Consider the following 57,671-nt stretch of genomic DNA (forward strand, 5'->3'; position numbering starts at 1 on the left):
AGGCCTTCGGAGAAGCTGTCTGCCCCTACCGGCAGCACCATGAATTCTTGGATGTCCACGTTGTTGTCGGCATGGGCTCCGCCGTTGAGGATGTTCATCATCGGTACCGGCAGTTCTTTGGCGTTGACTCCGCCGATGTATTGGTAGAGGGGCAGTCCAAGGTAGTTGGCAGCCGCTTTGGCTACAGCCAGGGAGACTCCCAGGATGGCATTAGCGCCCAGTTTTCCTTTGTTCGGAGTGCCGTCTAGTTCTATCATGAGTTGGTCAATGCCAATTTGGTCGGTAGCGTCCATACCAATGAGTTCCGGGCTGATGATTTCGTTAACGTTTTCAACGGCTTGGATAACGCCTTTACCCAGGTAGCGGCCTTTGTCGCCATCCCGCAGTTCTACTGCTTCGTAGGCGCCGGTGGAGGCTCCGGAGGGTACAGCGGCTCTGCCGACGGTACCGTCTTCCAGCCAAACTTCAGCTTCCAGGGTTGGATTGCCACGGGAGTCCAGTATTTCCCGGGCAAAAACATCGCTAATGATGGTCATAGGTTTATACCTCCTGTGTGGTTGGTTTCTTATTATCCCTTAAGCAAAAGACTCTCCCCTGTCATCTCTGGGGGCTTCGGCAGGCCCAAAATATCCAGCATGGTGGGAGCGATGTCTTGTAGGCTGCCATCTTCTTTGAGCTTTGCTTGTTTATAGGCTTCTCCCACTACCACGAAAGGAACTGGGTCTGTGGTGTGAGCGGTAAAGGGGCCGCCCTTTTCATCCCGCATTTTTTCAGCATTACCATGATCGGCGGTAATAAGCATAGTACCGGATTTCTCCAACATAGCGGAAACAATTTTTCCCAGGCATTTATCCACCGTTTCAATGGCAATTTTAGTGGCGTCCATGTCTCCGGTGTGTCCTACCATATCCGGGTTGGCAAAATTGGTGATAAGTACATCAAAATGCCCTTTATTCAGATTCTCAATAAAGGCATCTGCCACCTCATAGGCGGACATTTCCGGTTTTAAATCATAGGTAGCCACCTTGGGGGAGGGAATAAGCACCCGTTCCTCATTAGGATTAGGGGCTTCCACACCGCCATTGAAGAAAAAGGTAACATGGGCATACTTTTCGGTCTCCGCCAGTCTCAGTTGTTTCAAACCCTGTTTACTAAGCCATTCTCCCAGGGTATTCGCCAGTTTATGAGGGGGGAAGGCCACCGGGGCTTCAATGGTTTTATCATAGACTGTCATACAGACAAAATGCACCTTCGGCTTCCCTTGTCCCCGCTCAAAGCTTGTAAAATCGTCATCCACAAAGGAACGGGTAATCTGTCTGGCACGATCTGGCCGGAAATTAATAAAAATCAGAGCATCCCCTTCACTAACTTTAGCCACCGGTTGTTTATGATCATCGGTGACAACGGTGGGTTTGATAAATTCGTCCGTTTCGCCCCGCTCATAACCAATATCAATGGCCTCTAAGGGGGAGTTAGCCTGTATCCCCTCGGCATATACCAACGCCCGGTAGGCCAGTTCGGTACGTTCCCAGCGACGATCCCGATCCATGGCGTAATAGCGACCACTGACTGTGGCAACTTGGCCCACGCCAATCTGTTTCATCTTGGCCAGCAAGGCCCGCATATAGACCTTGGCGCTGGCCGGAGGGACATCTCGGCCATCTAAAAAGGCATGAAAATAGACTCTTTGCAAACCCTGATCAGCGGCTAATTTAAGAATAGCAAAAATATGGCGAATGTGGCTATGGACACCACCATCGGACAACAGGCCCATGATATGTAAGGAGGTATTCTTTTCCTTAACATTCTGCACAGCATTTAGCAATTCCGGGTTTTCAAAAAAGTCGCCATCTTTAATGGCTTTGGTAATCCGAGTTAGTTCCTGGTAGACCACCCGCCCGGCACCAATATTTAAATGCCCTACCTCAGAGTTACCCATTTGCCCTTCTGGTAATCCTACTTCCTCCCCAGAACATTTCAGGGTGGTGTAGGGATAGTTCGCTAAATACTCCTTTATCTGGGGCGTCTCCGCCTGGGCAATGGCATTGCCATCTGTCTCCTGACGTAACCCCCAGCCATCAAGCACAATTAAGGCCAAAGGATTTCTTTGCTGGCTCACAGGTATGAACCTCCTTATTCGAGGTTACTATGAATTCTCGATGATACCCACAAAATCGTCTACTGTAAGGCTGGCACCACCCACTAAACCACCGTCGATATCGGGTTGGGACATCAACCCTTGGGCATTACCAGCTTTCACACTGCCGCCATACTGAATGCGAACAGCTTCGGCAGTGGTATGACCAAATTCACTGGCGACCACTTGCCGGATATACTGATTGACCTGTTGTGCATCTTCATCCGAGGCGGTTTTACCGGTACCAATGGCCCAAACTGGTTCATAGGCAATCACCAAGCTTGCCACCTGCTCCGCGGTTAATCCCTGAAGTCCACCTTTAGTCTGAGTGGCAACGATTTGTTCGGTAGTACCCGCTTCCCGTTGTTCCAGCGTCTCACCCACGCACACAATGGGGATGATCGCTGCCGCCAAGGCAGCCTTTACCTTCTTATTAACGGTCTCGTCAGTCTCACCAAAATACTGGCGTCTTTCGGAGTGGCCCAAAACAACATATTTACAACCTAACTCCTTAAGCATTACCGGGGAAATCTCACCGGTGTAGGCCCCCTGGTTCTCCCAGTGCATGTTTTGGGCTGCCAGGGCAATGGAACTGCCCTTTAAAGCTTCCGCTACCGGAGCGAGCGCAGTAAAGGGTGGGCATACCACTACTTCCACCGCAGGGTTTAGATCCTTTTGTTTTAGTTCCTGGACAAAGCTTACCGCTTCGGACACTGTTTTATGCATTTTCCAGTTACCCGCAATGATGATCTGTCTCATACATCCTGAACCTCCTTTTACATACGGAAAGTGAGAAGGGCAGCCTTCTCACCTTTTAAGGGCTATATGATTCTCAATTATTTGTCCTGCAGGGCGGCAACGCCGGGCAACACTTTGCCTTCGAGGAATTCCAGAGAAGCACCGCCACCGGTGGAGATATGACTGATCTTATCAGCAACTCCCACTTTATTGACCGCCGCCACGGAATCCCCACCCCCTACGATGGTGGTCGCGTTGGACTCGGCCAAAGCCCGGGCTACTGCTTCAGTGCCCTTAGCAAAGGCATCCATCTCAAAAACACCCATCGGACCATTCCACACCACGGTGGCAGCCTGCTTCACTGCTGCTGCAAAGGTAGCAGCGGATGCGGGACCGATATCCAGCACCATCCAATCCTCGGGGATCTCGGTCACTGGCACCACCTTTTGCTGCGCGGTGGGTTCCATAGCCAGGGCCACCACAGCATCGGTGGGCAGTAGTAACGCCACTTGGCTTGACTTGGCCTTTTCAATGAGCTCTTTAGCCAATTCTACTTTGTCCGGTTCCACCAGAGATTTACCAGTGGTATAGCCCTGGGCTTTCATAAAGGTGTTGGCCATACCGCCGCCAATGATTAAAGTATTCACCTTGCCCAACAGGTTCTCAATAACACCAATTTTGTCAGAGACTTTGGCTCCCCCGATGATGGCCACAAAGGGTCGTTCCGGGTTGGTCACGGCTTTACCCAGATTCTCCAGTTCCTTTTCCATTAGGAAGCCCGCTACCGCCGGCAGGTATTCTGCAATCCCGGCAGTGGAAGCGTGGGCCCGGTGAGCAGCACCAAAGGCATCGTTGACAAAGATATCTGCCAGTTCCGCCAACTGCCGGGCATACTTTTCATCGTTTTTGGTCTCTGCCCCGTGGAAGCGAACATTTTCCAGCAGCAACACATCACCATTTCTCATATTGGCAATGGCAAGCTCCGGTTCAGCTCCCACAGAATCATTCACCTTACCAACCTCTTTACCTAGCAGCTCGGAGAGTCTTTTAGCCACCGGAGTAAGGCGGTATTTTTCTACCACTTCACCCTTGGGACGTCCCAGGTGGGAAGCTAAAATAACCTTAGCCCCCTGCTCCATCAAGTATTGTATGGTGGGTAACGCTTTTTGGATTCTGGTATCATCAGTAATAACGTCTCCATTCAAGGGAACGTTGAAATCAACCCGAACAAAGACCCGTTTTCCCGTAACATCAATGTCCTTAACGGACTTTTTTTGCATCCTTTTACAGCCCCTTTTCTGCTACCAAAATGGCTAGGTCTAGCACACGGTTGGAATAACCCCACTCGTTATCATACCAAGCTACCACTTTGGCCATATTGCCATCCATGACCATGGTGGAGAGTCCATCCACGATGGAGGAATGGGGGTTGCCGTTAAAGTCTTTGGATACCAGTGGCAGCGGATTATATTCTATAATTCCCTTGAGGTCGCCCTCGGCAGCATTCTTTAAGGTTTGGTTAATTTCTTCAGCCGTGGTCGACTTGGTTAGTTCCACCACTAAATCTACAACAGACACGTTGGGGGTGGGAACCCGCATAGAAAAACCGTTCAGTTTGCCCTTCAATTCCGGGAGAACCAACGCAACCGCTTTGGCGGCACCGGTGGTAGTAGGAATAATGGACATCCCGGCAGCTCTGGCCCGACGTAAATCTTTATGCGGTAAATCCAGAATTTGCTGGTCGTTGGTATAGGAGTGCACCGTGGTCATAAGTCCCTTAACGATGCCAAAGTTATCGTGCAGCACTTTGGCCACCGGAGCTAAACAGTTGGTGGTGCAAGAAGCATTGGAGATAATGTGGTGTTTGGCATGATCATACTGGTTATCGTTTACCCCCATCACAAAGGTGCCGTCTACTTCTTTACCGGGGGCACTTATAATGACCTTTTTTGCGCCTGCCTGGATGTGTTTAGCGGCATCCGGTCCCTTGGTAAATCTACCGGTGGATTCAATAACCACATCTACACCCATCTCGCCCCAGGGAAGTTTAGCAGGATCTGCCTCGGCATAAACCTTAATTTCTTTGCCATTGATGATAATGGTATCCTCTGTAGCAGAAATATCTGCATTCAGGATACCATGAACCGAATCATATTTTAACAGGTGAGCCAGAGTCTGAGCGTAGGTTAAATCATTAATGGCCCTAAAATCCAGACGGCGGGATTTGTGGTTTACCAGAGCTACCTCAAATTCTCCCCGTTCAATGGCGCAACGTAATACGTTTCGTCCAATACGTCCAAAACCGTTGATACCCACTTTAATCGGTGCCATTTTTATAAATCCACTCCTTCAGAAAGTATAGTATGTCACAATGGCCTTAGTCCTTATTAAATTGTATGTCTTATTACCCTAAAGGTTTCAACATTTAACCAAATATCCCTGCTGGAACAGCAATTTTTTTGGCTAATATCTTTTCCTTCTCGTGGTAGAAGGAATCCCCAACTCATCCCGGTACTTGGTAACTGTACGACGGGAAATTTTAACTCCCCTTTGATCAAATAATTCCGTAATCTTTTGATCGCTGAGGGGGGTGGCGGGATCCTCTCCTTGAACGATTTCCTGAAGTATCTTTTTAAGGCTTTCTGCGGATACTTGGTTACCGCTGGTGCCACTGAGGCCGGTGGAAAAGAAATATTTCATTTCAAAAACCCCCTGGGGTGTTTGAATATATTTGTTAGAGGTAGCTCGGCTGACGGTGGACTCGTGCACACCAACGATATCGGCCACCTTTCTCAAATTAAGGGGTTTCAACTGTTTAACACCGTGTTCCAGAAAGTCTCGCTGCAATTCCACCAGGCAATTGGCCACTTTATACAGGGTGAGACGACGTTGTTCAATACTACGGATTAACCAGGCCGCTGCATTTAATTTTTCCTCAACAAACTGCCTAGTATTCTGATCTGCACTACTATTTTTGGCTAGCACATTGCGATAGGTGTTGTTAATGGTCAACCGAGGTACGGCTACATCATTAACTAAGATGACATACTCCCCTTCTACCTTTTCCACCACTACATCGGGAATGATATATCGGGTATCATTCTGTTGACTAAAATTTCGGCCCGGTTTGGGTTCTAAGGTTTTCACAATATCTGCCGCTTTTTGTATCTCCTGGGGAGAGACGTTTAGTTTAGCAGCAATTTTGGACAAGCGACCACTGGCCAAATCCGGTAGAAAATCGTCAATCAGCCTCCTGACGATGGGATGCTCTTCTGGCAAGAGATTCACCTGAATGGTTAGACACTCTTGTAAATTTCGGGCACCCACTCCCGGCGGGTCAAAGCTCTGTAATATTTTTAAGGACTCTTCTAGTTTTTCCTGCCCTACAGCCAGTTGTTCAGATGCTTCCTCCAGGCTAATCCCCACATACCCTCTGGCATCCAAATTACCAATGAGGTACTGCACAAATTTCTTAATATCCGGCGAAACACTAATTAAACTAAGTTGAAAGTTCAAGTACTCTGCCAGGGTTGGTGCCTGGGTAACAAACTGTTCGTAGTTTGGCTGTTCAATGATTTCCCTTTGTCCCCGATTGGGGGAAAGACCTAAGTCACTGCGGTCCTGAAAATACTCTATCCACTCTAAATCTTGTTCTTTTTTATCTGGGGGGGGGGAATCCTCCTGTCGCTCGGGATCGTGCTCCTTCACTTCCAACAGAGGGTTCTCCATCACCTGCTGCTCCACATATTCAGTCAGCTCAACGGAAGACAACTGCAAAACCGTGATGGCCTGGCGAAGCTCCGGCGTCATAATTAATTTTTGAGTTTGCTCTAGATGAAGCCCAAAGTCCATGCGCAAGTTCCATCACTCTCCCGTAGATTAACCTTTTTCAGCTTAGAATATTTATGTAATATTAGCAAGGATATCATAAGAAAATCCATCCTTCGCATAAAGAGTTCGGGTGCCACTGGTGTGTTCTACAAACGTAGCCATAGCCGGACGCAAATCTTCGGGCCAGAGGCAGCAGTGATTAAAATGAGTAATAAAACAAAGTTTTACCTTACTTCCTTGTAACAAGTGTGCTAAGCCCAGGGTGGTAATATGCCTGTTAGCATAAATATTGTGACCCGTAACATTAGCAATTAACACATCCACCTGGCCAAAAAGGTCCTTGATGTCCCGGCGATACTCCACCACTTCTGTGAGATCCATGATGGGCCCCTTCCGGGACAAATCCTGAATCCCTGTCGGTGTTAAATAGCTCTGAATATAATTGGTATCACTGGTATAGCCCACCTTGAGATTTCCTGTATCCAAAATAAAGCCATAATTTTCCCCAGCATGATGTACCGGTATCGGGGTAAGGGTAAGACCTTTTAGCTGAATGGGTTGGTGTGCCTCCAGGGTTATAACACTGGGGCCACCCTTGTAACCAAGATCACTATTCCTACCCTGATGATAGCGGCTTAATAGGTGCTCTCGCTCCAATATCTGCCCTGGGGCCATTAACAAACCCCGTCGGCAATACATCCCCCAGCACATACCTTCAATAAGGGCCTCTGTACCTGCATAGTGGTCCAAATGGCCGTGAGAGACAAAAATCCCATCCAACATCCCCAGATCGATACCTGCCTCCTGAGCTCGTACCACCGCACCGGGGCCAGGGTCCACATACAAGCGCAACCCATCTATCTCCAGATAAAATCCTGCGGTACGGGGAATTTGGCTAAGTACGGCTTCCGGGTTACCCCCGGTTCCCAGAAAGGTAATGGCTGCACCTGGTGGGGAAGGAGCAGCTTCCTCTCGGTGCCGGTACTTGGTAAAGGCTTGACCTACGGCGGCCGCTGTTTTTTGCCTTAATTCAGCATCAAGTTTCTGTATATTCATGGCCTGCCTTCCTTGCCCGCAACTTGTCCGCCAGTAGTTCCAGCTTACGCATACGGTGATTAACTCCGGATTTTCCCACCGGAGGGTCCCACATTTCTCCCAATTCCTTAAGGCTGGCATCGGGGTTGTTTAGTCGTAACTCCGCCGCCTCCCGCAGGGGTTTTGGCAGTTTTGCCAATCCCAGGGTGTCAGCCAAGTATTTAATATTCTCCAACTGCCTCACCGCTGCACTGACAGTCTTCTGTAAGTTAGCAGTTTCACAATTGACCAGGCGATTTACCTGGTTGCGCATATCCTTATAGATACGAGCATTTTCAAAATCCAGCAAGGCGGAGTGAGCACCCATATGGTTAAGACACTCAACAATCTGTTCACTGCCCTTTAGGTAAACCACATACCAATTTTTTCGTGGGCTTACTTTAGCAGGTAGGTTAAAGGATTGCATTAACTCTGCCAGATCCTGTGCGTGCTTTACGTTGTCGGTAATAATTTCCAAATGATAGGTGCCCTCGGGGTTGTTCACAGAACCACCCCCTAAGAAGGCTCCCCGCAGATATGCCTTACGACAGCAATCCTTTTTCACTAAATCCGGTACAATGCCCTCTTCACTAAAGGCAAAGCCGCCCTCGGTAATACCCAGGGCTTGTAAGATCTCTTCCATGCCTGGCTGAGAAGGAATTCGCACCAGATAAACATTGTTTTTGCGGAGTCTGGCTTTGCGCCGCACCAAGATCTCAGTGCTAAGACCAAACAGATTTTTCAGCAGTTTAAATATTTTACGGGCCACCGCAGCATTTTCGGTCACAATATTTAAGGAGAGTTTCTTTAGACCGCTGATTTGCACACTGCCATCCATTTTAATTAGCGCCGCCAGTTCCGCCAACCGACAGCAATTCTTGCTGTCCACAATCCTAGCCAGTTCGTTTTTGGTTACTGCCGAGAAGGACATAAAAACCCCTCCACTCCGTAGCTATTATACCACAGATCAATTGGTGTAATATGGACTTGCAGTGAATTTTCAGTAAGAATGCACTTTTAGCTTGGTGTACTGGTGAAGTAATTATGCACTATTCTTATCCAAATTCAAGAAACAGGAAGTATTTCATATAACAAGTAATATACTTTTTAAAAAGCTCACCAACTCACCTATAGAATATAAAAGAAGGGGTACTGAAATTACCCCTTCTTTTATTGCTAAGAAATCTATTTAAATAGGTTTTTACATTTTCTAGCTAGCTCAAGTTGATTCTTTAATTTTTCAATAACTCCATTTAGCTCCTTGGCATCCAGATCACTCAGCTTAGCCGAACCTAGAGCTTCCTTAATAAAATGCTCCACCTCAGAGGGCTGGTAACCCTCTTGTTCTAACTGGCTTTTTAACCGTTCAATTTTTTCATGTCCTTGGGTCTTCTCCTTTTTTTTCACAGAGAAAAAGCTAGACAGAACACTAAAATGCAATTCCAAAACTTCTCCCCCTTCAGAACAGGTAATATAAAATTATAACTTACTTAAGAGATGCATCCGTCTATCCTTCTTGGTTTGTTGGTATACTGTCTTGGCTTGAGCCGGTACACTGCTTTGATAACCGTATTTACTCAGCTCATTCTCCGCAAAATTAATAGCTGCATAAACTCGTGCATCACATTGAGACTCCAACGATTCAGACAAACCAATATATTTTTGTACTAGTTCTTTCTTTGAACCACCCTTTTGCTTGGAGTCTAATTCTTTTTTAGCCGAATTTACTAGGCCAGCTATTTTACTATTATAATCATTTTGCAGACTAGTTAGCTTTTGATTTAAATCCGCTTCTATTTTAGCTTGAGATGGTCGGTCTACACCCTCAGCTTCTGAATTTTTATTTTGATCATTGGTTCCCGCAATAATTTCTTTATCGGTCTCTTCTACCTGTTTCTTTAATTCAATTACTTCCGGAAAATCTTTAAATTCTTCATTATTTAATATAGCCTGCTTTTGCTCTTCTTTGCTTTTTCCGTCTAGATCAGATTGCCTGTTTAAAAAGTATTTGTCAAAGGCCATATAACCAGCAAAAACAATCAGCCCTACTACAGCTAGAATAATAGTGAGTTTTTTAATAACTATGCCCCCTTTTATCCTCCACGTTTCTAACCTTTAAAGAGTGCACTTAAACCTAACCAAAAACTCTTCTTTTTCTTTGTTTTACCTTTTATCCCACGGAATTGATACGGCAGTATCTCTTTTTTTCGTATAACTTCTCCGTTAATAACCCTTTCCGGGTTACCGCTTACTAATCCCCAGGCCCCTTCCTCACCGATCAACCCAGCAGCGGCTAGCCTAGCTTTCTCCAGCATAATGGGTCTTTTCCTAAGATCGTGAGCATCCGAAGCGATAAAATCTACCCACCCTAAGCGGATAAATTCCTCTGTTAACTGTTGAATGCTACTACCAAAAAACCCCGTTAAGCTGCCAGAAGTAACCTGCACCAAGCAACCTTTTTCAATTAATAATTGCAACTTCTTCGGACTTTCTATTATTTCCTTATTTCGCTCAGGGTGCGCAATAACGGGTTTAATACCTTGCAACATAATTTCAAATAGTACCTGTCCAGCGTAGTTAGGTACTGAGTTCATAGGCAGTTCCAATAACACATAGACACCCTTATCACCAAGGGTCAATGCACTACCACTAATCAATCTTTGCGGGACATCCAGTGAAAGATGCACTTCCATGCCTGGCAAAACCCGCAAAGGAATCCCTACGTCGTCTAGTCTTTCCTGTAGGACTTCTACCTTTTCTATAACCGCTTGCTTTTCATTAAAGTAAATTTCGGGAATGCAGTGAGGGGTGGCAATAACTTTAGTTATTCCATCCTGCACTGCATTTCTAGCCATTTGCAAACTTACTTCCATATCCTGCGGTCCATCATCTAGGGAATCTAAAATATGGCAATGAATATCTATCAACTCAATTTGCCCCCCTGAAAAGTAGACCCCGTCTTGTTAGACAGGGTCTATTTTGAAGATCGTGTTTACCTAAAGCAACTTATGATTGAGTGGGTATAAATATCTCGCTAATCTCCAGGAGCTTATTCATGAACTCTATGGCATCTTGATACTCAGCATTACCTTTGTCTTTTACTACAAAAATCGCTAGATCAATATTATCGCCGTTAAGATCTTCAAATTCAAGATTTTCAATGATGTCCTTAAGCTCTTTCTTAAAGACGCTGTCACCCTGAATAATCTTTGCTTTGATTTTATCGTAGGCTTTCACTGCTCCATCTTTAAGTTTAGGATGGCTATCTAATTCCGCCAAAGCCGCATTATACAAAGCAACCTCATAGTTACCACTAATTTGATATTTCCCAGACAGAATCCCATCAGACAGCTCTAACAAATAATTAGAAATATCCTGCTTGGTTACATCATTCTTTACAAAGTTTACAAGTCTTTCAATTTCAGTTTTATAAGTGTCTTTTAAATCCTTTACCTTGTCAATAACCGCTTTTTTGTTTGCATAGTCAGTGTCTTTGCTTAGTTCAGCAACACTTCTGATTATAGCTATGGTGACCCTAGCCTGTTGTTCGCTACCTATTGAAGAGTTTATCACACTCTCAAAAGCTTTAGCTAAGCCAGTGCTTTTAAATGCTTCTAAAATTTCTTCTTTTGTCTTACCAGAAAGTTTATCGCGTTGGCTTTTTAAAGTATCCCAATCTTCAGAGCTAATGTTATCTAAGGCTGCTTCCACTGCATGCAGAATTTCCAGCAGGTTATTGCCAGGAATAGTTATTGATGTAGTCGTAATTGTCTTTGGGGCGGATTTTGCAGAAGTAAACCTTTTCTCAGTACAAGCGACAACCGTATAGGTGTATTTATAACCCGCTGCCAAATTGCTGTGAGTATAGCTGGTTTCCTTTGTTTCACCAATGAATTTGTTGCCTTCATAAACCAGATACTTGGTTGCATCTACCACTGCATCCCAGGCTAATGTGATGCTATCGGATGTAATCTTAGTAGCCCTTAAACCAGTAGGTACAGCTACTTTTTTAGAAACCGCCACAGGGCTTAAGGTGGTTTTGAATACAACTTTACCGTCTACTATCGAAGCTGTCCTAAAATCCCACAAACCAGTACTTGAATTATAGTGATACGCTGCCACAGTATCACTATTTAAGCCACTGGGTAATGGCAGGGCTATGGTAACCTCTTTACCTTCCGCCCCTACCAGAGCAATGTCTAATCCTAAAAAGGGTACACCACTGTCGGGAACCGGGACTCCATCTGGAATTACTTTTACTTCTAGGTTGCAGGTTGTACCTGTTACCGGAATAACAATGTCAAAAGCAACATCCTTACCTGCCATTTTGACTGTAACTTTTACTTTAGTTTCTTTGTCAATCTTACCAAGGGAAACAGGCACACCCAAGGTAACTTCCTTGTCAATTACAACAGGCCCCGTGCTTCCGCCGCCACCACCGCCACTGCTACCACCGCCGCCACTGCTATTGCTAACGACAAAGTGAGCATCTAAGGTATTAATATTTTGTTTGCCAGCGGAACCTACCTGAAGACTGCTAGTTACTACATCAGGTGCATCACTGCTTTTTTCAGGGTTGTAAGCCCGCACTGTATAAGTGCGATTGGCCAATACAGGTAGGGTGAATTTACCATCACTGTCCGTGGTAGTAATAAAAGTAGGGTTGGTGGTAAAGGCTAGGGTTGCTTTTTTAACCTCCCTACCATCTTTATCCTTTAAGGTACCACTGATTACAGTAGCCTCTTCCATATTCAAAGCCACTGTAGAAAGCTTATCCCCGGCAACTTTTACATCACTTTTGAAAGCTACTTGATTCTCTGTAACTGCTGTAATATCATAACTTCCTGCTGTTAGATCAAGTTTAAAAGTTCCATTGGCAGCAGTTTTCGCCTCTTTTAATACGGCAAAACTATCCGCCTCAAAGACACGTACAACTGCATCTTGCACAGTCTTACCGTTCATGGTAACGGTTCCTTCTATACCACCGGTACCAACTACTTGTTTTGTTGATAATGCTCTATCTAAAGCAACTACAGCTTCCGCCCTGGTAATACTCTTTAAAGGCTGGAACGTATTATCAGGGAAACCTTTCATTAAACCGCTGTTTACCACTGCCCCAATTCCCGGACGAGACCAATCCTGAATCTGCCCCGAATCAGCAAATTGGTTAGTTCCTTCGCTGGTTGGCTGCAATTTTAAAAGCCGTACTAAAACACTGGCTACTTCCTGACGAGAAATGGTTTGGTCTGGTCTAAAAGTACCATCACTATAGCCACCAATATATCCGGCAGTCTTGGCTTTTGCTACTTCACCATAAAACCATTGACCATTTTTAACATCCGCAAAACTATCCACAGCATTGCTGGCAGGTATGGCAAAAGCACGGTTAACCAGTGCCACAAATTCTGCTCTAGTAACTCCATTATTGGGCTTAAAAGTACCATCTTCATAACCACCGGTTAAACCCTTGTTAGCCCACTGATTAATCTGATTCTCGGCCCAATGGCCTTGCAAATCCGAGAAGCCAGCCGCAAAGGCATAGCCTACCATTGACAATAATAATGACAAAGACAAAATTAATGATATCCAACTTCTTTTCACTTTTTTATAACCTCCCTCTAATTATTAATAACTAAGATAAACTACTCCCTCACACCCCCAGACACTTAAAATATAATAAATTGGTTTATTTACTTGTCTAAAAGGTTCCTTAACATAACCACCGCTTCCGCTCTGGTTGCTCGATCCTGCGGTGCAAACATAACTCCCTGGGCGCTCGGTTTACCATTGATAATTTTACTGGCCAAAACATCGGCCACAGCTTGCTTGGCCCAATCATCAATTAATTGATTATCCTGGAACAAGGATAATTGTGAAACATCTCCACTACTTTGCTTTCCTTGATACTTTAAAGCATTACTCAGCATAGCTGCCATCTCCTGGCGAGTTATAGACGCTTGGGGATCGAAGGTGTCTGCCCCTTTTCCTTTAGCAAGCCCAGCTTTGTAAACCTTAGCCACACTATTGTGAAACCAGGAGTCTGCCGGAACATCCTTAAAGCTGATGCCCCCTTGCTCCGTGATTCCTAACACATTCACCAACATAGCAGCAAATTCCGCTCTAGTTACAGACTGCTCGGGTCCAAAATTACCCTCACCAATTCCCTTGACATATCCTTTATTGGCCATATATTCAATATCGCTTGCTGCCCAGTGACCATTTATATCGTTAAACCTATTGGCTACAAGCTTATTGGCCACGTCCTCTTGAGCAACTTTCTCTAACAAGGCATATACGCTAAAATGGTTCGTCTCAAAAGACATTTCATTCTTTGCTGAATTATAGGTTCCACCAACCAATTCCCAAGTAGCAGACTTTTCGTTATATACGTAAGCCTTTAAGTCACCTTGGTCTGCACTTTCCTTGCTGCCCACTGGTACCGGCAGAGAGATAGTCACTTTACCCTTAAATGAAGTAATATCACTAACATTTTCAGAACTATCTATTTGCATAGCTTTAAGACCATAAACATTTCCAACAACTTTATATTTATTTCCTTCGGGAGTTATCATTAGTTTTTGGCTTTCAGAAGGGCTTACTTTTTTAAGCTGCACTTGAAGCATAGTTTTTTCTTGTCCAATTAATTCGCTAATGTTCAGTGCTTCATTAGTAAAGGAGAGATTTGTATCCTCAAAGTGCATGGTTAATACCTTGCTGCGATTTTGTAAATCCTTAAGCTGCGGACCTGAAACATTTATATACTGCTTGCTGCCGGAGCTCACTTCTGCAGTGGTGCCACTAAAGGTAATCTTAAACTCTTCCTTAGATACGTCACCACCACCACCACCGCCCGCTCCACCAGTGGCAAGGGTAGTGGTTTTTAGTTCTTTAATGATTGCATTTGCTAGATCTCTAGCAGCATTTTTTGCCGCATCATAACCTTGATTCTTTATGACATCTGTAATTGCGTTAGTGATAGCTGGATTTTTTAAGGCTTCGGAAGTTACCTTATTTTTAATTTGATTAATATAATCTTGATCATTTAGCTTGCTAGTATCCAAATTCAAATCTTTTACAACACCACGGACAAAGCTATCTGCCTCATTTTTGTCTAGGTTTAATTGATTAGTTACTAAATTTTCGTAGGTACTATTTTTTTCAATAAGATTATTTACAGCTTCATCCACAGTTATAGCCCCGGCCATCGGAGCCAATAATACTTGTCCAGAAATAATGCATGATAGGGTTAAGGCTAATGTCTTTTTTCTTAACAAATTGTTTCCCTCTCTTCTAGCCAATTATAAAGTGGCTACTTTATTTTTCCCTTTGCGGCTCTTTTTGTCGCCACTACCTTCACCATAGTAATAGTAGTAGTAATAATCCTCAGTATCTTCATCAACCATGTTTAGAATGGTGCCAAGTATTCTTGCTCTACCATTAACAAGCATTTGCTTTGACCTCTGCGCCGCCTCAATCTTAGCCTGTCCAGAGGCAACCACCAACACTACACCATCAACCTGCGGTGCCAGTAACGCCGCATCGGTTACGGCAATAACTGGTGGAGTATCGATAATAATAATATCCGCATACTCTTTAAACCTAGCCAAAAGGTTGGACATCCTTTGGGAACCCAATAATTCCGCGGGGTTTGGTGGGATAGGTCCAGTTGTACTAACTTGCAAGTTATCTATAGGAGTTTTTTGCAAAACACTATCAATTTCTGCATCCCCCAGTAAAACATTGGTTATGCCACGGAAATTATCAATCTCCCATACCTTGTGCTGGGTAGGTTTTCTCAGATCCGCGTCAATAATAATTACACTTTTACCCGATTGAGCAAAGGCGGCTCCAATGTTAGCAACAGTGGTGGATTTTCCTTCCGCAGGCCCAGAACTTGTAATTAGTAATGTTTTTAGCTCCTTATCAACAGCCGCAAACTGAATATTGGTTCGAGCGATACGATACGCCTCAGCAATTGGTGATTTAGGATCCTCTATGACTACTAGGTTACTTCTAGTCATTTGTTTAGCCCCTTTTGTCCATTTTCGGAATAACTCCCAGTACTGGTAAACCCAAATGCCGTTGTACGTCATCCCCATTCTTAATTGTCCGATCTAAAAACTCCAATAAAAATACCAGACCTAGTGCTATCATCAGCCCAATCACACCAGCAACTACAATATTTAATTTCTTGTTCGGTTTAACAGGACTCTCTGGGGCTACCGCATTGTCAATGATATTAACATTACCGACCTTCATAATTTCAACAACTTTACCCATAAACACCGCCGCAGTAGTATTCGCCAGCATAGCCGCCCGCTCAGGATTCGTATCTTCCACAGTAATTTGAATTAGTTGGGTATCCTTAACGGGTTTCACATCAATATTTTTACTTAATTGCTCATGTGTTACATTTAACTTTTCAAACTCAATAACCTTTTCTACCACCGAACGACTCTTAGCAAGCTGACTATAGGTTTTAACTAGTTGATTAGCCGTAAGAATATCGTTATACTGCACCATCATTGCATTCTGGCCTTCATAAGTTTTCCCAACCATTAAGGTAGTAGAAGCCTCATAACGAGGGGTAAGGACAAAAAAGCTAATAATTCCACTGACTATCATCGCGATTAATGGCAGAGATATTAATAACCACTTGCCCTTTTTTAGAATACGCCAGATATCCCTTAAATCAATGACCTCAAAGTCGTCCCTTACTTCCATTCTGTCGTCATTCAAGTAAATGTCTCCTTTATACTACATTGCTCTTGGAAAAATACGACATATATAACCTAAATCCTTCATAATATTGGCAATATTATTTATCAAGCTCCAAATTTAAATTAGCAGATGTTTTTTTTGTAAAACACATATAAAGTTCGACTTTATATATCAAAATTCGACAGAACTAACTAGCTTATAATAATAAACAGCAAACACCATTACACCTTTTGTTAAGTAACGATGCTTTGCTGGACACGGTTGTAAGTCTGTTATTTTTAAATTTTAACTTAACAGAGATTTAGCATGTCTTCAATTCGATGATTCTGCAGAATCCCCCTTTGTAATTAACTCAAAAAGTCTATGTGTAAACCTTGATAAACTACACACTATTTCAACTTATTCCATTAGCAGAAAGTATATCAAATACCTTTGTTACCTTGTTCCGTAAAGACTAGCCTTAATTCCATATTTTTGCAATTTTCACCCCTTATCATTGTAGAATATTACAATGTCTCCGGTTTCACATTTCGAGAAATATTCTTAAAAATCTATTCAAAAAAGCTCATACATTCACTCCGAATGTTATGGCTTTCTTTCTTATCTCCTTTAAATAGAACAACATACATAAGGTCAAAATTACTTCTGATGCTAATGTAGCGTATGCAACTCCATATATGCTATATTTGATTCCAAACAATACATTAAAAATCAAAACTGATACTGCACTTATGGTAAAAGCTTGAGTATATTGTTTTTTATATCCACTGGCGACAAGTGTCTGAATACCTATAACATTATTAATTATGCTTAATAATGACCATATAGTAAGCGGATAAATACAGTTTAGTTCAGATAGATACTCTTTTCCAAACATAATACTCACAATAGACTGTGCATTAACCATTATAATCAGACATAGCAAACCAAAGACAACACCAACTATTATAAAGGCCTTTATTACGACCGATATCCCATTCTTATAGTTAACAGAAAACTGCTTGCTAATATATGGATATAAAATTTGTCCAATTGGGCGATAAGCAACAATCATTATTAATGGAATTTTTTGAATAGCAGAATAAATACCAACATCAGTTTCAGTTGCCACAAATCCTAAAATAGTAACACCTATTCCGGTCATAACCTTAGACATTGCTGATGTAAGGAATAAACTCAGCCCATCCTTGAGCTCACTTAAAATACAACAAAACCCCACAAAACGAAATTTTACATTAAAACAAACTCTACTAATAATAGCACTTATAACACCAGATATTATGTGTGTACTAGAATACAGGAGACAATACAAGCTAATATCATTTTCTGTTTTGACAAAACAAAAAATTGCAATTACAGAAAGCGTTCTGGCAATCACCGTCGAGATGGTAATAAACTTCATTTTCTGAAGTCCTTGAAACAACCATGTCTGTTGGATGGCAATTCCACAAACAAGCAAAAAAAGAATCAACATATACTTTTGTTGCTGCAATGTGTAATCAAAAAAGAATAAAAATATTCCCATTCCTATGAAAGAAAGTAGACAAAGTAATCCCTTGGCAAGCATGATACTAGAATAAATACCATCAATGTCTTTTTTATTGGCAAGTGCAACTTTTCTTGAACCGGACAAATTAAAGCCATATTCAACAACCACTTCAAAATAAGCTATAATATTTAGTGCAATACAAAATGCACCATACTTTTCGGCTCCTAGTACACGAGTAATGTATGGAAGTGTAATTAATGGAATAACAACTTGAAAAAATTGTAACGCGTATAGCCACAATCCATTTTTTAGCAAGGTGGACTGAAACATTTGTTTTAATCGGTTTATGTAAATATGGATCATCTCTTCCTGTATATACGTTAACTAATTAATGAATACCATAAGGGTGGTATAATAAAACCCGATTCTAAACAATTTAAAGAAGAAGTCATCAATATGGTACAGGAACAGATCATCTAATAGCAGCGTAGCCAAGGATTTAATATCAATTAAAATACATTACAACTGGAGTTATTATTGGTAAACACACAATAAAATGGTATTATTGCTTTTATTCTGAAATAATATGTTCAACCAAATAATCCATATCTGTGTCTTCGTAAAATCTATGGCACTGATCACTCATGCTTTCATAATTTTTTTCAATAACCTTAATAGCGTTAAGTATGGCTTCTACAGTTAGCTCCTTACAGCAAACACCAATCCCATATTTTTGGAAAGGGTATGCAAGTCCAGGAACATCTGTACCAATCATAGGTAAGCCAAATGCGCTGTATTCATATATTTTATTTGGCGCACAATAGAGAGCATTAAGTTCCGAATTGTGACCTTGATTTTTGGCAGGCACATAGGGCAATATACCAATATATGCATATTGGGTAAGGGCTAAATGGTATGGTGGTGCTATAAACGGTATGTATTCAATTTCACTATACTTTTCACAAAGCTCTCTACGAATTTCATTATCATATCCCATAATATATAGCTTATATTCAGCTTCTATCTTTTGTACTGATTGGGCAAACATATCTAAGTTTCTATCTTTACCAAAAAAACCTTGATAAAGAATGATTTTCTTTTTCTCGTTCTTAATTGTTTCAGTCAACTGCATTATTTCTCTTGAAGGATTATCAATTTCTATACCATATGGCTTATTCGGAAGAACACAAGGAGTTTTTTTCAAATCCCACCAAGTCTTCAAAATATGTGCACGGTTATATTCCGGAACCACCACTCTAAACGCACGCTGTCCGTATATGTTCAGATGAGCTTTAAAAAATTTTTGATAAGGAAATAGAGGCATATCCTCAATCAGTTCCATTAGTTGCATGACATGTTTGTATTTTAAAAGAATTTTCCCAAGTTCACGTACCGTTCTGTCAGTCGTTGTCCAGATGATATCATGAACTCTCATTTTTTCCTCGACCATATTTCTTATTTTCTTTTTTCGTATAAAAAAATCAACTGCTTTATAAGCTTTTTTTTTGGCAGAAGTATCAACCAAAAATATATATTCAAGATTATCTCTTTGAGAATTAACATATGTACCTAGATTATCATAAGTTATAACCGTAACCTTATGCCCATGTGCTAATAATATCTCTATAAGGTTCCTAACCGGCGGAAGACGATTTATATCAAATAGATTTACAATTAGTATTTTCATAAAAAGCTTCCTTTCTACTCTTCATTTGTTGTCTTTTTACATTCATAGCTAGGCCAACAAACAAAAAATATACAAATAACTGTTGCGGTTGATAAAACGGGTTTTCTGACATCGCGTAAGCAATACAAATTAATTGCATCCCAATAGATGCTGTTATAAGCATTTGTTCTTCATGACTTCCTCTTCGTATAGATTTAATAAATGTTGTAAAAGTTTGATACAATGATGACAATATGCTTATAATATATATACCACCACCAGCATATCCCAATTCGGCAATAAGCTGCAAATATGAGTTATGAGCTCCTGCGAAATATACATAATCTTCTTTTGTTTTGTATAAATTATAATAGACATCATATGTATTAATACCATGACCAAACAATGGTTTTGATTCAATCATTTCATAAGCTATTTTCCAAAACCATTCTCTATTGCTTAGAGCAACTGTTGTTCCACCCTTATTTAATAATTGTTCAATAATATCCCCTAAATACAACCCATGCAAAATTGGAATTAAAAACATCATCATTATTAATAAAATTTTTCTTACATTGCTTTTACCTTTGTAAGAAACCATTATAAACACACATACCATGACAAATGGTAATATCATTATTAAACTTCGTTTATTCGTCAGAATTACCGCATAAAACATTAATAATAATTTGCTAATATTTAAAGCTTTTTTCTCATCATTTAAAATGGCTCTAGTTGCAGCAATGCAAAATCCAACAGATATACAAAAAACATTAAAGCTAACTTCACCTGCCAAGCCAGGATAGCCACCATGCGATATATTTGTAATAATTGTTACTTGCTGTGTATACGTAAGCATATACCCAAAAACATTAATAATAAGATTAGGATAGAATGAATTTACAATAGTAGATATGGCAAAAACAAAAGATATAATTTCAAGTAGTTTTAATAATTTTAAATAAAATCGATAATCCTTACATAACATAAGTATCAAAAACCCCAGCACGAATATGATAATATATTGATACCCCGTGCCAATATTAAAAAACACCATGCTCACCGTTATATATATTAACGTAAGCCCCCATAATTTATTATTTTTTCTAATTGGATATTGATGCGCAATGAACATAAATATTATTATTATCAAAGCAGCAATAGCCGGAATATATCTGTATCGTGTAAATAAACCAATATACCCAAAACATATAACACAGATTGTGAAAAATAATATAAATTCACACAATTTCGTTTTACTTGTAGTCATTTGTTAGCTTACTCCGCAGTACTCAATATTTTTATTTTTTAATGATAAAACCTTCAAAAATATCTTCAAGCTTTTGAGCAATCGCACTTGCACTAAAGTTCTTCATTGCATTTTCAGATATACTTTTGTCTTTATATAAATACCTATTTTTATATATTTTTATCATTGCCTCCGACAGCCCATCAATATCATCAGGAATAAATGTTAATCCGTTTGAAATATTCACATATTCTTCTATCGGGCTACCTTTAGTACATATAACGGGCATTCCACACATCATAGCTTCAATGAAAGGAACCCCAAACGATTCAAGAACACTTGCAGATACAAACGCATCACATTGATCGTAATATTGGACAATATCCTCCCGAGAGACATACCCTGTCATCGTTACGGCATCATTAAGTTGCAACATATCAATCTGTTGCTTAAGCTTATCAAATTGATCACCGTTACCTATAACTGTGAGTTTCACAGACGGATTATCTGCAAATGCCTTTGCAAAAGCATCAATAACGATGTTAAAGCGTTTATGTGTGACCAATCTCCCAACTGTTATAAACTTGAAAGCATCTCCATTTTTTTCTTTTTGTTTATATTTAAAAGTACAACTTACCATATTAGGAATTACATATATTTTCTTTTGTGTTCCGGTTAAATCTATAACGCTATTTTTTAACTGTTCGCTGACACAAATCACAGCGGACGAAACACTCACCATTTCTGTTAACAACATTTGTGTACTATTTGAAATTGCTTTTTCTTGAACCTTAGTCCAGTGTTCTGTAATAGCAATTGGTATATTCAATTTTTTAATGAAATCCCATATTTCCTTATTTAAAGAGATCAACGGAAAATGTATATAGATAATATCCGGAAGCCCATCATTATCAATAATTTTTTCTATAATTTTTTTGAAGTAAATATATTTAATATGCCTAAGCAATTTCTTAGGGATACCGCCAAGCGGCAAGTGATACCCACATACCAAAACGCCATCTTTTATAATTTGTTTAAAGTAAAAACGTTTCTGATATTTAATTGATCGCACATCACAATATGAGTAAACCACTTTATGACCAATATCTTTCAGAGCCATCGCTTGTTCAAATTCAAATATACCCATCATACCAGTTTTTACTTCCGGCATTGATCTACCTATTACCCAAACGTACATAATTTTATTTTTTCTCCAATTTATCACAGGATGAAGTATAAGATTGTATTTAATACTTCCTTCATTAATTTTAACTTTAGTAAATTAAGTTATTTCCGGTAATTCTTCAGTTTCCTTTTTTCCTTATTCAACGTGTAAGTCTGATTTACACCCTATTCTCCTGAGCGGTTCTTGTAGAAAACCAACCATTCTTCTTCATATCGTTGTATCTTATTTCTCATTTCAACAACATCTAATTTTCTCTTGTTTAAGAGATTTTCAAAACTGCCGATTTCTTTTGCAGGAACGCCAGCAACAATTCTCCCGTCGGGGATATCACATGAAACTATGCTTCCCCCCCCAATAATGACGTTTGACCCTATTTTTACATTAGGCAATATTATTGATTTTGAACCGATAAAAACATTATTACCTATTTGAATAGGCCCTAATTGCAATCGAAAAAATTCATTTGGAGCAACATGTTTTAATACATAATGTATAACATCATGCGTAATAAAAGAGACATCGGATGCCACAACAACATTGTTTCCCATTTTTATCAATTCCGGCTCTGGTGGAATCTTTACGGGTTGCCAATAACAATTTTCACCTTGTTTAGCAAAATACTTAATCTTTTTTAGATACGAAGCTTTCTTATAACCATCTGATTCCAACCCTAATCTAAGAATTAAATATAGTCTTTTAAATGTCATGATTAAAACCTCTTACTTGATAACAATATGACCATTCAATTGTTACCACTGTTTACTTAGCCGGCAACAGCATATACAGTATTTTCCCTGACCCATTCTTTGGAATATCATCAATAGCAAGAATTAGGAACATCGACTTGTAAAGCCCTGTCTTTTCGCTTATAAACGTCCATACTCGCTCAGAAAGTGCTGCATCGGTAATATAAATAACCATTTCTTTATCCGTACCCGTACAGGCACAGTCGATGTTAAATTCAGTCTTAATCAAACGCTCACACTCATCAAGACTAACACGATAACCGAGCAACTTCAGAAATCTGGATTTTCTACCAATGATGTAATAGCATCCGTCCACATCCCGGCAAGCAATGTCACCCGTTCGATACTCACCACAAAAAACATCATCAAGTAGCAAATCCTCACGGCATTGTGCATATCCCATTGTTACATTTGGTCCTCTGTAACCCATCTCGCCCTCAACATCATCTCCGGCGATCTCATTACCGTTGTCATCCAGTAAAAATAACTCACCCTCGGGAATAGCTCTACCAATACTTCCGCATTTAGAGAGCGCCAGTTCGGGCGGTAGGAACGCCAGCCTTGCCGAAGTCTCCGTCGTTCCGAAAGTTGCAAAAAAACGCTTTCCTGTTCTTTCTGCATATTCGGCAATCTCAATAAACATTTTATCAGTTAGCTTACCGCCACCCTCTGCAAATGTCTTCAGATACGGTAAATCCATTTGTGTGAATCGGAGCTTCGAAAAGACCTCATAGCTGAAAGGTACACCCGTGAAATTAGTTGCTTTCTGTTCTTTGATAAAATGCCAGAAATCTACACTCATTAAGTTGTATGTAATCAGTAATATCGTTGCCCCGACGTATAGATGGCTATTTATGACATTCAGTCCCATCGTATAGTGCATCGGTAAATCACAAATCGGACGTTCATCTTTTGTCCAACCGAAAACCTTGGCGACATTTTTAGCGTTGGCCTCAAGGTTTCCATATTTATATCGCACGAGCTTGGGGCTTCCAGTTGAACCGGACGTTGTCATGAGCATAGCGAGCTTGTCATTAATCGGATAACCATCATAAACAGTTTTAATCAGCGTATAATCGTACTTTTCAAACACGATGGGAGCTTCGCTGTATTCATTTATGAATTTACTCGGAAGCCAAATGTAAGCAGGCATATAAATATCAGTCAACTGTCTTAATAATCCTCTGTCCATAGATGCACTCAAAAGCAACGGGACCACACTATTTTCTTGAGATACAACATAGCTTGCCAATGCTCCAATTGTATTTTCACAGAGAATAAAAATAACAGAGCGTGCTGGAATCACTAGAGCACATTCCACACAATAGTCGCACAACGCTCCGTAAGTGATTGAGCAACCGTTATTATCCATAGCTGCAATGCTATTTCGATTTTGTTTGTCAATTTGTAAGAACATCATATAACTCCTTACATAATTGTACAGCCTTCAACCCCAATAACCTGTCCCGAAACATACGATGATAAATCGGATGCAAGGAAAACACATGCATTGGCAATGTCAAGCGGCTGGGCAATACGTCCCATACTGATATTATTGATTCTGTCTTTCAACTTTTCCTGATCCGCAGCATCCATCATCTCTGTTTTCGTAAGTCCTGGCGCTATGGAATTGACACGAATGTTTTTGCTACCCAGCTCTTTCGCTGCCGATTTTGTTATGGCAATAACTGCACCTTTTGTCGCAGAATAGACAAGCTGCCCCTTATTTCCTTTAACGCCGACCATAGATGAAATATTAATTATACTTCCACCTTCAGGCTGACGCGCCATAACTCGGCTTGCCAGTTGAAGCATTTCAATCGTACCATATACATTAACCTCGAACATTTTTGTCATATGCTTAGGAGATATCATACCAATAAGCTCATTATATTCAATACCAGCATTGTTGACCAACACGTCAAGCCGTCCACGTTTATCTTTTATCTGCTTAAAAGCGCCCTTTGCTTCTGATTCATCAGATATATTGAAATACAGTGGAATAATCGAATTAGAAAACAAATCATCGGTGAGCCATTCATCGACCGCACCTTGCCTGACCTCGTTTGCATAAACAATTGCGCCCTCTTTAGCAAACTGCTGTGCTATCGCACGTCCTATTCCACGTCCCGCCCCTGTAACGAGACAAACCTTACCTTTCAATAAATCAGCCATAGCTTCCTCCCCTTAGTTGTCAAATGATACTCTGTATTTTTTTAGGATCTTCATACCATTTTCAAACGAGCCAAACGAAAGAATATCCTCGGTGTCAAACATAACATCAAATTCATTTTCCAGTTCTGAAATCAATGTAATATGTCCAAGCGAATCCCACTTTTCTGTGTCAGCAAAGGTGAAAGATTCGTTTAAGCTGTCCTCCCTAACATCAAACACACGAATAAAAATGTTCTTGTATTTTTCAATATTAGTCATCATTTAGTACTTCCTTTTACATTATTATCTCTAAAAATTCTGGCAGGATAACCAAACACTTGCACGCCAGCGGGAACATCATTCAGTACAATACTACCTACGCTGATATATGCATCGTCGCCAACAGTCAATCCTTCCAATATTACTGCATGGCTTCCAACATAAACTCGCTTTCCAAGATTAGCAGTAGTAGTATTGGCAAAACCTGCTGTTGTGGTAAAATCCCCTATTTTTGCGTCGAAAGAAACTGTAGATCCTAAAACAGTAACGAAATTCCCGAATGTCGCTCCACAATCTATCACAAACGGCGTCATGACAACACAACCCTCGCCGAACGTTACAAAATCACCAAGTAATACTTCAGGAGATATTATTGTTTCAAACCTTGCACCTTTATCCTTCAATATTCTAGCAACTTTTTCTTTTACTGCAGGACTTGATATTCCCATAACAAACACTTCTTTGTCCTTCGGTTGCCAGTCTACAATCGAACCGATAATTCCGTAATCGCATTTCACATTATCCAATACATGAACATTGTCATCAATAAATCCTTTGATATTCCATTTTGGTTCGGACTTGTTCATCTTTTTAAGAGTAACCAATACTTTTCTTGCCATGCCTCCGCCGCCGACTATTATTAAATCTTTCATATGCAATCTCCTATATTAACACTGTTTCCATTAATGTGAGCGTTTGGCCACCTTTTATCACTATTCCTGTAGCTGTTGCGCCATCGTTACTAGCAGAAAGTGATATTATTTTTAGCCGTTTCGCATTTTTCCACCGCAGCTGTTGCATTTTCCGCCTGTGCAATCACAAAACCGACTCTGTCATCACTACTGTGAATATCGTGGATCGTATCGCCGATTTTCTTAATCAGCGTCACTTCCTGTATGCCTTCAAGTTGCATCGCGGTTTCCACTCCGTCGATGCCCCGAAAAATACCCTTCTCTCCTGTCAGGAATCTAATAGCGCTGCCCTTTACATATTTGGGGGTGAGATCCGGCTTCTCTCCGGACAACACATCCATGCTGACGTCTAGCATATTGATGCCGGTCGATAATCTTACTAGGTGCGAGGTTATGCAATCTCCTCCCAATCGTGCTCCCAACTCCATCATCTTCGGACCATCTTTCGTTAGCATAATTTCCACGTGCGCTGGGCCGCAGTTAATGCCTACCGCTTTTACACCAAGCACTGCAAGGTTTTTTATTTTCTCGACATTGTTTTCTCCCAGAGCGCAGGGCTGGCTGTGTCCCAGTTCCACAAAATGCGGAGCTCCAGTGGTGAGCTTATCAGTCACCGCCAATACATGCGGTACACCGTCATCCACGATGATTTCGACGCTTACCTCGTTGCCCTGAAGATATTCTTCGACAATCACCCTGCCGCTGTGAGAGTGCGCGACGCTGTATGCATACGCCTCAGCAAGCTCCTCCTGCCCATAAACGAGAATAACACCTCTACTTGCTGCATTGTCTACCGGCTTTAGGATGCAGGGGTAGGTGATTTGTCCGATATTTTCTTCCAATTCCACCGCCCTGTTGATGGTAAGGAACCAGGGGATTGCCACCCCATGCGCCTGAAACGCTTTAATCATCTCCGCTTTATCTGTAGCTTTTATGGCAGTTTCCATTGAAATGCCTGGAAGCCCCAGAACGGTTGTTGCCTTTGCCACAGCAATTATTGGCCGGTCGGTCGCCAGTGTCAATACACAATCTGGGCGAAAGTCACGTGCAGCCTGCAGGACACCATTTTCGTCTATGGTACTGCAGTTGTAAAATACGTCGGCGTACGGAATCCCCACCGCCTTCGAATTAAAATCCACCACGCCTACATAATACCCGAGCTCTTTGGCTCGTGTAATTGCGGGGAGCTGCTCCACCGCTGCACCGATAACAAGTACTCTTCTCATTTATGTAACGCCTTCACTTCCATGGTCTTCTCTCATTTCTTTCATCCCTTCCCCTACCATTGCGATAAACACTCTTCAGCCGCAGGATAGAGCTGATTGTTTTGAACAGTATCTCCGCATCAAGTCTGAAGCTGATATTCTCCACATAATAATTGTTTACCTGATTGCGGACTTCAAAAGCCAACGCATTTCTGTGAAAGGCCTGCGTATATCCTGTGATGCCAGGTCTTACAAGTACTCTCTTTTTTTCCTCCTCGGTGTATCTCTTAAACGCAGGCGGAAGATCGGGTCGGGGACCGATGAAGGACATATCTCCCTTTAAAATATTAAATATCTGAGGTGTCTCATCTATACTCGTCTCCCGTAGAAACTTTCCGATTTTAGTCAGGCGAGGGTCATTTTTGCTATTATAAGTTGTGAGATCCTCATTTCGAATGTCTGGTGCATTTTCTTTCATAGTACGAAGTTTGTACATGATGAATATGCGTCCGTTCTTACCGAGCCGTGGAGAATTGTAGAACGGTTTTCCGCCGTCCTCAAGATGAATTAATAGTGCCGCGATAAGAATTACCGGCAGTATCGGAATCATGAGAATTAATGCGAAAATGAAGTCAAACACCGGCTTAACAAAATGTTTATAAATAATTATCGTTTGACCCTCCTTACCGTCTCGAACATTTCTGCAGCTTCCATGTAACACTGATTTCCAACATACCTCGCAAGATTTTCCAATCCACCAAGTGATCTCGGATGGGGATATTTTCTTACCTCGCTCTCGTAGCACGCAAAGGCATTAAGCTTCTTCTGCAGTGTCTTGCTGATATTTACCCATGTGTCCGGCTCAAATTTTGGGGAATACGCCAACTCCGTGCTTCCTACAATATAGAATGAATACATCTCCTCAAGATGCTTAGACAGCGGTCTGAGCGCAACACTAGCTGCTTCAAATACGATTCTGTGATCTTTATTCAGGTCTCCGCTGTGGTGTGTGTACACAATTTGCGGTTTGAACGTGTCGACAACTTTTTCAATGGCTATTATAACGTCCACTAAGCAATAGGTATCAAGCTTCTGATCTAGAAATTTTAAGGTGTGTACCTGACTCACACCCAGAATCTGCGCCGCCCGTTCTGTAGCTGCTACCTGATTTACATTTAATCCGACGTATCGTAGCGATTCTCCCTCACATACGATAACACTGCAGACCTCGTCGCCCTCTTCCGCGTGTCTTGCGATGGTGCCACCGCACCCTAGCAGTTCATCATCCGGATGCGCTGCAATCACCATGACCCGCTTACCCATTTTTGAACTCCAACGGCTTGGCAGGGCATCCCACAACCGTCATATTGTCTTCAATATTGCTAACCACAACACTGCCCATTCCTACGGTGACATGACTTCCCACACTACGATGATCGCGGATCGTGGCGGTAGATATCCAGCAATCCGAACCGATATGTACGCTGCCCATAATGACAGCACCTGCAGCAACAACAGTACGAGGTTCAATATGCACATTATGTGCAATATGACACAGAGCATTAATTTTAACATAGTTCCCAATTATTGTGTCATCAATGGTTCCCCGGCATATGCAACAGTTCGCACCGATGGAAACATGGTTGCCAATAGTAATGCCGCCGTAGTGCTTGACATGCGTTAGCTTATCCGGCTCGATAATGAACGCAAAGCCGTCCTCTCCAAGCGCAGCGCCGCTCTGCACCACACAGTCATGACCGATGGTGATCTTGCCAGTCATGAAAACATTGGCACCGATTCTGCAGTTGTCTCCGATGACCGCCTGAGAGGAAATAAAGGTATTAGCACCGATGGCGACATTTTCACCAATGACAGCCCCCTCTTCTATCACCGCTGCAGGGGAAATAGCGTTTGGCTTAACAGTGCCCCATATTTTATTGACAATCTCAAAAAAAGCCTTTCCGGGATCTGGCGTCCGAATTTGTGCTTCAAAAACAGTATCTGCGGGAGCATCCATGGCGGTTACGATACAGCGGATGCTGTCTCCGTATCGACACTTATCACTATGCAGCATCCGAATGTCTCTAATCCAGGTCAGGCTGTTTTCACGATAATTATATATGCTAGAGAAGCCGTCGACTTCCCATTCTTCGTTTCCGTTAAATTCAAATGGAATATCATTCTTTTTTAATACCTCCAACAAATCTCTGATCATTATATCGCATCTCACTTTCTTTATTTACAAGATTAGTACCTCACTGTACTTCTCAAGCACATACTCTAAATCTTCATCGATCAAGCAGGTATGAAGCGGCAATGTAATTTCGTTCGCATACTGGGCATATGCATTCGGATAGTCTTTGATGTCAAAACCCAGATTTTTGTATGCGGTGTGCATGGGGAGCGGTTTATAATGCACATTGGTTGCGATGTTCTTCTCTGCCATTCTGAAAATGATTTCATTGCGCTTTTCAAGCGTGATGCCCGGAATTCTTGTCAAATACAAATGCCCGCTGGAAGTGTGGTTCTCATCTGCATGATTTAGCGTTTTTACGCCAAGAGGACGAAGAAGAAAGTCATATTTTGCAATGATCTCCTGCCTTCTCTTCAGCATATCATCATAGCGTTCCATCTGCTTCAGCCCGATTGCTGCCATAATATCGGTCATGTTGCACTTATAGGCAGTATAAACAATATCGTACTCCCATGCACCAAGTTTAGTTTTTGCAAGTGCATCTTTTGACTGACCGTGAAGCGATAAAAGCTGATATTCGTGATAAATGTCTTTGTTATTGATACCTTCGATATTTCGCCAAACGACAGCACCACCTTCTGCTGTTGTCAGATTCTTAACTGCATGAAAAGAAAAGCAGGTGAAGTCAGCAACTAAACCACATTTAACCCCTTTCCTCTCAGCCCCAAAAGCATGTGCGGCATCAGCTATCACGATTACTCTATCAAACAATCCCTGTAACTCATTACTTGCCTTGAATAGTTCTCTCCTGCTCTCAACCGCTTCATATATTGCATCGTAATCGCACACTTTTCCGGCTATATCCACAGAAATAATGGCCTTAGTTCTCTCTGTAATCGCATCTGCTAGCTTCGAATAGTCCATTTCGAATGAATCCCATGCAACATCAACTAACACTATTTTTGCTCCGACATGGTCTATCACGGAAGCGGATGCCGTATATGTATAAGCTGTGGTGATTACTTCATCACCAGCACCAATACCTAAAATACGAAGTGTAAGTTCCATAGCAGCAGTAGCTGAATTAAGACAAACTGCTTTTTTTACGCCCACATATTCAGCTATTTTTTGCTCAAAGAGTTTCGTCCTCGGCCCAGTTGTTATCCAACCAGATTTCATTGCTTGTATGACTTCCGCTATCTCCGCATCAGTAATATCTGGCGGAGAGAATGGGATGTTTCTTGGTTCATTTACACTCATTTGATTTACCTCAATTCAATAACCAATTAAAAAGCTAGAATAGCTAAATCCCTATGATTTTACCTTTTGTCGGCAAAAAAGGATAATTTCCATTTGTACTTCTCGCTCCAGATTTGGCATACCGATGAGTTCAGGACATTCACTAAGCTAAAAATCCGATGTATAAAACAAAGATACTCTATGCCTATTCAGCGACTCGTGAAATTAGGGTAGTAGCTAAAACAGCGCTCAGAATATCAGGTTTACGAATTTTGATTCTATTAAGAGACAAAATCGCCTAATCGTTTGGTCCTCTAATCAACTACTGAAAAGCATACCAAATCTCCTTTTGCCTTAACAATCTACTTAAATAGCTAATCTATCTTTTTTCGCTCTATAATCAATCATCTTAGGCATTAATTTCTCTAGCCGAGCAAATATCTCATCAGCATCAGTAACTTCTCGCTTTGAAAGCTTGAGAAGTTCGTACAATAAGACTGCTTCATCAACTTCCACTGGCTTTGCAATAAAAATTCTCTTGTGCTTGGTACTGCTAGATCCCTCTTCCGCGGTAAGGAGTTCTTCGAAGAGTTTCTCCCCTGGACGAATGCCAGTAACTTTGATTTCAATATCTTTACCAGGCTCCAAACCGGATAGTTTGATTAAGTTGGCGGCAAGATCAACAATTTTAACTGGCTCACCCATATCCAGTAAGAATACCTCTCCCCCTTCGGCCATGGCCCCAGCCTGGATAACTAATTGAACTGCTTCGGGTATTGTCATAAAATATCGTGTCATCCCAGGGTGAGTTAGGGTAACAGGGCCACCCTTGGCAACTTGCTCTTTAAATATGGGTACAACACTTCCACTACTTCCTAGAACATTACCAAACCTTACAGCGGCAAATTTGGTTTCGGAGTGTTTAAATAGGTTTTGAATTATGAGTTCTGCGATTCGCTTAGTGGCACCCATAACGCTGGAGGGGTTAACTGCTTTATCCGTTGAGATCAGGACAAACCGTTCTACCCTGAAACGGTCCGCCATTTCTGCTACATATTTAGTGCCAAAGACATTGGTTTTAATGGCTTCATCGGGATGCATTTCCATTAAGGGGACGTGCTTATGCGCAGCCGCATGAAATACTACATGGGGTCTGTGCTTTACAAAGACCAGTTCTAGTTTAAACCTGTCACGTACATCTGCAATTTCAATCTCTAAAGGTAATAAAGGAAATTTGTCTCTTAATTCCAACCATATTTTGTGAATGCTGTTTTCCCCATGACCAAGTAAAATAATTTTTTCTGGATCTACCTGGGCAATTTGACGGCATAGTTCTGAGCCTATGGAGCCACCGGCACCAGTAATTAGCACTACTTTACGCTTAAGGTAGTGGGAAATTTCTTCAAGATTAATTTGAACCGGTTCCCTGCCTAATAGATCTTCTATATCTACAGGTCTTATTTTATTAATGGAAACATTGCCATTCAGAAATTGGTAAACTCCCGGCAGTATTTTTACTTCACCAACAATCTCTTTGCAAAATTCTATTATTTCTCGAACTTCCTTCCCGGAAACGGAAGGCATTGCTATGATGATTTCCTCTACGCAATATTCACTTACCAAGGTAGGTATAATTTTTCTATCTCCGAAGACTGGTAACCCATATATTTTCAGATGATGCTTGGCTGGGTCGTCATCAATGAAGCCTATAACAGGTAGTTTCCCGTTATAGTGGTTCTCGTACTCTCTGGCTACTAAGGCACCTGCAGAACCAGCGCCATAAATAAGAACTTTTTTCCCCGCCTTGGTTAAAGGATATTTTCTCTTGTTATTTCTTTCAACATAAAGCCTCCAGGCAAATCTAGAACCACCTATTAAAACAATGGAATAGACCCAAACAGATAGGATTACTTCTTGGATTATTGTGGCATTACCAAAATAAGAAATCGTAACGATCGCTAAAACACCCATAGATATGGCTTTTATAATGGTTATGAGTTCACCCATACTGGCATAGGTCCAAATTCTGTGATAAAGCCTGGAGGAATAAAAGATTCCTAAGACTACGGGGGTTAGAAACAATGAAAACTCTATATTTTTGTTAAAGATTTCTTGTGGGATTTTTCCATGGCAATGAACTAAACATGGAATAATAATTGATAGGTTAATTAGCAGAGCATCGCAGAACATTAATATTGGTATTCTTAGTTGATTCATTACTTGAACACTCCAAATTTAATAAACTGATGCCAAAAGTCTTATTTTTACTAGGAAAATTGTCCTAGGTTGTTAAAGAAAAAAACTACTTTTTTTAAAAAGCAGTAGTACTAAGGCAAAGAGAGCCTTGTTATATATTTTTAGCCATTCTAAAAAATGCACCTATATAATTGTAGTATTTCGCAATAAAATTATATTGCTTACAATTATTTAACATTCTCCGCTATAATTCCTCCAATTTTCCAGAATAAACTTTCGATTTATTTCGAGTTGTTTCACCAATTTTTTCACAAAACAAATTCTTAAATATCTATTTTATTGTTTTATAAGTTAATTTATCGAATATTGCAGACTATTTATGATTTGAGTAAATACCACATAATGCCAACCCATGACAAATATATTTTATTGATGAAGGTTGGAGAGGGGTTGGCAAAGTGGTACTTTATCTAGCCAAAAGAACAATTAAGGCCATTATTATTAGTATTCTCGTGCTAGGCTTGGTAGCAATAGCTACTTCCTATACCACAACCACGGTAGCGAAAAGGGCTCCGGTGGAAGATTGGTTGCGTAACGGGCAGGTGGTAAAGCAGGTAAGTACCGCAAAAAAATTGGTGGCCCTTACCTTCGATGACGGGCCCAGTAATCTCTTTACGCCGCAGGTGTTGAATATTTTAGCGCAGCACCAGATCAAAGCAACTTTTTTTGTGGTGGGCAAAAGGGCCGAAAATTTTCCTGAGTTGATTAAGCAGATTTCTAAGGAAGGACATGAGATTGGCAATCACACCTACACCCATCCCCTTTCTCCGGTAAAGGCTGCTACCTTGGCAAAGGAACTGGATAAAACTGATGAGATCATCTTTAAGATCGTTAATAAGCATACTCAGTATTTCCGACCTCCGGGAGGCAAATGCACCCGGTCCACAATAGAACCGGCTTTGGATAAGGGATATAAGGTAATCCTTTGGACTACTCTGGAAGATCCCAGGGATTGGTCCGACCCTGGAGTAGACAAGATTGTCTCCCAAGTGGTGGATAATGTAAGGAATGGTTCGATTATTATTCTGCGCGATTGCGGTGGGAATCGCGCTCAGACTATAGAAGCCTTGCCTCAGATAATCGAGGGTTTGAAAAAGAAAGGATATCGTTTTGTAACGATCCATGAGCTTCTTAAAGACAGTACTACTGTTCCAGCCATTGAGGAGTTTCGAATGGAAAATTGGGTGGAGTAGGGGCTCGGGGGGCGGGCCATCGGCCGTCGTCGGCTAAAAGATTTTTATGTCAGGTAGCAGCAATTTGGGATATTGCTGGCTTTGGGGAATCTTTGGAGTCCTGTTTGTACTATGAAGCTGCTATTTAGGGTCTTAGCTCTAGAAATAAATCAGGTCTGGCTGTCAGTCATCAGCCTTCAACCATCTGTTTTAAGCCGATGGCTGAGGGTTGATGGCCAATAGCCAAACCCATAAGAAATATCTCAAAGCTAGTACTTATGCAGTTGCTCTATAAACTTCTCATTGCTATAACGTCCGGTAACACGGACTCGTTTTAGTTTATAGGGGTTGGAGTCTGCTTTGGCAAGACCCAATTCTGTGGTGACAGCAGCGCGGTAGCCGGCCTGTTTCGTGATTTCGGCTACGGTGTCGTTGTAACTGCCGTAAGGGTATGCCAATACTTCCACGGGTTTTTTCAGACCTTGTTCAAGAACGCGCTTGGATTCTTCAATTTGCTGGCGGGCTACCTCGGGGGAGACTTTCGCCAAGCGGGGATGTTCCACGGTATGGGAGCCAATGACGAAGCCGCCTGCTGCAATTTCCCGAATTTCACTCCAATTCATCATTTTGTTTTCTGGCTGGAGTTTCTTTGCTACATCAAAAAAATTGGTATTGCCAATAGCCTGGGTAACCACAAAAACAGTGCCGGTATAGCCGTATTTCTTCATAATGGGGTAGGCAAAGTCATGATTATCTTTGTAACCATCGTCAAAGGTAATGACAATGGGTTTATCCGGCAGGTGTTTACCCTGTTCAAAATGATCCAACACATCAGTAAGGGAGATGGTTTCGTAGCCATTTCTTTTTAAATATTTCATTTGCCATTCAAATTTATCCGGAGGTACCCTAAGTCCCAGTCCACCGGTCCGTGGATCAGGATTAACTTTATGATACATTAGGATCGGAATGCCCTGTAACCTAGCAAAATGGGCATCGGAAGGGATATACATCTTTTGATGCTGATACCACATACCTGTCCCGGTGAGGATCATGGTAATAACTAGTATACTGACTAGAATAAATTTATTTTTGGTATTAATGGTGGTCACCTCCGTGAAGGTAAAAGATTGAGCCATTAGCTTTGGCAAAGATGAAACAGCTAATGGCAAAGTAATACTCATAAGCCTCAGTTTCCCCGCTGAGCCCGCTTCGGTTGGTAAATCTTAACCGGTGCACGTTCCAACACATCTGCCTCAGCAATAATTTCCATAACGGCCTGGGCTAGTTTTTCTGGTTGGTGTCTTACCAAATTGCTATGTTGTACCAAATATTTGGACCAAACCTTAACACCTAATCGTGAAAGATTAGCTGCATCCACCCTCACTGGGATGGCACCTTTTTCCCGATATTTTTTGAGCAAACGGTTAGGAATAGTTTCACTGTTTACTAGAATCTGATCTACAATGGGCCCCACATGATCAAAGATCGCCTTCATGTGCTCACTGGCCGTATAGTTCTGAGTTTCTCCGGGCTGTGTCATGATATTACAAATGTAAAGCTTTTGGGCCGGAGAGTTTTGAATGGCCTCGGCCATTCCCTGTACCAGTAAATTAGGAATAATGCTGGTGTAAAGGCTACCCGGACCGAGGATAATGATATCGGCCTCCTGGATAGCGTCCAGGGCCTCCGGCATAGGGCAGCAAACCTCAGGCCTTAAAAAAATTCTTTTAATTCTACTCTGACTGGCAGATATACTGCACTCACCAAAGACCAGGGTTTTATCAGCTAATTCTGCACCCAAAGTAACGTTTTCCAGAGTGGCAGGCAATACTTGCCCACGAATGGCCAAAACCTTTGAGAGCGTTCGTACCGCTCCGTCAAAGCCACCGGAGACATTATTTAAGCCGGCTAAAAATAAATTACCCAGATTGTGGCCGGCCAGTTCACCACTTTCAAAGCGGTATTGCAGCACTTCTTCCATCAGAGTTTCTTTATCTGCCAGGGCCACTACACAGTTGCGAATATCCCCCGGCGGTAGTATGCCCAGATTATCTCTCAGGCGGCCCGAACTCCCGCCGTCATCCGTAACGGTGACAATGGCGGTAATATTACTGGTGTATTCCTTTAATCCCTTAAGTAAGCTGGAGAGGCCCGTGCCTCCACCGATAGCTACTATTTTAGGTCCTCGTTGTAGTGATCTGTGATTGTAAATGGTTTCCACCAAACGCTCGGATTCATCCGGCCGGATGACCCCAATAACCGATCGAAAGGCCATCTTAAAGCCGTAGCCCAACATGGCTAGACCCAGCACAGCGATCAAACCACCAAGAAGCCATTGCGGCATAAAGGCCAATTGATTAGCCAGTAGCTCTATAATCACACCCATGAATCCCACTAAGTGACGATCCAATAGGGCGGAGCCCAATCCCAGCAGGATACTGCCTAGTAGGGCTAGTAAGAGCCAGCGTTTGATTTTCATGCCCGGAGTAAACCATTTGAATAACGTGGCCAATATTTCCACCACCTACACTCGCATGATGTCTCGGTGCCTCACATTCAAGCGGTAACCTTTAGCATGGAGGATCTCTCCCAGCTTGTTGGCCAGGGTGACCGACCTATGCATACCACCGGTGCAGCCGATGGCAATCATCAAGGTGGCCTTACCCTCATTCTGATAATGGGGAACTAAAAAGGTTACAAAATCAATTAACTTTGCCATAAACTCCTGGGTAACATCCTGGGATAACACATGCCGCTGCACCGGCTCATCGTTACCGGTAAGGCAGCGCAGTTCTGGGATATAATGAGGATTCGGCAAAAACCTGACGTCAATAACCAAGTCGGAATCCAGTGGGATACCATGCTTATAGCCAAAGGAGATCACGGTAATGAGTAACCGATTTTTTTCTTTCTCTCCACCGTATTGAGTAAATATTTGTTCCTTCAGTTGGTTGTTGGAAAGGTTGGTGGTATCAATAACCTTGTTGGCTCTACCTCTAATTTCCCGCAGCAGTTCTCGTTCTTCGCGAATAACCTCCAGCACTTCTCCGTGATTATCCAGCGGATGACGGCGCCGGGATTCCTTGTAGCGACGTACTAGGGATTCATCGGAAGCTTCCAAAAACATAATTTCATATTGGTACCCCTGTTGGCTGAGGTCATTTAGCACCTCATTTACCTGATTAAAAAAGGCTCCCCCACGAATATCCACCACCAGGGCCACTTTATCTACTTTTCCGTTTGACTGGGTTACCAACTCGGCAAATTTCGGTATCAGGGCTGGCGGCAAATTATCTACACAGAAGTAGCCCAGATCCTCTAAATTTTGCACAGCTTGGGTTTTTCCGGCACCAGACATGCCGGTGACAATCAGTAACCTTGGACTGGACACTTCAACACCCCTTATTTTAAGAAAGAATACTATCCGTTCACTGGCATAAATATCTTCTATATTGTAAACGGTTCGTGATTTTAAAGCAAATATAACAAAGTCCTAAAGGGGTAGGAAATTCCAGTATTTGTTTTATTTTTTTCTGATACCCCTATTATAGTCAAAAGGCAGCCGAGAGGTGTATTCGTTTGGAGAACTCTTTACTCCGAGATTACTTCTTTTTCCAACAGAGTTCCTAATACTTCTAATGCCTGGGACTCATCCGCTCCTTCGGCCAGGAGTGTGAGTATGTCGTCCTCATGATTGGCCAATTCCATGATGGCCATCATGCTTTTGCCATCAACCCGGTGGCCTCCCTTTTCCAGGCTAATCTGGGCCTGAAATTGATTAGCTGCTTTCACAAAGCGGGCGGCTGATCGTAATTCCAGTTTCCCGGTGGTGCATACGCTTTTTTTCAACATACATCTTCCCCTTGCTGTCATTTCTCGTCTGTCTTACTATTCCTCAGGCGAGATCTCTTCACTCTTGAAAAATAAATTTTGCAATAACCTGAGCCACCCCATCCTCTTCGTTAGAAGATGCTACATAATTAGCTTTCTCTTTAACTTCCGGGCTGGCATTACCCATCACAGCACCTAAACCGGCGTATTCAATCATCTCTAAATCGTTGGGAGCATCGCCAATGGCAATAACCTGTTCCGCCGTTAAACCAGAGCGCCGGGCCAAAGTATCCAAAGCATGTCCTTTGGTAGCCTCGGGATGGGAAATTTCTAAGAAATGGGGTTTGGATTTGCAGATATGCAGAGAGCTGGCAAAATGCTGCCGCATGGCTAGCTCTAACTGATCGAGTTCCCTTACCTCACCAACAAACAGCACCTTGGTGGGTGCTTCCTGCATAAAGGCTACTAAATCGCCCACTGGGTGGGCAGTGATACCAGAAATTCTCATATAGGTTTCGGCCTCGGGAGTCATTTTCTCCACATAAAGTTTATCATCCATATAGAGGTTAATGTGGTACCCTAACTTTTTGACCCAGGCCATAGCTTCTCGGGCCAGCTCCAGGGGTACTGGTCGATGCAATAACACTTCCCCGGAGCCAGCTTCTTTTACTAAGGCTCCCTGGTAGGTAATCAGCGGTAGATTAATGTTAAGTTCCTGGGCATACGGTAAGGCCGAACAATACATGCGACCAGTGGCTAGGGTTACGTGAACACCGGCCTCTTTCGCCCGCCGGATATATTCCTTGTTGCGCTGAGATATTTGTAGCTTGCCGTTAAGTAGAGTGTCATCGAGGTCGATGGCAAGCATGCGGTAAGTGGTAGTCAAGATTCAAGCTCCTTTCTATATTTGAAATTTTTTCACTCGCTCCGAAAATACTCATACACTGCTTCAGCGGCACGAGTATTCATGCTGGGGATTTTGGCTAGTTCTTCTACGGAAGCGTTTTTAATGGCATCCAGGTTTTTGTAGGCTTTGTAGAGCTCCCGGCGGCGGACGGCACCGATGCCTTCTATTTCGTCTAATACCGATTTTAAGTTACGCTGACTGCGAAGTTTACGGTGATAGGTAACCGCAAAGCGGTGGGCCTCATCCCGTAGTCGCTGCAGCATTTGCAGCCCCCGGGACTCCCGGGGCAGACGAATGGGGTCCGGGCGGCCTGGGGCAAAGAGTAATTCTTCCTCCTTGGCCAGTCCAAAGGTAGCGATGTGGGCAAAGCCCTGTTCCAACATAGCTTCCCGGGCAGCGGAAAGTTGGCCCTTACCGCCGTCTATAATTACGACATCCGGTAGCCGGGTAAATTTTGCTTGTTTTGCCGTCAACTCACCGCGCTCTAGTAAAGCTTGCTCCTCTTTGGCCCGGGAAAAACGCCGGCCAATGGTTTCTTTCATCGAGGCAAAATCGTTAGGCCCCTCCACCGTGCGGATTTTAAAGCGTCGATACTGGTCTTTGGCGGGTTTACCCCCTTCAAAAACCACCATGGATGCAACGGTTTCGGTTCCCTGAATATTGGAGATGTCGTAGCACTCCAGCCGTTGGGGCGGTTGCTGCAGCCCCAAGGCAGCCATCAGTTCAGCCAGGGCACCGTCCACCGCCTCCCGACCTGCTTGCCGGGCCAATTGGGCCTGCTCCAGGGTAAGCAAGGCGTTTTGGGAGGCCATTTCCACCAATTTTTGTTTGTCTCCCCGCTTCGGGGTTTTGATCTGAACCCGCCTGGCTCGCAATTCACTAAGCCAATCGGAAATAAGCTTTTCATCTTGAATCTCTTCGGATAATAATATCTCCACCGGTACAAATTCTGTTTGGTTATAGAACTGCTGAACAAAAATGGTCATTATTTCGCCCCGTTCCAGGGTGTCGGTCCCCTCCAAAAAGTAATGCTCCCGACCAATGAGTTTGCCTCCCCGGATAAAGAACACCATGAGGCAAGCTTCATCAAAACCCCGGGCCATAGCAACGACATCCTGATCCACCAGATCGGTGGAGACGATCTTTTGCCGTTCCACTATTTTTTCTACCGCCAGCAGTTGGTCGCGCAGTTCTGCAGCCCGTTCAAATTCCAGATTTTCCGCGGCCTCTGCCATCCGCTGACGAAGTCTTTTTACTAAATCTTCCTGACGTCCTTCTAAAAAAAGGACCACTTCCTGCACGGTTTCCCGGTAAAGATTGCGTTCTATCAGATTGCAGCAGGGACCCAGGCAGCGTTTGATGTGGTAATTGAGGCACGGCCTCTCCCGGGGCGTTAGCTCCCGCTGCTTACAGGTACGCAGGGGAAATATTTTCTTTAATAAACGCAGGGTTTCGTTAACCGCCCCCACCTGGGTAAAAGGTCCAAAGTATTTAGCACCATCCTTCAAGACCCGTCGGGTAGTATAAACCCTGGGGAAGTCTTCATTAACACTAACCTTAATATAGGGATAGGTTTTATCGTCCTTCAGCAAAATGTTGTATTTAGGTCGGTGTTCTTTAATTAAATTATTTTCCAGAATCAGAGCTTCCATTTCCGAATCGGTAACAATGTACTCCAAATCCACTGCCTTTTTCAGCATAGCCTGCACCTTGGCAGCTTGCTTAGCTCCGTTTTGAAAATAGGATCTCACCCGGTTTTTTAGGGAAACGGCCTTACCCACATAAATCACCCGGCCATCTTCATCTTTATATAAATAAACCCCCGGACGGGCTGGTATATTCTTACTTTTTTCTGCTAACACCATTTCCCTCACCCCCCAGGTCTATTTTACCATTATCAACACAAATGGCAAACGGGAGGTAATCGGTGGGCAAACCCTGCTTGCTAAGGATTACCATTTTTTGAACTAGTCCTTGACAATTAAACAAATCTGGTTAAAAATTATCATGAAGTAAGTAACCAGTTAGTTACTCTCTTGAGGAGGTTGAGATGAACAATCAGGAACTTAGCAGGGCAGAAGAAAGTAAAAACCGTATTCTGGTGGCTGCCGCTGAAATTTTTTCCCGCAAGGGCTTGGACGGTGCCAGAGTAGACGAGATTGCCGCAGCGGCAAAAATTAATAAACGCATGATTTACCATTACTATGAAAGTAAAGAAAACCTCTATGTAGAGGTGCTGCGCTATAGTTACAACAAAATTTATACCCTTACCAAGGGAGCCTTTATTCCCGGTGTGGATCCCCGGGAAAATGTGGAGCGAGCCTTACGTTGCTATTTTTATTTTTTAGCTCAAGATGAGGAATTCGTGCGACTGGTAAGCTGGGAGGCTTTGCACCGAGGTCACTATGGCAGCAGGGTACTCCCGGAACTGTTATATTTGTTTCAGGAGGATCTAGGCCAGATTTTGCAGGATGGTATGAGACAGGGGATTTTTCGGCGGGACCTGGACATTCGGCAGACATTGTTGAGCATACATGCCCTATGCTTGGTATATTTCACTCGACACGAAATGGTGCAACCCATGTGGCCTGATGACATGATGTCGGAAGCTATGTTGGAAAATCGGCTGCACCATATTTTGGATTTGGTCTTTCGTGGTATTTTGAGTCCCACTGAGCGGGCGGATTCTAGCAAATAGAGGGGGATTCCTGAATGGATGAGTTGGTCAAAGTGGCTCAGAATAAAAAGAAAATTGCTTTGTTTTTCATCGGTCTTATGGTGATCTCAGCCTTGATCTTAGGAGGGTATTTTTACCAAAAACAAACAACTCTGGCCAAAGAGCGTAGTGGTCTGACGGCCACCGGCACCCTGGAGGCCACCAGCGTGCTGGCTTCTTTTAAGGTACCTGGTCGTATTGCTGAAATGCCGGTGGAGGAGGGCAGTCAGGTAAAAAAAGGGGATCTGCTGGCAGCTTTGGAAACCAGGGAACTGCAAGCGGAACTGTCCCAGGCCTTAGGCGCCCATGAGTCAGCGCTGGCGAACCAGCGTCAGGCCCAGGAGGCCATCCCCCTGACCAGCCAGCAGGTGGAAACCACCGTTGCCCAGTGCCAAGCCAAGGTGGACCAGGCTCAGGTGAAGGTGACAAGTGCCCAGCAAACCTATGACCGCATGATTGAACTACATAAAGCTGAAGCCATTTCAGATAGTCAGCTTGACGATGCTACCAATAATTATGAGGCAGCCAAGAAAACGTTGGCAGAAACCCAGGCAGTCCTGGCTCAGGCCGAAGCGGCCCGCCTCAAGGTGGGTGTTTCCCAAGCCCAGTATGAGGCAGCAATGGGGCAGGCCAACCAAGCCCAGGGGGTGGTGGAAAAGGCCACGGCCTATCTGGAAAACAGCCAGTTAAAGGCCCCCATCAACGGTTTTATCACGCAGAAGTACCTGGAACTTGGAGAAATGCTCAATGCGGGTACGCCTGTCTTTGAGATTACTGACTTAGAGAGTACCTACGTGAAGGTATTTATCAGTGAAAAGAAAATTGGCCGGGTGCACTTGGGCCAGCAAGCGGAAATCCGGGTAGATACCTTCCCGGATAAGGTCTTTACCGGCAAGGTTACCTTCATTAATAATGCCGGTGAATTTGCCGTGCAGCGGGCCATTAACGAGCAGTATCAGCACGATTTGCGCAGCTTTGAGGTGAAGATTACCGTGCCCAACCCGGACTTTGCCTTAAAAGTGGGGATGACCGCTAACGTCAAGATATTGGAGGAGTAACTATGCAGCCGGTGATTGTTGCCAACGATGTGGTGCAGGTGGTTACGAAAAAAACCGTGCTGAATGGCATCAGCCTACAGGTAAATCGGGGTGAGACCTTGGGTATCTTCGGCACCAAGGGTACCGGTAAAACCACCCTGCTGCATATTCTGGCCGGGTTAGATCGATTTAAGTCCGGTACGGTGGAGATTTTGGGCTATGATGTCCGTAAGAGTGACAAGTATAAAGGTCAATTGGGCCTGGTAACCCAAGAGAAGAGCTTGTTTCAGGAACTCAAGGTGGCTGAAAATCTGGATTTTATTGCCACACTACGGGGCGGTAACCGGACTGTCTTGGAGCGTCTGGTGACCCAATTGAAACTACAGGAACTGTTGGCAGAGCCGGTCAGTACTCTGGATAACGGTTTGTATCAGCGAGTCGCCCTGGCCTGTGCCCTGCTCCACCAGCCCACCGTGCTGATTGCCGATGAGTTAATTAAGGATATTGATCTAGCATCCCGACACTTAATCTTACTTACAATCCGTCAGTTTTTGCAGGAGGGCGGTACGCTGGTTTGCGGCTTTAGTAACCTGGATTATGCCCATCAACTGAATCGGGTGGCCTGGCTTGCTGACGGTACATTGAATTTTTATAGCCCGGCCGAACTAGAGGCTGAGTGGCAACGACAAATTCGGGAGTATGCTGGGCTAAGCGGTGAAAGACATGATTAAGGCCTTGCTGGTGCGGGAGCTTACCTATCTGTGGCGGGACCGGGGTCTGCGCAACATTTTGCTCTTTGGACCTCTATTGGGAATACTGATTTTTTATGTCACCTATAGCGCCCAAATTTTAACAGTCATCCCCACGGCGGTGGTGGATTTAGATCGTTCCTCCGCCAGCCGCGATTTAGTAACCAAGATCAGTCAGGCCGAGTATTTGCAGATTGTGGCCCAGCCCGCCAGTGCCCCGGAGGCCGAAGAACTTATCCGACGGGGGGATGTCTTGGTGACGGTGGTGATTCCCGAGGATTTTGGCCGTCATCTGACCCTGGGACGGCAGACCAGTGTGTATATTGGCATCGACGGCAGTAATATGATTTATTCCACCAATGCCACCACCGCCGCCTTGACAGTGGCTAAGACGGTCAGTGCCGAAGCCGGGGTAAAAGCTCTGATGGCTCGGGGGTTGCCCCGGGAACAGGCTAAGAGTGCCTATCAAAGGGTGACCCTGCAAGAGGAACCCTGGTTTAATCCTACTTTAAATTATGCTTACTTTTTGGTGCTGGCCTTGATCCTCAATATTTGGCAGCAGTGTTGCACCTTGGCAGCGGCTACGAATATTATTAGTGAGACCGGACGGCCCAGTTGGACCCAGTTTAAGCTGGCTGGGTTGTCGAAATGGACCCTCTTTGTCAGTAAATCGGTGGTCCATATTGGGGTATTTATGCTCCTAATCTTGCCGATCTACGGTATTTGCTTTGGTTTGCTAAAACTTCCCCTGCATGGCAGTTGGTTGTTGCTGCTGCTCTTTACGCTGGTGTTTGCCATCGCCTTGCATAGTGTAGGCACCTTGGCCTCCAGCTTTGCCCGTAATCCGGTGGATTCCACTCGCTTTGGTATGATTATTGCCTTGCCTTCTTTCATTTTATCTGGTTACGGCTGGCCCCTGGAGGCCATGCCTAGCTTTGTTCAGAGTGTGGTAAAGCTGTTGCCCCAGACTTGGTTTTTCCAAGGCCTCAATTACTTCACCTTCAAAGACCCGGGCTGGCTCTTTGCCCGACACTATTTTGTGGCCCTGGGCTTGATTGCAGTGGTTTGCTATAGTGGGGCAGCCGTCATCACCAGCCGTAAGTAAGGGGGGCTTTTTTTGAGACGAATAATAAATATCGCTTATTACGAGACATTGATTATTTTTAAGGATCGCATTCTAGTGCTGATGCTTTTTTTAGTGCCCTTGCTCTACGCTGCGGTTTTTGGGTTGGTCTATGTGAAGGGAATTTTAAATGATGTGCCCCTGGCTATTGTGGATCTAGATCATTCCAAATCCAGCCGGCAGGTGGTAACCGCCTTTGAGAATAGCCCCCGCTTTCAGCGGGTATCGGGTATCGAAACCTATGCGCAGTTAGAGCAGGCCATGCGGCAGGGTAAGGTACGGGCCGGTGTGGTTATCCCCGAACGGTTTGAACTGCAACAACAGCAGCAGCAACCCAGCCAATTGTTAACGGTGTACGATGCTTCTAATTTACTTTGGGGCTACAACACCCGCAAGTATTTACGAGAAGTCATTACCGATTTTAATAGTGGACAGACAGCTAAGTATTTAGCAGGGTTGGGCATGTCCGAACAACAAATACGTGGTGTGATGAATACCGTCAATTGTAATTATGAGGTGTGGTACAACCCCACCTTCAGCTATGCCACGTATTTTTACACGGGCCTATTGTTGATGGTCATCCATCAGATTTGCCTGCTAAGCATCAGCCTATCTGTGACCCGGGATAAGGAGCGCCATACCTGGGTACAGTTTCTCAGCTCTCCTTTACCCAGCTGGCAGATTTTTGCCGGTAAGGCGCTGCCTTATTTTATTGTCAACTTTTTTAACTACACTCTGTTGCTTTGGGTGGCAGCTCATTTTGTCCACGCAAAGATTGAGGGGTCACTAGGGTTGGTAATACTCTTTGGGCTATTGTTTGATGTAATTATTACTTCTTTTGGCTTTTTTATCTCTTACGTAGCACCCAATTCTCTGCAGGTAACCCGCTATCTAATGCTCGTTTCGGTGCCGGCCTTCATCACCTCCGGCTTTACCTGGCCTCAGACGCATATTCCTTTGGCCATCAACGCCCTGGCCAACCTAATGCCCTACACCTGGATGTCCGAGGCCTTTCGGATGATTACCTTAAAAAACCTACCCCTCAGCTACCTGCTAACTCACTTGGCAGTGCTAGGAGGCATGTCCGTGGTAGGCCTAGCTCTATCCAGCACCTTCAGCAAACAGCGCAAGCCACCTCAACATAGCGGTGTGTTAGTAAATAGTGGTACAAAATACTAGGATAATACTATAGAAGGAATAAGTAAAAGGCCCTGGCTTGCTTCATGCAAACCAGGGCCTTTTACTGATCTAAACTCAAGCATTGACAATCAATAACTGTGGTAATTCCCCTTTTTCCAGAGAGGCTACGGTTCTTTGACGATCCCGTTCCAACACAGGTTTTAAGAATTGACCCGTGTATGAGTCTGCTACCTGGCAAATTTCCTCCGGAGTACCGACGGCCACTAGGGTGCCTCCTTTGTCGCCGCCCTCGGGACCAAGATCAATAATATGGTCGGCGGTTTTGATAACATCCAGGTTGTGTTCGATAACCACCACGGTGCTGCCGTTATCCACCAAGCGATGCAATACTTCCAGCAACTGGGCAATGTCAGCAGTGTGTAGTCCGGTGGTGGGCTCATCCAGAATGTAGATGGTGCCTCCGTTACTGCGGCGGCTTAGCTCGGTAGCCAGTTTCACCCGCTGGGCTTCCCCACCGGAGAGTTCCGGTGCCGGTTGGCCTAAGCGAATATAGCCCAACCCTACATCTTGTAAGGTTTTTAGCCTACGATGAATCTTGGGGATGTTGGCAAAGAAGTCCACCGCTTCATCCACTTCCATGTTTAGTACATCGGCAATACTTTTCCCTTTATACTTAACTTCCAGAGTTTCCCGGTTATAGCGCAGGCCTTTGCAGATCTCGCAGGGCACATAAACATCCGGCAGGAAGTGCATTTCGATTTTTATAATGCCATCCCCTTGGCAGGCCTCGCAGCGGCCACCCTTCACATTAAAGCTGAAGCGTCCGGGTTTGTAACCTCGCACCTTGGCCTCGGGCATTTGGGTGAACAGTTCCCGAATGTCACCAAATACCCCGGTATAGGTGGCTGGGTTGGAGCGGGGTGTCCGACCAATGGGGGATTGGTTTACATCAATGACCTTCTCCAGATGTTCAATCCCTTGGATAGCCGTATGCTCGCCCGGCTTGTCCTTGGCCCGGTGCAGTTTATGAGCCAGGGACTTGTAGAGTATCTCATTAATGAGGGTACTTTTACCGGAGCCAGAAACCCCGGTAATGGCAACGAATTGCCCCAAAGGAATCTCCACGTTAATTCCCTTCAGGTTATTTGCCGCTGCCCCCTGAATAATTAGTTTTTGTCCTTTCCCCTCGCGATAGTTGAGAGGCACCGGAATAAACTTTTTGCCGCTTAGATACTGACCGGTGAGAGATTCCGGCACCTCCATTAATTCTTGCATGGTGCCCGCTGCCACTACTTCACCACCATGGCGGCCAGCTCTGGGACCGATATCAATCACATGATCCGCCACCCGAATGGTGTCTTCGTCGTGCTCCACCACAATCAGGGTATTGCCCAGATCACGCAAACGTTTCAAGGTGGTAATGAGTCTTTCGTTATCCCGCTGGTGCAGGCCAATGCTGGGTTCATCTAAAATGTAGAGCACACCCATCAGGCCGGAGCCAATTTGGGTGGCTAAACGAATACGCTGAGCTTCCCCCCCGGACAGGGTTCCGGCGGCACGACCTAAGGTAAGGTAATTTAAACCTACATTCACCAGGAAACCTAGACGTTCATTAATCTCTTTGAGAATCTGCCTAGCGATAAGCTGCTCCCTTGAGGTCAAGTCCAAATTACGGAAAAAGTGTAGTGACTCCAGCACCGGTAGAGCGGTTATGTCGGAGATATCTTTCCCCCCTACCTTTACCGCCAGAGCTTCGGGCCTTAACCTAGCCCCCCGGCAACTGGGGCAAGGCTTACTGCTCATGTACTTTTCAAACTCTTCCCGCATGGATTCCGACTGGGTTTCCCGGTAGCGGCGAGAAAGGTTACCGATAATCCCCTCAAAGGGAACCTCGTACCGATGAACATGGCCGTAGCTATCGGTATAGTTAAATTTGACCTTTTCGTTGCCAGTACCGTGAAGGATTACTTTCATCTGTTTGGGTGTTAGTTCTTCCATCGGGGTATCTAGACTAAATTCGTATTTCTCAGCCAAGCCGGATAGGTAGGCCGCCGCGATACTTCCTTTATGCCAGCCTTCAATGGCCCCTTCCCGAATGCTCTTTTTTTGATCGGGAATAATTAAATCCGGATCGAATTCGTGATTAAAGCCCAGTCCTGTGCACTCCGGGCAAGCTCCGTGAGGGTTGTTAAAGGAGAACAGCCGGGGACTAATCTCGCTAATGTTGACGCCACAATCGGTGCAGGCAAAGTTCTCGGAAAAAGTAAACTCTTCCCCGTCTACCACCGCAGCAATGGCCACTCCTTCGCTTTGTTTCAAAGCAGTTTCCATGGAATCAGCCAGCCTCTTCTCGCTACCGGGCCGGATAACGATACGATCCACAACAATTTCGATGGTATGCTTCTTTTTCTTATCCAACTGAGGTGGTTCGGTAACATCATAAATCTCTCCGTTCACTCGGACTCGTACGAAACCGTTGCGCCGGATATCTTCAAAGATCTTTACATGTTCACCCTTTTTCCCCCGTATCACCGGCGCCAGCAACATAAGCTTGGTGCTTTCAGGCAGAACCATTAGTTGATCTACCATCTGCTGCACCGTCTGCTGGGCAATGGGCTGGCCACACTTAGGGCAGTGGACTCTGCCCGCTCGGGCAAACAGCAACCTTAGATAATCGTAGATTTCCGTCACAGTACCCACGGTGGAACGAGGATTGTGGCTGGTGGTTTTCTGGTCAATAGAAATAGCCGGAGAAAGTCCCTCAATGTAGTCCACATCGGGCTTGGTCATCTGCCCCAGAAACTGTCTGGCATAGGCAGAAAGGGACTCCACATAGCGCCGCTGACCCTCGGCGTAGATGGTATCAAAGGCTAAGGAAGACTTGCCGGAACCGGACAAACCGGTAATAACCACCAACTTGTCCCGGGGAATTTCCACATCGATGTTTTTAAGGTTATGGGAACGGGCACCTTTGATTAGGATTTTGTCTTGCATCGTAGTTACTCCTTATTTAGTTGCCGTAGGCCGTAAGCCATGGGCCTTAGACTTTTGAGTTTTGTCTTATGTTTTTAGGGACAATTCAATATTACTATACTTGATACGCAAGGAAAAAACAACGCTTAACAGAACATTTGTACGATATTTGTAAGATTTACCATGACCCCGGGTGCCAAGGGGACGGTTCTTTTGACACCTTTCAAGCAAACAGTTAGCCCCATAGTTCCGCACCGGAAGGTATTCCGCCGCGGTCCCGTTTGCGCTGATCAACGCCGCCGAACGCGCTACTTCGCTTATGGAATTGCCAGTCCACCTTCTTACTTGTAGTTTTTCAACAAACTGAAGCACCCTTTGGGGTGCTTCGTGGCTAGCGACTGACGGCTAGGTCTTAATACTCCACTTCCGGTATCGCCGGCTTAATATCCTTCTCTCCCCTAAGTTGTAGCCTTAGTTCTATCATGGCATCCCTAAGCTGGGCAGCTCGTTCGAATTCCAGGTGTTTGGCGGATTCTTTCATTTCTTTTTCCAGCTTAGCCAGCATCTTTTTGATGTCGGTTTTAGTCATTTTGCCCGCTTTGGATTGCGCTACATAGGGAGCTTTTTCCTCGGCGGCCCGGGTGGCTTCGATAACATCCCGTACAGCCTTGCGGATTGTTTCGGGGGTGATGTTGTGAACACGATTGTACTCCGTTTGAATCTTGCGCCGGCGGTCGGTCTCACCAATGGCCTTCTTCATGGAGTCGGTCATTTTGTCAGCATACATAATCACCCGGCCTTCCGAGTTTCGGGCAGCCCGGCCGATGGTCTGAATGAGGGAACGTTCGGAGCGAAGGTAGCCTTCTTTATCTGCATCCAGAATGGTTACCAGGCTTACTTCCGGCAGATCCAGACCCTCCCGCAGCAGGTTAATACCCACCAGTACATCGAAGGTGCCCAGTCGGAGGTCCCGCAGGATCTCCATACGTTCAATGGTTCCAATATCCGAGTGTAGGTAACGGACCCGTACACCGTTTTCTTTAAAGTAATCGGTTAAGTCTTCCGCCATCTTCTTCGTGAGGGTGGTCACCAACACCCGTTCGTCCCGCTCCACGGTATGGCGAATCTCACCCAGCAGATCGTCAATTTGTCCTTTGGTTGGCCGTACTGTGATTTTAGGATCAATGAGGCCGGTGGGGCGGATAATCTGCTCTACCACCTGCTGTTGGTGCTTAAACTCATAATTGCCAGGAGTAGCCGAAACATAAACGATTTGATTGACCTTCTCCTCAAATTCCTGAAATTTGAGGGGACGGTTATCCAAAGCAGAGGGTAAGCGGAAGCCGAATTCCACCAGGTTGGTCTTACGGGCGCGGTCCCCTTCGTACATCCCGCCAATTTGCGGCACTGCCACATGGGACTCGTCAATGATTAACAGCCAATCCTCGGGAAAAAAGTCCAGCAGAGTAAAGGGTGCTTCGCCGGGAGCACGACCGGTTAAATGTCGGGAATAATTTTCGATGCCGGAGCAAAAACCTATTTCTGACATCATTTCCAGATCGTAGCGGGTGCGCTGCTCCAACCGCTGAGCCTCCAGTAGTTTTTCGGCATCCCGCAGTTCTTTGAGCCGTTTTTCCAGTTCCTCTTCAATCGTCACCATAGCTCGCTTCATACTATCTTCATCCGTCACAAAGTGGCTGGCGGGAAAAACCGCAATATGCTGCCGCTGGCCCATGATTTCACCGGTAAGCACGTCCACTTCCAGCAGCCGCTCCACTTCATCGCCAAACATCTCAACCCGCAACGCCCTTTCACTGGCGTTGGCCGGGAAGATTTCAATCACGTCTCCCCGCACGCGGAATTTGCCCCGGGTAAAATTGATGTCGTTCCGTTCGTATTGAATATCCACCAGTTTGCGCAAAATGGCCTCACGATCGTAGGTGCCGCCTACCCGCAGGGATAAAAGCAAGCTGCGGTATCTTTCCGGGTTACCTAAGCCGTAGATACAGGAAACACTGGCCACGATAATCACATCCCGCCGCTCAAACAGAGCGGTGGTGGCGGAGTGGCGCAGTTTATCGATTTCATCGTTGAGGGAGGAATCCTTTTCAATATAGGTATCAGTATGCGGTATATAAGCCTCGGGTTGGTAGTAATCGAAATAACTAACGAAATATTCCACCGAGTTTTCCGGGAAAAATTCTTTCATCTCGCTGCACAGTTGGGCTGCCAACGTTTTATTCGGTGCCAAGATAAGGGTAGGTCGCTGCTCCTGCTGTATGATATTGGCCATGGTAAAGGTCTTACCGGTACCGGTGGCCCCTAGCAGTACCTGGTGCTTTAACCCCTGTTGCAGTCCCTGAACAAGTTGCTCAATAGCTCTGGGCTGATCCCCTCTGGGCTTAAATTCGGATTTTAGATTAAATTCCAAGTTTATCACCCGCTTTCTGTCATCCTTATTATTATAACATTCTGGTCAAGATAAGAAACCTGCCAGAAAATCCAGTTTTTATTAAAAAGGATGAACAAAACCCGCAAAAGCCTTCTTTAAGATTACCCCACCCTGCAAACAAACGTTTGTTTTTTTATTAAAGCTTCATTATATTGGTAAATTTTATGCTATAATGGGGTAACAATATTGTCCCTCCAGTAGTTGTAAAGGAGGATAATGAATGAGCGAGGAACGTTTGGAGCGCCTGGAAAACATGGTGGGTGACCTGATTCGGATTGTCGGCCATACCAATTCTCTTTTGGAAGAAGTAAATACTCGGGTCATTCGTCTGGAAGAAAAGGTTGATCATTTGGAAGTTAGCATGGGGAATCTTGAGTTACGGATGGATCGGCTGGAGTCCCGCGTGGATCAGCTGGAGTCTCGGATGGACCAGTTGGAATCCAATATGGATCAGTTGGGGTCTCGCACGGATCAATTGGAATCCCGCATGGATCAGCTGGAAGCACGATTAAATCACTTAGCAGCAGACTTAGACTCCTTGCGGAAAGAAGGGAATAATCGTTTTCCGGAGGTGGACGCTCGGCTAGATTTTATCTATGAAAAATTAATGGAACATGAGCAAAAATTATATCACTTGAAAAAGACTGCTGTCCGTTAGGGCAGCAGTCTTTGATATTCCTCTTGAATCATCTGAAAGTCTTCCCAGACCGGTCGTCTTTTAGTAGGGTCCCGCAGCACCGCTGCCGGGTGATAGGTGGGCATAATTTTAATACCGCTCCGGCTCTCCAGCCACTGCCCACGCATTTTGGTAATGCGCGCTTCGGAACTAATTAGGTTCTGCAGTGCGGTGCTGCCCAGCAGTACAATAATACCCGGATTTACCAGCTCAATCTGACGATATAAATAGGGCAGGCAGGCCACGGCTTCTGTACGGCTGGGTACCCGGTTATTGGGGGGACGGCATTTCACAATGTTGGCAATATAAACATCCTCTCTGGTCAGATAAATGGCTGCCAAAATCCGATCCAAAAGTTGACCGGCCCGCCCGACAAAAGGAATCCCCTGCTCATCCTCGTCTTTACCAGGCCCCTCGCCGATCATCATTAATTTGGCCTGGGGATTTCCCACCCCGAACACCAACTTATTTCTACCCTCCGCCAAACCACACCGGGTGCACTGCCGCATATCCGAAGCCAATTGCTCTAAACTCATCATTCAAACCTCCTGCCATAATGATAGAACAAAGCCCCTGCTGTGGCAACCGACATGTATAAAAACTAGCTCTCCTGCCAAACTATAGATGAAATTAATGGTTGATCTGCCACTAGAACCATAAGGAGGAAAAATAGCTATGCTGGATCTAAGTAAAGCTAACACAAGTTGGGACAATTGGAAGAAGTATCTGAGCCAGGCTATGGAGTTTGCCGAGGAATTAGGGATTTCCAGGGAGAAAGTTCAGGGTTATGCCATGACTGCCGGTGCCATTCTGGCCGACAATGTACAGCCTGCAAATCCTGAGCAAAAGGTTCTTAAAGAGCTGTGGGATGTCGCCGATCGGGAAGAACAAGAAGTTATTGCCCGGCTGATGACCAAACTGGCCAGCCGTTCCCGTTAAAATTAGTAGACCACGTGGTGAAAAACTCCACGTGGTCTTTTGCTTTACGGGTCTAGTCCTCTAGCTTTTCCAGATAAATTTTGTGATCCACCAAGGACAACTCCTGAATCCGTGCCTTGATATGCTTCCGGTGACCAAAGATATCTTCTAGCAACAACCCATCCCCCACCGGAATTATCCTATCTACATTTTCCAGTATCAACTCTTCCTGCTGCCCGCTGCGAATATAGGCATTTGCTTCACACATATTGTTCACCTTCCTGTCAACGTTTCTACTACCCCTTACTAATTCAATGAGCGCTTGCGCGAATTGTGCGCCAAAATGCGAGCGCTTTAGCGCCTACACTGTGCATTTTGTGTGCATCGCGCCGCAAGCTTTTTGTCAAACGCCCTTAAGGGCGTTTGCATAAACGGTTGAGCCAGCGACTAATGGGGCCTTGGGTGGATAGTTCCATATAGTTCCCTTCATTTCCTTCTGGCACAGGCAACAACCCCAACATTTGTTTATCTAAAAACTCTACACCCTCGCGAATAAGCAGCTTTTCCCTTTGAGAGTAATAGGTTATTTGCAGACCCTGGTAAACCCCCAAGGCAAATTCCAAGCCCTGGCGGCTATCCACCGACATACCATTCACTTCTACAATAATATCCCCGGAACGAATACCGGCCTGCCAAGCGGGGTAGCCGGGAATAACATCCAACACTTTTACACCCTGGGGACTAGCCTGGTAAATGGGATTACTAAGTTCCATCCTTTTCCCCAGATGGATTACCAGTTCGTGACCCAGGGGAGCAAACAATGCCGCCACAAAGCCAATCGCAGGTGTCCGATCCGCTAACACAGCCAAGGCCAACAACGCCAAACTATATAAGCCTAGGATAACAGAGGAAATTCTCGCCTTTTGCACCGGTGTCCGGGCGGCCGCCAGATCACCATAGCCCAGGCCAGCAATCACCGGCATGAGAGAATAAATAATATGCTCAAACTTACCTAAGTTTTCCCGAAGTAACGGCCACCAATCCCCGGGTACAATAAATAAAATATCCTGGGTATTAAAGCTACTTTTTCCTTGGCGAACTAACTCCAGCCAATCAGACATGCTGATCAAACCACTGGGTCCATTGGTATGCCCCACCACTACCAAGGCAGCCATGGGTATGGGCCAAAACTTCTGCAGAGCAAAGCCACCCACCACTTTTCCCTCGCTATTTTTAAAGTAGGTAGGTACCGCCCCCAGGTGTCCGCTGACTAAAATCAAAAAGGCCTCCACCATATGTAAAATCGCCACTAGGCCCAATATTTGCGGTACCCGGATATCCGGCCAGCCAAACAACAGTGAACTTAAGGCCAAGATACCTCCAGCGTAGGCAAAGCACATAAATCTTACATCAATCAACATTAGTAAGATGGCTAAAGGCCACAGATAGATTAGACCGGAACCAGAAAGACTTAGTCCGACAAAAATCATCAAATAACTGGCCAATATTCCACCCAGGAGCCCCAGCACAACGCTTATAAGAACATCCCGCCAAATTCCCTTGGGCTTAAGACCAAAAAATCTCTCCTTTGCCTTGCCGATACGGTAATACTGCAAAGCAACAATGGCCACCACTAGTAAAAAAAGATTACTGAGATCGGTTTCTGTAAACACCGTTGCCAAGGTTTCCGCCAACAACGGTGTAATATCAGCAAAGGGAAACATGCGAAAACACCCACCCTATGGATAACGAAATAGACAATCGTTATTGTTCTACTTATGAATTTTCTCCCGGATCAAAGCAATTGCCTTATCAAGTTGCGGATCTTCTTTGGCATCGGGGGCTTGTTCAATTACGATATCCGGGGTAATACCCTTCTTATGAATATCATTTTTGTTAGGGGTTAGATATCTGGCAGTGGTCAGCTTAAGCCCCGCACCGTTATCCAGCGGGAAGACCGTTTGCACCACACCCTTGCCAAAGGTCCGGGTGCCCACCAGAGTACCCACTTTGGCATCCTTCACCGCCCCAGCCAAAATTTCAGCCGCACTGGCACTCCCTTTGTTCACCAACAACACCAGAGGCAGGTTCAAATGATCCGGTTCCGCATAGAAGGTATGGTCCCGGCCAATACGGTAGTCAATGTGGACAATGGGTCCTTTGTTCAGGAATTGATCAGCAATCATGATCGCCGAGTTCAGTTCTCCACCAGGATTATCTCTAAGATCTAGGATCAGACCTTCCAGGCCCTCCTGGCGTAGTTCCTCCAGCGTCTTTACCAGCTCATTGCCGGTGTTTTCGGTAAACTGGCTGATTATAATATAGCCAATATTATTTTCATTGGACAGCATCTCCCCCTCTACAGTGGGGACACTAATTTCTTTCCGTACCAGCTCTTTGGGGAAGGGATCCTTCACGCCCTCTCGAGAAATGGTTAGCGTGACGGTGGAACCCACTGGTCCCCGCATGAGATTAACAGCCGTGTCTGTGTCCATATCCTTGGTTTTCTGGTCGCCAATGGCAATAATAACATCCCCCTCTTTAATGCCAGCTTCGGCAGCCGGGGTATTGGCAAAGGGTTTCACGACGGTTAAATAGTGATCCTTCACACCTACCAATACGCCAATACCACCAAAGGAGCCGCGAATTTGTTCCTGCAGGGAGGAGTAGGTTGTTTTATCCAAATAAACGGAGTAAGGGTCATCTAAGGATTCCACCGCCCCTTTAATGGCTCCCTCCACCAGCTTTTCTGGAGCTGTCTCAAACAGATACTGACTTTTAACCAGGGTAACCACCTTAACTAAATTTCCCAGGCCCTTGTAGTTCCCTGCCACCGTCACACCAAGCAACAGCACAACAACAAACAACACCGAGACCAGAACAACAGCCATTCTACCCCAGAAGGCCCATGAATTTCGTCTCACAATAACACCTGCCCACTCTTTTTCGTTACACATGTATTATACTACAAAACAACGTTAGAAATTACAAACACTTTTCCAATTATTGGCTTATGCCTTGGGGTAATCATTCAATGAGCGCTTGCGCATTTTGTGTGCATCGCGCCGCGGCGTTTAAATAAAAAGCCGGAGGTTTCCCGGCTTTACTTTACACTTTCAAATATAGGAATCCTATTGATGAAAGTATACAAAAGCTAGGCTTTACAAATAGTTATGGGGGCTAACCGGTGTACCATCCTTCCGTACTTCAAAGTGTAAATGCGGACCGCTGGACACGCCGGTGCTGCCAACCTTAGCAATGACCGAACCCTTGGTTACAGCCTGGCCTTTACTGACCAACTGAGCAGAACAATGGCCATATAGGCTTACCACGCCACCACCATGATCAAGCATTACCACTTTGCCGTAGCCGGTCATAGTGGCCGAGTAAATAACTGTGCCATCAGCTGGAGCAAGGATGTTAACTCCGGTGGGTGCCGGGATATCAATGCCAGCGTGGAAACGTGGTTGCTTTAAAATGGGGTGAATGCGATTGCCGAAGGGGGAAGATATCCCTGTATGACCTGGCAGTGGCCAACTAAAGACACCCCCGGCATAGTTGCCACCCTTTTTAGCATTCTCCAAGGCAATCTGCCGGAGGATATTTTCTTCCTGGGCCTCCAGACGATCCACTTCCGCAGCTGTTTGTTTTAAATCCTGCTTGGCTTCCTTTAGCAACGATTCTTTTTCTTGCTGGGCTTTGGCCAGGGACTGTTTCACCATTTCCTGCTCATTTTTTAATGCGGCAATCTGCTGGGCCCTGGTTTCCAAAGCACTTTTATATTCTTCAATTTGCTTTTTTTCTACCGTAATACGATCTACCACGGACTTGTCACTCTGTACCATCCGCAACAGAAACTCCAGGCGGTTGGTAAAATCTCCAAAGCTGCCGGCGTTTAATAAAACCTCCAGATAACTAACCGGGCCACCTTGGTACATCCCCTTGACCCGCTTTTTGAGTTGCTCGTTACTGTCATCCAAGCGTTTCTCAGCCTCGGCCAGATCCTTTTTGGTTTCTTGCAGTCGGCTAACAGCACTGCTCAAAGTTCCCTGCAGGTCTTTAATCTGCTGGTTCTTCTGCTGAATAGAATTGTTAATACTAACGATTTGTTGGGTGTAATCCTTAACAACTTTTTGTTGCTTCTGTTCCTGATTCTTCTTCTGATTAATTTGACTACGCACATCGTTTAGTTGCTGATCCATAGCTGTGTTTGCTAATACCGGTGATGCTGTCAGCAACAGCCCCAGGATCAGGACAATTCTCTGGGTCCATCTACCTCGCACCGACTATCAACTCCAAATCATTCATATCGTTAAACTTTTAAAAACTTGCGTAAAAAAGCAACTTCCCAGGCACCGAATAAAAATACCCTAGTCAATCATACTGCTTAAAATAGAGGGAAGATTCATTAACACCTGCCCACTCTTTTTTATTTATAGTAAAAAGCCGGGGGTTGCCCGGCTTTACTTACACTTTCAAATATAAGAATTCCATTGAGAAAGTATACAAAAAGCTAAGCTTTACAAATAGTTATGGGGACTAACCGGTGTACCATCCTTCCGTACTTCAAAGTGTAAGTGCGGACCGGTGGACATGCCGGTGCTGCCGACCTTGGCAATGGCCGAACCCTTGGTTACAACCTGGTCCTTACTGACCAGCTGAGCAGAGCAGTGACCATAAAGACTTACTACGCCACCGCCGTGATCAATCATGACTACCTTGCCATAGCCAGTCATGGTGCCCGAGTAAATAACTGTACCATCAGCTGGGGCTATGATGTTAACTCCGGTGGGCGCCGGGATATCGATACCGGCGTGAAAACGGTTCTGCTTTAAAATGGGGTGAAGGCGATTGCCGAAGGGAGAAGATATTTTGGTATAGCCCGGCAATGGCCAGCTAAAGACACCCCCGGCATAGTTGCCGCCCTTTTTAGCATTCTCCAAGGCAATCTGCCTGAGGATATTTTCTTCCTGGGCCTCCAGACGATCTACTTCCGTAGCCGTTTGTTTTAAGTCCTGCTTGGCTTCATTTAGCAACGATTCTTTTTCTTGCTGCGCTTTGGCCAGGGACTGTTTCACCATTTCTTGCTCATTTTTTAATGCGGCAATCTGCTGAGCCCTG

Annotated in this window: 52 protein-coding genes (1 of these 52 running past the window's edge); 8 read left to right on the top strand and 44 right to left on the bottom strand. The window is 44.2% G+C overall.

All coding sequences use genetic code 11. The features are described 5' to 3' along the window. The 30 genes from eno to BUA78_RS14770 all read right to left on the bottom strand — a co-directional run. Positions 1–536, bottom strand: a 536-nt coding sequence (eno, locus tag BUA78_RS14625; RefSeq protein ID WP_420795514.1) for a phosphopyruvate hydratase, incomplete at its 3' end; no start/stop codon positions are given. A gap of 32 nt (positions 537–568) precedes the next feature. After that, positions 569–2,119 carry a 2,3-bisphosphoglycerate-independent phosphoglycerate mutase gene (gene gpmI / locus BUA78_RS14630; protein WP_072915969.1) on the bottom strand — a complete coding sequence of 517 codons (1,551 nt, stop codon included), beginning with the start codon at positions 2,117–2,119 and terminating at the stop codon, positions 569–571. Between the two features lie 27 nt (positions 2,120–2,146). Further along, on the bottom strand, positions 2,147–2,896 hold the full coding sequence (tpiA, locus tag BUA78_RS14635; protein ID WP_072915971.1) for a triose-phosphate isomerase: 750 nt from the start codon (positions 2,894–2,896) through the stop codon (positions 2,147–2,149). 77 nt (positions 2,897–2,973) lie between these two features. Next, positions 2,974–4,155 (bottom strand): phosphoglycerate kinase, encoded by a 1,182-nt coding sequence (locus BUA78_RS14640; protein WP_072915973.1) that lies wholly within the window; start codon positions 4,153–4,155, stop codon positions 2,974–2,976. 4 nt (positions 4,156–4,159) lie between these two features. Further along, positions 4,160–5,206, bottom strand: a complete 1,047-nt coding sequence (gene gap, locus BUA78_RS14645; protein ID WP_072915975.1) for a type I glyceraldehyde-3-phosphate dehydrogenase — start codon at positions 5,204–5,206, stop codon at positions 4,160–4,162. A 132-nt stretch (positions 5,207–5,338) separates the two neighbouring features. Beyond that, entirely contained in the window at positions 5,339–6,733 is a 1,395-nt protein-coding gene (rpoN, locus tag BUA78_RS14650) for an RNA polymerase factor sigma-54 (RefSeq protein ID WP_072915978.1), read from the bottom strand. Between the two features lie 45 nt (positions 6,734–6,778). Further along, positions 6,779–7,762 carry an MBL fold metallo-hydrolase gene (locus BUA78_RS14655; RefSeq protein ID WP_072915980.1) on the bottom strand — a complete coding sequence of 328 codons (984 nt, stop codon included), beginning with the start codon at positions 7,760–7,762 and terminating at the stop codon, positions 6,779–6,781. After that, positions 7,743–8,711 carry a DNA-binding protein WhiA gene (gene whiA, locus BUA78_RS14660; protein ID WP_072915983.1) on the bottom strand — a complete coding sequence of 323 codons (969 nt, stop codon included), beginning with the start codon at positions 8,709–8,711 and terminating at the stop codon, positions 7,743–7,745. The genes BUA78_RS14655 and whiA overlap by 20 nt, the downstream gene beginning before the upstream one ends. 254 nt (positions 8,712–8,965) lie before the next feature. Beyond that, entirely contained in the window at positions 8,966–9,226 is a 261-nt protein-coding gene (locus BUA78_RS14665) for a hypothetical protein (protein WP_072915985.1), read from the bottom strand. Positions 9,227–9,259: 33 nt separating this feature from the next. Further along, the gene (locus BUA78_RS14670) at positions 9,260–9,802 is read right to left on the bottom strand and encodes a hypothetical protein (RefSeq protein WP_072915988.1); all 543 of its coding nucleotides are present in this window, start codon (positions 9,800–9,802) and stop codon (positions 9,260–9,262) included. Between the two features lie 86 nt (positions 9,803–9,888). Continuing rightward, entirely contained in the window at positions 9,889–10,707 is an 819-nt protein-coding gene (locus BUA78_RS14675; RefSeq protein ID WP_084082448.1) for a tyrosine-protein phosphatase, read from the bottom strand. Between the two features lie 79 nt (positions 10,708–10,786). After that, positions 10,787–13,381: an S-layer homology domain-containing protein gene (locus BUA78_RS14680; protein WP_072915992.1), complete on the bottom strand. Its 2,595-nt coding sequence runs from the start codon at positions 13,379–13,381 to the stop codon at positions 10,787–10,789. A gap of 89 nt (positions 13,382–13,470) precedes the next feature. Beyond that, complete coding sequence (locus BUA78_RS14685; RefSeq protein WP_072915994.1) at positions 13,471–15,054, bottom strand: S-layer homology domain-containing protein; 1,584 nt, start codon at positions 15,052–15,054, stop codon at positions 13,471–13,473. Positions 15,055–15,078: 24 nt separating this feature from the next. After that, a complete protein-coding gene (locus BUA78_RS14690) occupies positions 15,079–15,801 on the bottom strand; it encodes a CpsD/CapB family tyrosine-protein kinase (RefSeq protein ID WP_072915997.1) in 723 nt (240 codons plus the stop codon). A 4-nt stretch (positions 15,802–15,805) separates the two neighbouring features. After that, the gene (locus BUA78_RS14695) at positions 15,806–16,519 is read right to left on the bottom strand and encodes a YveK family protein (RefSeq protein WP_084082449.1); all 714 of its coding nucleotides are present in this window, start codon (positions 16,517–16,519) and stop codon (positions 15,806–15,808) included. Between the two features lie 547 nt (positions 16,520–17,066). After that, positions 17,067–18,353: a flippase gene (locus tag BUA78_RS14700; RefSeq protein WP_072915999.1), complete on the bottom strand. Its 1,287-nt coding sequence runs from the start codon at positions 18,351–18,353 to the stop codon at positions 17,067–17,069. Between the two features lie 208 nt (positions 18,354–18,561). Continuing rightward, positions 18,562–19,677, bottom strand: coding sequence for a glycosyltransferase family 4 protein (locus tag BUA78_RS20495; RefSeq protein WP_207650507.1), 1,116 nt, complete (start codon positions 19,675–19,677; stop codon positions 18,562–18,564). After that, positions 19,649–20,926, bottom strand: coding sequence for an O-antigen ligase family protein (locus BUA78_RS14710; RefSeq protein WP_084082450.1), 1,278 nt, complete (start codon positions 20,924–20,926; stop codon positions 19,649–19,651). The genes BUA78_RS20495 and BUA78_RS14710 overlap by 29 nt, the downstream gene beginning before the upstream one ends. A 31-nt stretch (positions 20,927–20,957) precedes the next feature. Continuing rightward, complete coding sequence (locus tag BUA78_RS14715; protein WP_175549034.1) at positions 20,958–22,076, bottom strand: glycosyltransferase; 1,119 nt, start codon at positions 22,074–22,076, stop codon at positions 20,958–20,960. A gap of 179 nt (positions 22,077–22,255) precedes the next feature. Then, entirely contained in the window at positions 22,256–22,798 is a 543-nt protein-coding gene (locus tag BUA78_RS14720) for an acyltransferase (RefSeq protein ID WP_072916007.1), read from the bottom strand. 52 nt (positions 22,799–22,850) lie between these two features. After that, positions 22,851–24,254: an AMP-binding protein gene (locus tag BUA78_RS14725; RefSeq protein ID WP_072916009.1), complete on the bottom strand. Its 1,404-nt coding sequence runs from the start codon at positions 24,252–24,254 to the stop codon at positions 22,851–22,853. 11 nt (positions 24,255–24,265) lie between these two features. After that, positions 24,266–25,012, bottom strand: coding sequence for an SDR family NAD(P)-dependent oxidoreductase (locus tag BUA78_RS14730; RefSeq protein WP_072916012.1), 747 nt, complete (start codon positions 25,010–25,012; stop codon positions 24,266–24,268). Between the two features lie 12 nt (positions 25,013–25,024). Continuing rightward, positions 25,025–25,273, bottom strand: a complete 249-nt coding sequence (locus tag BUA78_RS14735) for an acyl carrier protein (protein ID WP_238456837.1) — start codon at positions 25,271–25,273, stop codon at positions 25,025–25,027. Beyond that, on the bottom strand, positions 25,270–25,923 hold the full coding sequence (locus BUA78_RS14740; RefSeq protein ID WP_072916013.1) for a PglD-related sugar-binding protein: 654 nt from the start codon (positions 25,921–25,923) through the stop codon (positions 25,270–25,272). The genes BUA78_RS14735 and BUA78_RS14740 overlap by 4 nt, the downstream gene beginning before the upstream one ends. Positions 25,924–26,012: 89 nt before the next feature. Further along, the gene (locus tag BUA78_RS14745; protein ID WP_072916016.1) at positions 26,013–27,188 is read right to left on the bottom strand and encodes an ATP-grasp domain-containing protein; all 1,176 of its coding nucleotides are present in this window, start codon (positions 27,186–27,188) and stop codon (positions 26,013–26,015) included. Between the two features lie 13 nt (positions 27,189–27,201). Beyond that, the gene (locus BUA78_RS14750) at positions 27,202–27,888 is read right to left on the bottom strand and encodes a sugar transferase (protein WP_274377402.1); all 687 of its coding nucleotides are present in this window, start codon (positions 27,886–27,888) and stop codon (positions 27,202–27,204) included. Continuing rightward, positions 27,834–28,490, bottom strand: a complete 657-nt coding sequence (locus tag BUA78_RS14755; RefSeq protein ID WP_072916018.1) for a PIG-L deacetylase family protein — start codon at positions 28,488–28,490, stop codon at positions 27,834–27,836. Before BUA78_RS14755 ends, BUA78_RS14750 begins: the two co-directional genes overlap by 55 nt. Further along, the gene (locus BUA78_RS14760; protein WP_139257409.1) at positions 28,483–29,397 is read right to left on the bottom strand and encodes a UDP-3-O-(3-hydroxymyristoyl)glucosamine N-acyltransferase; all 915 of its coding nucleotides are present in this window, start codon (positions 29,395–29,397) and stop codon (positions 28,483–28,485) included. The genes BUA78_RS14755 and BUA78_RS14760 overlap by 8 nt, the downstream gene beginning before the upstream one ends. Before the next feature lie 9 nt (positions 29,398–29,406). Further along, entirely contained in the window at positions 29,407–30,621 is a 1,215-nt protein-coding gene (locus tag BUA78_RS14765; RefSeq protein WP_072916023.1) for a DegT/DnrJ/EryC1/StrS family aminotransferase, read from the bottom strand. Between the two features lie 345 nt (positions 30,622–30,966). After that, entirely contained in the window at positions 30,967–32,817 is a 1,851-nt protein-coding gene (locus BUA78_RS14770) for a polysaccharide biosynthesis protein (protein WP_175549035.1), read from the bottom strand. Positions 32,818–33,254: 437 nt separating this feature from the next. Between BUA78_RS14770 and BUA78_RS14775 the strand changes: the two genes are divergently transcribed. Next, positions 33,255–34,049 carry a polysaccharide deacetylase family protein gene (locus BUA78_RS14775; RefSeq protein WP_084082451.1) on the top strand — a complete coding sequence of 265 codons (795 nt, stop codon included), beginning with the start codon at positions 33,255–33,257 and terminating at the stop codon, positions 34,047–34,049. Positions 34,050–34,297: 248 nt separating this feature from the next. Here the strand turns inward: BUA78_RS14775 and BUA78_RS14780 are convergent, their stop codons facing one another. The 6 genes from BUA78_RS14780 to uvrC form a co-directional block, all read right to left on the bottom strand. After that, the gene (locus tag BUA78_RS14780) at positions 34,298–35,209 is read right to left on the bottom strand and encodes a polysaccharide deacetylase family protein (protein ID WP_238456839.1); all 912 of its coding nucleotides are present in this window, start codon (positions 35,207–35,209) and stop codon (positions 34,298–34,300) included. Between the two features lie 5 nt (positions 35,210–35,214). Beyond that, positions 35,215–36,540: a gluconeogenesis factor YvcK family protein gene (locus BUA78_RS14785; RefSeq protein WP_072916026.1), complete on the bottom strand. Its 1,326-nt coding sequence runs from the start codon at positions 36,538–36,540 to the stop codon at positions 35,215–35,217. Positions 36,541–36,552: 12 nt separating this feature from the next. Further along, positions 36,553–37,419, bottom strand: a complete 867-nt coding sequence (gene rapZ / locus BUA78_RS14790) for an RNase adapter RapZ (protein WP_072916028.1) — start codon at positions 37,417–37,419, stop codon at positions 36,553–36,555. A 200-nt stretch (positions 37,420–37,619) separates the two neighbouring features. After that, on the bottom strand, positions 37,620–37,880 hold the full coding sequence (locus BUA78_RS14795) for an HPr family phosphocarrier protein (protein WP_072916031.1): 261 nt from the start codon (positions 37,878–37,880) through the stop codon (positions 37,620–37,622). 58 nt (positions 37,881–37,938) lie between these two features. Continuing rightward, the gene (locus BUA78_RS14800; protein ID WP_072916172.1) at positions 37,939–38,727 is read right to left on the bottom strand and encodes a Cof-type HAD-IIB family hydrolase; all 789 of its coding nucleotides are present in this window, start codon (positions 38,725–38,727) and stop codon (positions 37,939–37,941) included. A gap of 50 nt (positions 38,728–38,777) precedes the next feature. Beyond that, positions 38,778–40,631 carry an excinuclease ABC subunit UvrC gene (gene uvrC, locus BUA78_RS14805; protein ID WP_072916034.1) on the bottom strand — a complete coding sequence of 618 codons (1,854 nt, stop codon included), beginning with the start codon at positions 40,629–40,631 and terminating at the stop codon, positions 38,778–38,780. 185 nt (positions 40,632–40,816) lie between these two features. Between uvrC and BUA78_RS14810 the strand changes: the two genes are divergently transcribed. From BUA78_RS14810 to BUA78_RS14830, 5 genes are read left to right on the top strand one after another with little or no spacing between them, the layout of a single operon-like run. After that, the gene (locus BUA78_RS14810) at positions 40,817–41,464 is read left to right on the top strand and encodes a TetR/AcrR family transcriptional regulator (RefSeq protein WP_072916036.1); all 648 of its coding nucleotides are present in this window, start codon (positions 40,817–40,819) and stop codon (positions 41,462–41,464) included. A gap of 14 nt (positions 41,465–41,478) precedes the next feature. Continuing rightward, on the top strand, positions 41,479–42,540 hold the full coding sequence (locus tag BUA78_RS14815; RefSeq protein ID WP_072916039.1) for an HlyD family secretion protein: 1,062 nt from the start codon (positions 41,479–41,481) through the stop codon (positions 42,538–42,540). A 2-nt stretch (positions 42,541–42,542) separates the two neighbouring features. After that, positions 42,543–43,250, top strand: coding sequence for an ATP-binding cassette domain-containing protein (locus BUA78_RS14820; RefSeq protein WP_072916041.1), 708 nt, complete (start codon positions 42,543–42,545; stop codon positions 43,248–43,250). Next, the gene (locus BUA78_RS14825) at positions 43,243–44,373 is read left to right on the top strand and encodes an ABC transporter permease (RefSeq protein ID WP_072916044.1); all 1,131 of its coding nucleotides are present in this window, start codon (positions 43,243–43,245) and stop codon (positions 44,371–44,373) included. Before BUA78_RS14820 ends, BUA78_RS14825 begins: the two co-directional genes overlap by 8 nt. A gap of 12 nt (positions 44,374–44,385) precedes the next feature. Continuing rightward, complete coding sequence (locus tag BUA78_RS14830) at positions 44,386–45,570, top strand: ABC transporter permease (RefSeq protein ID WP_072916046.1); 1,185 nt, start codon at positions 44,386–44,388, stop codon at positions 45,568–45,570. Positions 45,571–45,645: 75 nt separating this feature from the next. Here the strand turns inward: BUA78_RS14830 and uvrA are convergent, their stop codons facing one another. Together uvrA and uvrB are read right to left on the bottom strand one after the other, a co-directional pair. Beyond that, a complete protein-coding gene (uvrA, locus tag BUA78_RS14835) occupies positions 45,646–48,525 on the bottom strand; it encodes an excinuclease ABC subunit UvrA (protein ID WP_072916048.1) in 2,880 nt (959 codons plus the stop codon). Between the two features lie 391 nt (positions 48,526–48,916). Next, complete coding sequence (gene uvrB / locus BUA78_RS14840; protein ID WP_072916051.1) at positions 48,917–50,935, bottom strand: excinuclease ABC subunit UvrB; 2,019 nt, start codon at positions 50,933–50,935, stop codon at positions 48,917–48,919. 241 nt (positions 50,936–51,176) lie between these two features. Here uvrB and BUA78_RS14845 point away from each other — a divergent pair, with 241 nt between their 5' ends. Beyond that, positions 51,177–51,614 (top strand): hypothetical protein, encoded by a 438-nt coding sequence (locus BUA78_RS14845; RefSeq protein WP_072916053.1) that lies wholly within the window; start codon positions 51,177–51,179, stop codon positions 51,612–51,614. Here BUA78_RS14845 and BUA78_RS14850 read toward each other — a convergent pair. Then, positions 51,611–52,168 carry a uracil-DNA glycosylase gene (locus BUA78_RS14850; protein ID WP_072916056.1) on the bottom strand — a complete coding sequence of 186 codons (558 nt, stop codon included), beginning with the start codon at positions 52,166–52,168 and terminating at the stop codon, positions 51,611–51,613. The genes BUA78_RS14845 and BUA78_RS14850 overlap by 4 nt on opposite strands. A gap of 139 nt (positions 52,169–52,307) precedes the next feature. On the opposite strand from BUA78_RS14850, the gene BUA78_RS14855 reads away from it, so the two are divergent. Further along, positions 52,308–52,571, top strand: a complete 264-nt coding sequence (locus tag BUA78_RS14855; RefSeq protein ID WP_072916058.1) for a DUF3243 domain-containing protein — start codon at positions 52,308–52,310, stop codon at positions 52,569–52,571. A 52-nt stretch (positions 52,572–52,623) separates the two neighbouring features. On the opposite strand, the gene BUA78_RS14860 is transcribed toward BUA78_RS14855, so the two are convergent. The 5 genes from BUA78_RS14860 to BUA78_RS14880 form a co-directional block, all read right to left on the bottom strand. Beyond that, complete coding sequence (locus BUA78_RS14860) at positions 52,624–52,818, bottom strand: CooT family nickel-binding protein (RefSeq protein ID WP_072916059.1); 195 nt, start codon at positions 52,816–52,818, stop codon at positions 52,624–52,626. Positions 52,819–52,963: 145 nt separating this feature from the next. Next, a complete protein-coding gene (locus tag BUA78_RS14865; RefSeq protein WP_072916061.1) occupies positions 52,964–54,274 on the bottom strand; it encodes a PDZ domain-containing protein in 1,311 nt (436 codons plus the stop codon). A gap of 48 nt (positions 54,275–54,322) precedes the next feature. Then, entirely contained in the window at positions 54,323–55,474 is a 1,152-nt protein-coding gene (locus BUA78_RS14870; protein WP_238456841.1) for a S41 family peptidase, read from the bottom strand. A 237-nt stretch (positions 55,475–55,711) separates the two neighbouring features. Beyond that, entirely contained in the window at positions 55,712–56,833 is a 1,122-nt protein-coding gene (locus BUA78_RS14875; protein WP_072916066.1) for a murein hydrolase activator EnvC family protein, read from the bottom strand. Between the two features lie 237 nt (positions 56,834–57,070). Beyond that, positions 57,071–57,671, bottom strand: partial view of a murein hydrolase activator EnvC family protein gene (locus tag BUA78_RS14880; RefSeq protein WP_072916068.1) — the 3' portion only. Its footprint extends 524 nt past the window's final position; the window shows 601 of its 1,125 coding nt (coding positions 525–1,125); its start codon lies beyond the right edge, outside the window; its stop codon occupies positions 57,071–57,073.

The sequence above is a fragment of the Desulforamulus aeronauticus DSM 10349 genome, from assembly GCF_900142375.1.
Classification (GTDB): domain Bacteria; phylum Bacillota; class Desulfotomaculia; order Desulfotomaculales; family Desulfotomaculaceae; genus Desulfotomaculum; species Desulfotomaculum aeronauticum.

What these genes read in the sequence shown, in the direction of transcription:
- tpiA (WP_072915971.1), bottom strand. Translation starts at nt 2,896, where the DNA reads ATGAGACAGATCATCATTGCGGGTAACTGGAAAATGCATAAAACAGTG.
- BUA78_RS14640 (WP_072915973.1), bottom strand. Translation starts at nt 4,155, where the DNA reads ATGCAAAAAAAGTCCGTTAAGGACATTGATGTTACGGGAAAACGGGTC.
- gap (WP_072915975.1), bottom strand. Translation starts at nt 5,206, where the DNA reads ATGGCACCGATTAAAGTGGGTATCAACGGTTTTGGACGTATTGGACGA.
- BUA78_RS14655 (WP_072915980.1), bottom strand. Translation starts at nt 7,762, where the DNA reads ATGAATATACAGAAACTTGATGCTGAATTAAGGCAAAAAACAGCGGCC.
- whiA (WP_072915983.1), bottom strand. Translation starts at nt 8,711, where the DNA reads ATGTCCTTCTCGGCAGTAACCAAAAACGAACTGGCTAGGATTGTGGAC.
- BUA78_RS14670 (WP_072915988.1), bottom strand. Translation starts at nt 9,802, where the DNA reads ATGGCCTTTGACAAATACTTTTTAAACAGGCAATCTGATCTAGACGGA.
- BUA78_RS14690 (WP_072915997.1), bottom strand. Translation starts at nt 15,801, where the DNA reads ATGACTAGAAGTAACCTAGTAGTCATAGAGGATCCTAAATCACCAATT.
- BUA78_RS14700 (WP_072915999.1), bottom strand. Translation starts at nt 18,353, where the DNA reads ATGATCCATATTTACATAAACCGATTAAAACAAATGTTTCAGTCCACC.
- BUA78_RS20495 (WP_207650507.1), bottom strand. Translation starts at nt 19,677, where the DNA reads ATGAAAATACTAATTGTAAATCTATTTGATATAAATCGTCTTCCGCCG.
- BUA78_RS14710 (WP_084082450.1), bottom strand. Translation starts at nt 20,926, where the DNA reads ATGACTACAAGTAAAACGAAATTGTGTGAATTTATATTATTTTTCACA.
- BUA78_RS14715 (WP_175549034.1), bottom strand. Translation starts at nt 22,076, where the DNA reads ATGCCGGAAGTAAAAACTGGTATGATGGGTATATTTGAATTTGAACAA.
- BUA78_RS14720 (WP_072916007.1), bottom strand. Translation starts at nt 22,798, where the DNA reads ATGACATTTAAAAGACTATATTTAATTCTTAGATTAGGGTTGGAATCA.
- BUA78_RS14725 (WP_072916009.1), bottom strand. Translation starts at nt 24,254, where the DNA reads ATGTTCTTACAAATTGACAAACAAAATCGAAATAGCATTGCAGCTATG.
- BUA78_RS14730 (WP_072916012.1), bottom strand. Translation starts at nt 25,012, where the DNA reads ATGGCTGATTTATTGAAAGGTAAGGTTTGTCTCGTTACAGGGGCGGGA.
- BUA78_RS14735 (WP_238456837.1), bottom strand. Translation starts at nt 25,273, where the DNA reads ATGATGACTAATATTGAAAAATACAAGAACATTTTTATTCGTGTGTTT.
- BUA78_RS14740 (WP_072916013.1), bottom strand. Translation starts at nt 25,923, where the DNA reads ATGAAAGATTTAATAATAGTCGGCGGCGGAGGCATGGCAAGAAAAGTA.
- BUA78_RS14745 (WP_072916016.1), bottom strand. Translation starts at nt 27,188, where the DNA reads ATGAGAAGAGTACTTGTTATCGGTGCAGCGGTGGAGCAGCTCCCCGCA.
- BUA78_RS14755 (WP_072916018.1), bottom strand. Translation starts at nt 28,490, where the DNA reads ATGGGTAAGCGGGTCATGGTGATTGCAGCGCATCCGGATGATGAACTG.
- BUA78_RS14765 (WP_072916023.1), bottom strand. Translation starts at nt 30,621, where the DNA reads ATGAGTGTAAATGAACCAAGAAACATCCCATTCTCTCCGCCAGATATT.
- BUA78_RS14770 (WP_175549035.1), bottom strand. Translation starts at nt 32,817, where the DNA reads ATGAATCAACTAAGAATACCAATATTAATGTTCTGCGATGCTCTGCTA.
- BUA78_RS14780 (WP_238456839.1), bottom strand. Translation starts at nt 35,209, where the DNA reads ATGAGTATTACTTTGCCATTAGCTGTTTCATCTTTGCCAAAGCTAATG.
- BUA78_RS14795 (WP_072916031.1), bottom strand. Translation starts at nt 37,880, where the DNA reads ATGTTGAAAAAAAGCGTATGCACCACCGGGAAACTGGAATTACGATCA.
- BUA78_RS14800 (WP_072916172.1), bottom strand. Translation starts at nt 38,727, where the DNA reads ATGCTTGCCATCGACCTCGATGACACTCTACTTAACGGCAAGCTACAA.
- uvrC (WP_072916034.1), bottom strand. Translation starts at nt 40,631, where the DNA reads ATGGTGTTAGCAGAAAAAAGTAAGAATATACCAGCCCGTCCGGGGGTT.
- BUA78_RS14810 (WP_072916036.1), top strand. Translation starts at nt 40,817, where the DNA reads ATGAACAATCAGGAACTTAGCAGGGCAGAAGAAAGTAAAAACCGTATT.
- BUA78_RS14815 (WP_072916039.1), top strand. Translation starts at nt 41,479, where the DNA reads ATGGATGAGTTGGTCAAAGTGGCTCAGAATAAAAAGAAAATTGCTTTG.
- BUA78_RS14820 (WP_072916041.1), top strand. Translation starts at nt 42,543, where the DNA reads ATGCAGCCGGTGATTGTTGCCAACGATGTGGTGCAGGTGGTTACGAAA.
- BUA78_RS14825 (WP_072916044.1), top strand. Translation starts at nt 43,243, where the DNA reads ATGATTAAGGCCTTGCTGGTGCGGGAGCTTACCTATCTGTGGCGGGAC.
- uvrA (WP_072916048.1), bottom strand. Translation starts at nt 48,525, where the DNA reads ATGCAAGACAAAATCCTAATCAAAGGTGCCCGTTCCCATAACCTTAAA.
- BUA78_RS14845 (WP_072916053.1), top strand. Translation starts at nt 51,177, where the DNA reads ATGAGCGAGGAACGTTTGGAGCGCCTGGAAAACATGGTGGGTGACCTG.
- BUA78_RS14850 (WP_072916056.1), bottom strand. Translation starts at nt 52,168, where the DNA reads ATGAGTTTAGAGCAATTGGCTTCGGATATGCGGCAGTGCACCCGGTGT.
- BUA78_RS14855 (WP_072916058.1), top strand. Translation starts at nt 52,308, where the DNA reads ATGCTGGATCTAAGTAAAGCTAACACAAGTTGGGACAATTGGAAGAAG.
- BUA78_RS14860 (WP_072916059.1), bottom strand. Translation starts at nt 52,818, where the DNA reads ATGTGTGAAGCAAATGCCTATATTCGCAGCGGGCAGCAGGAAGAGTTG.
- BUA78_RS14865 (WP_072916061.1), bottom strand. Translation starts at nt 54,274, where the DNA reads ATGTTTCCCTTTGCTGATATTACACCGTTGTTGGCGGAAACCTTGGCA.